Raw genomic sequence first — 45,992 nt, forward strand, 5'->3', positions numbered from 1 at the left:
GCTGCAGCCGGCGGGCACTTTGCTGGATCTCTACGGCGAGGATATTCGCGCCCGCGCCTATGTCACCTCGGATGCGGTGCCGGCGAGCAGATGCTGCGCCCGGATTTCACCGTGCCGGTGGTGCAGATGCACATGCGGGAGGGCGCTGAGCCCGCGCGCTACACCTACGCCGGTGAGGTGTTTCGCCGTCAGGAACAGGATCCGGACCGCTCCAGCGAATATCTGCAGGTGGGCTATGAGGTCTTTGACCGGACGGATCCCGCGGGCGCCGATGCCGAGGTTTTTGCTTTGATTGCGTTGCAGTTGCGCGGCTTGCCGCTGCGGGCCGCGACGGGCGATATCGGTATCCTGATGGCCGCCGTCGAGGGGCTGAATACCACGACAAAGCGCAAGTCGGCCCTGATGCGTCACATCTGGCGGCCACGGCGGTTTCGCTCCTTGCTGGATCGCTATGCCGGTCGCAGCACTATTCCCGAGAGCCGTCTGAAACTGCTCTCTTCCGAGGGGGTGCTCACGGGCTCTGCCACGGTGCTGGGGAAACGCAGTGAGGCGGAGATCAACGCCCGGGTGGATCTTTTGCGCGCCGACGCGGCGGCGCCGCCAATTGCCGAGAACGAGATCTTGGCCTTGGAGGCCCTGATGGCGGTGCGGGAGACCGTGCCCTTTGCCCTGGAACAGATGCGCGATATCGCGGTGGACCTTCCGGCGATCACCCCGGCGCTTGACCGGCTTGACGCCCGGGTGGCGGCTTTGAAATCACGCGGTGTCGACATTGATACCCTTGATTTTGAGGCCTCTTACGGCCGCACGTCGATGGAGTACTATGACGGGTTTGTTTTTGGCTTTTACGCCGAAGCCCGCCCGGACCTGCCGCCCATCGCCAGCGGTGGCCGCTATGATGCGCTGACCCGGCAGCTGGGGCAGGGGGCGGAAATTCCCGCCGTGGGCGGCGTGCTGCGTCCCGATCTGATGCTGATGCTCGAGGAGGGTCAGTCATGAGCCTGAAACTGGGAGTGCCGTCCAAGGGGCGGCTGATGGAAAAAACCTTTGACTGGTTTGCCAGGCGCGGCGTGACACTGGCCCGTACCGGCTCTGAGCGCGAATATGCCGGTGCGATTGAGGGCGTCGAGGGCATGGAGCTGGTTTTGCTCTCTGCTGGTGAAATCCCGCGTGAGCTGGCAGCCGGACGTATCCACCTTGGCGTCACCGGCACCGATCTGGTGCAGGAAAAGCTGCCGCTCTGGGAGCAGCAGTTGCAGGAGCTTGAGCCTCTGGGCTTTGGGCATGCGGATCTGATTTTGGCGGTGCCGCAGTGCTGGATTGATGTGGACACGCTGGATGATCTCGACGCGGTTGCCGCCTCGTTCCGGCTGCAACACGGACACCGTTTGCGGATTGCCACCAAATACCACCGGCTGGTGCGCGAGTTTTTGACCGAGGCGGGCGTGGCCGACTATCAGCTGGTCGACAGTCAGGGCGCCACCGAGGGCACGGTAAAGAATGAAACCGCTGAAATGGTGGCGGATATTACCTCAACCGGCGAAACCCTGCGGGCCAATCACCTCAAATTGCTGTCGGACGGTCTGGTGTTGCAGAGTCAGGCGACGCTTTGGCGCAGCCGCACGGCGCAGTACTCTTCTGAAGAACGTGCCGCCCTGAAGGCGTTGACTGGCCTGATCGACGGCTAGCTCCCGCTCTGTGTGCGATGACGCATCAGAGACGTGTTGCGAAAGAGGCGCGGCTGCCAGCCTGCGCCTCTTTTTTCTTGCAGGGAGGGATGATCTGCAAAGGGAGGTGGCGGGCAACAATGCGCCACGAGACCACTGCAAGACCACTGCGCTGCGAGGGCGCGCAACCGCCCCGCGTCAGCGGGGCCGGGCCCAACGCGGAAAGGGGATCTTTGATCCCCGCCTCCGGGGCGGGAGAGCTGCCTTTTGTCCTGTGGATTGCGCCTGCTGGCTGGGACTGCGCCACGCGATGCAGCTCTCAGACCCTAGCGGGTCTGTCTTTGGTCCCTGTGTCGCCAAAGGTGTCGTGAATGGCCTTAGAGCACGCCAATTTCTGCCAGGGCCTGGGACAATTCCAGTGGCAGCGGCTCTTCCGCCTCCCGTCCCTGGGGCATATCGGTGGGACTGTCTTCGGGCTTGAGGTAGCGCCAGCCCTGAAAGGGACGTTTTGGCGCGGTGTAGGTGCGGTGCAATTCGGGGTCCAGAATGATGGCGCAGCGGCGAATACCATCCTCGCCAATAACTTCATCCATGCGTACCACCCGTTGCCGACACTGGATTAGCCCCTTGATAACCCAATAGATTGAGCCACCTTGAACGATCTCAGGTTCTCGCTTTGGCCACATGCGGGTCACATGGCGTGGCAAGCCTTCGGGCAGCCGGGCGCGGTACTGTTCCTGCCAGGCCTGCAGGCCTTCAACGCTTTCCGTGCCTACAGACAGCTTCACCAGGTTCATGTAGTTATCCACAGTTTCTCCACAGAGTCGTCCAGAGCCATGTCTTGATATAGTGTTTCGGCCGTGGCTGCTAGCAAGATATTGTGGTACACTCGGTATTTATTTCTCAAGGATCAGCAATTTCGCCGTTGAGGATATCTCACAGCCTGTAGTATCGAAGCCGCCAGTCTGCACCAATACACGATCTATTAAGGAATCACTATATGAGCCGCTTTGCTGCCCCCATCGCCGCACAGATCTGGGATATGAAATACCGTTTCAAGCGTGCCGACGGGACTCCCATCGATGTGACCGTAGAGGACAGCTGGCGCCGCATTGCCCGTGATCTCGCCCGTGCAGAAGACAAGCCCGCCGTCTGGGAAGAGAAATTCTACCAGGCGCTGGAAGATTTCAAGTATCTTCCCGCAGGCCGCATTACCGCAGGGGCTGGCACTGCCCGCCAGGTTACGCTGTTCAACTGCTTTGTCATGGGCACAGTGCCCGACAGCATGTCCGGCATCTTTGACATGCTGAAGGAGGCTGCATTGACCATGCAGCAGGGCGGCGGGATCGGCTATGATTTCTCCACCATTCGTCCGCGCGGCGCAGATGTCAAAGGTGTGGCTGCAGACGCGTCCGGGCCGCTCTCCTTTATGGATGTCTGGGACGCCATGTGCCGCACCATCATGTCCGCAGGCTCGCGTCGTGGCGCAATGATGGCGACCATGCGCTGTGATCACCCTGATGTCGAAGACTTTATCAGCGCCAAATCCGATTCCGCCCGTCTGCGCATGTTCAACATGTCGGTGCTGATCACCGACGCTTTTATGGAGGCGGTCAAGGCGGACGGCCCCTGGGAGCTGCAGTTCGACGGCAAGATCTACCACACGGTGCAGGCGCGTGATCTGTTGGAACAAGATCATGCAGGCCACCTATGAGTTTGCCGAGCCCGGCGTGATCTTTATCGACCGCATCAACAAGGCCAACAACCTCAGCTATATCGAGAACATCTGCGCCACCAACCCCTGTGGTGAGCAGCCGCTGCCGCCCTATGGTGCCTGCCTGCTTGGCTCGATCAACATGGCGCGTCTGGTTTCAAACCCGTTTGAGGCCAATGCCGAGCTGAACCAGGACGCGATGCAAGAGCTGGTCGCCACAGCCGTGCGCATGATGGACAATGTGGTGGATGTGTCCAAGTTTCCGCTGGAAGCGCAGGCGGCTGAGGCCAAGGCCAAGCGCCGTATCGGCCTGGGGGTCACCGGTCTGGCCGATGCCCTTTTGATGCTGGGTCTGGAATATGGCTCGGACGCGGCGGCGCGTCAAACCGACCGCTGGCTGCACGCGATCGCCCGCGCCGCCTATCTGGCGTCGGTGGATCTGGCAAAGGAAAAAGGCCCTTTCCGCTGTTCGATGCCGAAGCCTATCTGGCCTCGGGCAATATGATGAACATGGACGAAGATGTGCGTGACGCCATCCGCGAGCATGGTATCCGCAACGCGCTGCTGACCTCAATCGCGCCCACAGGCACCATCAGCCTCTATGCGGGCAACGTATCATCAGGCATCGAGCCGGTCTTTGCCTATGCCTATACGCGCAAGGTGCTGCAAAAAGACGGCAGCCGCACCGAAGAAGAAGTGGTCGACTACGCGGTGCAGATGTGGCGCGATAAATTTGGCGACAAGGCGCTGCCGGACTATTTTGTCAACGCCCAGACCCTGCCGCCCTCGGCGCATGTAAAGATGCAGGCCGCTGCACAGAAATGGATCGACAGCTCGATCTCCAAAACCATCAACTGCCCGGAAGACATCTCGTTTGATGACTTCAAGGATGTCTACATGCAGGCCTGGGATCAGGGCTGCAAGGGCTGCACCACCTATCGCCCCAATGATGTGACCGGATCGGTTCTGTCGGTCTCTGAAAGCGCCGATACCGCACCTGGTGAGACAGCAAGCGCGCCGCATGAAAGCGACATGGGCGCGAATGGCGCCGAAGTTGTCTATATGTCCGAGCCGCTGGACCGTCCACAAAGCCTGGAAGGCCATACCTACAAGCTGAAATGGCCAGATTCTGAGCACGCAATCTATCTGACTATTAATGACATAATCATCAGCGACCACCGTCGCCCCTTTGAGGTCTTCATCAACTCTAAAAACATGGAACACTACGCCTGGACGCTGGCGTTGACCCGCATGATATCGGCTGTGTTCCGTCGTGGCGGCGATGTTTCCTTTGTGGTCGAGGAGCTGAAAGCGGTCTTTGATCCACGAGGCGGTGCTTGGGTGCAGGGCAAATACATACCCTCTATTTTGGCTGCCATTGGTGGCGTGATCGAGACTCATATGGTCAAGACGGGCTTTCTGGAAGGGGAGGGGATGGCATTGAAATCCGACCCCAAAGCTGACGTGGTTGCCCTGAATGTTCCCCGCGGCAAGGCATGCCCTAGTTGTGGTCAGTTTGACATGCAGATGATTGAAGGTTGCATGACTTGCCGCAGCTGCGGCCATTCCAAATGTGGCGGGTGAGATACTAAGCCCTTTTGTTGTCTTTGCGGGGATAGTTATGCCAAAACCCCCAGTTTTGTTTGCCACGAAACGGGATTAGTTTTGCCATAGGCATCTAACGTACTGAATTATAATGGTTTTGGTTGAATGTGAAATTTTGGCCAAAACAGACCCAAAAGCGTGAACTGGCGGCGCAAAAGACATAAGGCATCAAGAATATTGCCGTGTCATTGCATCGCACACTGAGGCGACTGGGGTAAAGAGCCACAAATTTTGTGGCGTCGATACACTATATAACTCCATCCGCAGCCCTCTCACCTGATTTCCAGATCTTGCGCGGGCCCCCTTGGGAGGCCGCGAAGATCCGGAAACTCTGGTGAGGCCGAACCAAAACAAACATCAACAAATGCCAGACCGATAGACAATGCTGCTGCTACAGCGTGTCTGGCCAGATTGCCCTTTGAAGGGAGGATACAGGCTTCTTGAGCTGCCGATTGGCGCAGCATTTTTCGGGATGACACCGATGACTTTCTACAGAACCTTCTCTACCAAACAGCCTTGCGCTAACCTCGTGCATGTCCGCCGGTTTCTCCGGGATCATGGGACCGCTTTGGCTCTGGCTGCGCACAGGCTTGGTGGCCCAGCGGCCAGTGCCCGCGTGTTCCTGCTCTGTGAAGCTGTCCGGCACACGCGGCGGTTAACACAGGCTCAAAGCAGCCAACTTGTGGACTTTCACCAGTTGCTGACGCTGGAGCACGTCAGCGATCCGGACCGTATTGAGTGCGATCTCTTTGCTCAGATTAATCCTACTTCTAAATTTGTCGATGAGTGCTGTGTGTTGTCCGAAAAGCTCGAATCCTTGTTGCGGCAGATCGCTGAGAATGAACCCACAAGTGACATTCTTTGCCAACCGCTGCAGTCGCTCGCACAAGTGAAGATTATCGAAACTAAATCAATTACTTGCAGGTGGCCCGCAACCAGTCACAGAAATTGCACTGCATTTGCAAATTTTTGTTTTTTCCGGTTCTGGCACCTGCAAACGAGCCGCATTCTGGCTTCAACGACAACATTGGCCAGTTTCCAGTAGCGCGAAGAAAAAAATTTGGCGGGACTGATTTTTATCTCACGGCACGTGTACTGGTGAGAAGAGTACTGGTTTGTTGGCTCTGCAAAAGGCCCTCCAAATACCACAACAACATCCATTGCGGATTTCAAGCCTCAATTGACCAAGCGATGACTCGCAAACATCGGGTTCTGCAAGGAAGAGTAGCAGCCCGGGGGCTACGTAACCAACGGCCCGTTCCCGAAATTGGCGATGCCTTAAAGCTCTGCGGTGCCGCGACCTGAAAGCGGTCATGTGGAAGCGATGCGGGCGTTTCCGCCAATCGTTTCGTCGTTGCCTCGATTTCCTGCGTGGCACTGTCCCTTGGCGCACTCGTGCGCTGCGGGATTTTCCTGGATCAAAGCCATTCCCGCGAGCTATCTCTTGAACGCGCTAATCACCCCCGCTGTAGGCCGTTGGCGCTCGACGCCAGATTTGGGCCAGCACCATGATCTGTTTTGAACGTATGACACAGCGTTGCACTGCTCAGATTTCATGCAAATGGCCTTGCACTGTGCAAAGCTGACATCGCGTATGCCGTCAGTCGTAAGATCTGCCCCTGGGTAGTCTGTGGCGTGCTGATCGATCATTGGCCGGACCGCGATCTGGTTCTGCATCGGGCAACTGCGGATCAATTCGTTCAGCAGTCCGTCTCGGATGATCTGCTGGAATCCGAAGAACAAATCTCCGCCCGACGAGACAATCCTCGCGCCGAATTTCTCGGCTCTCATCGCGGCCTGTGCAATGCTGGAGGGCATATCAAATAAGACTTTGCCGCGCATATCTGACCGGTCGATGACCTCCCAGCGGTCTCCTGGGTACCATGCATCATCGATCCCCAGATCGAATGTGCCGTAGGCTGCGAGTTCAGGCTCATGCAGATCCGCCACTCCCGCAACCCCGGTTTTCGTGCAGAAAAGTGTCAGGAAACTGTCTCCGGTGATCGCAACCTGCTTCATGCGCAGTGCAACCTTGCCGTTCAGGTTGATGTAGGAGGCTTGCTCGTCGTAGATGCCGTTGGTGACGACGCGCCATTTTTCCAAATCAATCCGCGATACCCAGAGTATGTCATTGTGATCGATTAGGGACACCGTCTCAAACAGATCCGGTTCCACCCGGTGGCTCCGGATGTATTCGGAGAGAATTCCAGAGACCGCTTGACCGATTGCAGCACCTTCATTGCCATCAAGATCCGTTTCCGTGAAGCCGAACCGATGGACACCGATACGCGCATCGTTCGAGATATAGCGGTAATCGGCAGCAATATACGCGTATACGCAGGCGCTTGCACATATCGCATCCGGCATATCTGAAGCGCCCACCTGAGCGGAAACGATTGCAGGGATGTCGGCGATGTAGTCGCCCATCCTGAGGCTTTCCATCAGAGAACCGCCAGGGCTGTCAAACATAAAGAGGACGTCCCTGACATCTGAAACATCAGCTCCTTCGATCGTATTCTTCAGCTTCTCGGTGTCGCCTGTCTGGATTTCGCCAGTGGCCGTGATGTGCAGGGTTGGCGGTCGGATGGGCCGTAGATCAAGCCTCTCTATTGAGAACTCCATGGCCCACGAAGAAACCGGCGCGATCAGGCTAACGCAGAAAATTATTAGGCGAAAGTACATCGGGTCCCTTTTCGAGAGTGGGAGAGGCCATGGGAGCCTGTGAGGAATGTCATGACACTTCAAGAACATTTGTAGAAATATGGTTATGGGCCCATCGGCTGACGTGAGCGACGAGAAGTTAATATCGGCCCGCAGAATATATTCGCAGCTTGGACGCATGCCGCGCTGCAGCTTTCTCATTGCTGCTACTCATGCAATGCGTGGCATTTAGACAGTTTGGCCGTTAGTCTTTGGAAAGACTACACTTCGAGACGGACTTCAAGTTGAAGCAACCTCCTGATGGGTAGGATCGAGTTGGCGCCAACATCTAATACAAGAGTTGCGCCAATTCATTTTCGAATGCGTCGAGATGCGCGCTGAGCATAGTCGAGAACGCGTGCTTTGGGTCTTCATACCGTTTGCGTAAAGCGACAATGTGCTCTGTTAAACGGTTAATCAATTGCGCGCGCCGTTCACCATCCGCAGCCATCGCGTCCTCGGCATTCATCCGCAGGAGTTGCAAGTGAAGATCCAAGTCCTGCCTCATCTCAAGGCGAGCCTGGACAAGACCAATCCTGTTTAGAGCATAAATGTCGATCGACATTTCTGCACAAGGATAGTCTGATTGCATACCTTGCGGCGATGCCAGCACCACTGAAATCTCTGCGTTCGGCCAGACAAAAAACTGACTTGGATCTGTCCTCGTAGGGTCGATAAGGAGCGGCTTTTCAAGTTGTTCCAAATCTTCATTAGGCTCGGCCCATACTTCGTCAAACGTTGGGAACGCATTCTGTTTCCCACCGGGCTCAGCATTATCAAGATTGGCGTGCGCCACTTCCAGTTCGTCAGGAGACATGTCGTAATCAGCAGACACTTGGCGGCGTCGACGATTGCAATCGATACAAGAAGGCAAAAGGTTCGTCCAAGACGCAGCCAGCCACCAATAGCCACGATGCCCTGGAACTTCCTCGATCCCTCCTTTGGGACGATAGTGTTCAACGTCAACGGGCTGACTGCCTTCATATCGGATTTCGCAGTAAGCACATTTGCCATGGAAAAGGGTTCGCAAAGCGTCTTTCACGTCGTCGTTCTTATAAGCTTTGAAACTGTAAGAATTCTTGGGTTCCGGAACTTGTGCATAGTGTGCTTCCGCTCGAACGCGCTCGCGCGCGCCATCAGAGGCGTCAACAGCCAGACTTGCCGGCTCACCAACCAGAGATCTGTCCACGTAGCGCATCTACTCCTCCAACGGCTGTCGCAAAGCGCGTAGCATAGCTTCGACCACCTCCAGCCGCGCACTGCTCCGTTCGACCAATGAAAGATCGTGCCGTTCTTTTAAGAAGCGCTCAAGGGCCTCCTGGGCGAGTTGGTCCGCAGCCGTCTCGCCGAGCACCAGCGTTTCGCGCAGTGTGGCACCCAGACGCGTGGTGCGTTCATCCGCATCTTGGTCACCTGCCCGTGCACGTGAAAGCGCAGCCACATAGGCTGTGAGCTGAGCTTCTGTCTCCGGATCGGCTGTGCTGTTTAACCCAAAGTAGTCGGACGTGAGAATCTGCTCGACCCTCATGCCGCTGATGTCGGGCAGATCCGTCAGCTTATAGATATGCTGGTTTCTGTCTTTGGCGAGTACGACGACCTCGCCTTGCTCCATACCACGTAGGCAGAGCGGGTCGTGAGTCGTCGCTATGAATGTCACCCTCGGCATAGCCTTCCGGAGCGCCCTCATGACCCGCATTTTCCAGCGGGGGTGAAGGTGGGTCTCAATTTCGTCTATGAGGACCACGCCACGCGCGTCCTCCAGATCCGGTTGCGTATGTAGGAGTTCTCGCATCATGTCGACAGACATGGCGAAGAGCGACCGGTACCCTTCACTTAGCCGCCTGACAGGCTCAAGATGGCCCCGCACCGAGACACAGACCCCCATGGCCTCGTCGAGAACCAATTCATCACCATCCCGCAACGCCAGAATTTCACGCAACCCACGCGCGACTGCTTTGAAGCGAATTTCATCATCTTTTGCGATGTCTCTTAGCCACGACGTAGGATCAGCCAAGGGCACAGCTGGACGGAACAAGCTCTCGATACGTGCGGATCGCTTGTGATGCCATTTAGTTTTGACATCCGAAAATCGTCTCGGACCGTAAGCGATGACCACCCCAACCGCGGACCGCCCACCTTCCAGTTGCCTACGCAAAGGATCGATCTTCAAAACTGCGGAGTTGGACCGATCGTAGAAACTGAGCTCGACGGTTGCGGTGTCCGGCTCAACTAACTCCTGACGTTCGCGCCCCTTCCGCCGCAAGAGATCTTCTGCTGGGACCATGCCGTCGGCGTCCGATTCTCCCAGCAGCGACAAGGCGATAGCTTCAAGGACTGTTGTCTTTCCGACAGCGTTCTCGCCGAGCAACATGAGCGCCCCCGCAGAACCCTTCCCTGGACGCAACGCGGGCATCTTTATCGTTAACTCGTCGATGCCCTTGAAATCGGATATCTTGATCTCACGTATTAAGGTCTGGCGCGCAGGTTCCGCGATAAACTCAGTATCGCGTAAAAAACGCTGCCTCGTGGAGGGATCGGGCAGGCTCACGGGAACGACAGCCCTCTCGGCTCTACCTTCTTCATAGAGTAGCCCTTCAATAGCCCTATTGAGAGTGGCTGCCTCAACATTCTGTAAGGAGGCCAACACGCCACCGAACACCGGCCCATTCCTGCTCCAGTTCGGGCGACGTCCCGTTAGCTCCTCAATGATCAACGCAACGTATTGAACCTTCGCACCGGAATATGGTGCGTCTTGCGAGATCGCCGCTTTCAACTTATCGCCGTCAACGCCGTTTCGGAACGTAAAATTCAAGTGTTCAATTGCTTCGTGACGGTCCCAGACAAGAGTATCACGGTTCAAGTCGAACAAGTCGATGGTGGCATGTCCATGCCCGGATCGCGACGCATAGGAGCCGTCCGGCCTGATCCGGATATGCAGGCGCGGATTGTCGTGGCAGGGGTCGAGAAGCGCTGGCCTTTCGGACAATCTCGTCTCGTTGACCGTCGCGAACGGCCTGCCGCGTTGACCGTCTACGGGGAAGCGAGCACCCTTTAGCGAGTTGCACGCCGGGCACACGAGGTAGAGGTTCTCCCAGTCATACGTCAGCCAAGCGTAATGACCATAATCGATCAGTCTCTCGTCTGAGACGCGTATCGGGCGAAAGTCTGATCGATCCCCGCCTCGCCGAGGGAAACGTTAGTCTCACAGTAGGCGCATTTTTCAAAGAACAGACCTCCTAACGCCTTTCGAACAGCGTCGTTGAATACGAGGTTTTCCTCAAATGGACTGCGTCGTTGCCCGCGTTCGTCTTGTGGTCTGTCGAGGTACCGGTGGACGTCGCGAACCGCCCGGCGCACATCTTCTGAAACGAGTGCATTCGGGATGGAGGTACTGTTTCTCTCGACAAAACGCATCTGTAGCTCCAGAATTCAAAGACCGACATCATGGAGAATGTCAGCTTCGAGATGCTTGGGCAAACCCATAAGTTCGTTTATCCCGTTTCAGAAAACAACGCTGAGTAGGCGTGTTCGTTCTCTCGCCGAAAGTCTATAAAATTCAAGAAAATTCCTCTACACTGTCACGCATGAAAGTGACTGGCGAGCTGCCTCAAATAAATCGTGCGCGATTTGCATTCTGGCTTTTACCGACTGTCGAAATGCAGGCAGATTATTGACGAATGGAGATTCAACCCACCTTGTTCCAACGACCATTGAAAAAAATGAAGTAGGACGCAGGAACCTTAGAGTCCCCTGCAATTTGGTCAGGTGGAAGAAATCCAACAGTTTTTTCGAATTTACCAAACGGCGCTATGTGCTTTGAGGCAAGATGGATCATCAACACCTCAAAGATATCCAAAATCTGACCCGCGACTTGCGGCAAGAACGAGCTCACCTCCATTTTTGGTTGGGGAGTCGCTGCATGCACCACCTCCACTGTGGGGGTCGTCAACGTGCCAACAGCGGTAATGGCAAAATCCTCAATAACAACACGCTGGGCGCCCTTGGGATGCTCAACACAATTTCGCAAATTCCGGATGAAAACCATAAAGGGTGTCATTGAACCCACAAATTTCGAAAACTCATCTGTGGCACCGTAGAGTTGCTGGATCTCCGTCTCGAAGCCATTCCACATCTTTTCCCTATGACCGTAAAATTGCTGGGTAAAGGCGAAGATAGCTTGAGTGGCATGTTCGATCTTCTGTACGAAAGTCTTGAGACTTTCATTGAGGCCTTCGACTGATGGCAGCGCCAAGGACCGCTGTTTTGGCTGCTGGAATGCGGAAAGCGCCCTTTCTTGCTCAGTAATCAGATCGCGTTCGATTGTCTGTGCAGCCAAGAGTTCTTTCATCACCACAATCGAAAGGTCCATGACACGCTTCAAGTCAATTTCACCGTCGAATTGATTGGAATTGAACAAGACGTTTACAGTCAGAAAGCTTCGCGCAACGGTTTCAGACTCTGAACCCTGACTAACAATTTTTTGATATCCATTGGGGATGTTTGAGTTTGTTCGCTCAGGGTCGATCTCGTCGGCTAAGAATGTCCTGTAAATCGCGCATTTCTTGATGATGTACATGTCTATGTTTGCAACGCTTACCATCCCAGAGATGGGGCCGTCATTTTCATCTCCGACCTGCATGGACAACGCGCCATCTCGTATCTTGCCGATACGTATTTTCTCTTCTTCATTCGACATGCGGATTACCTACCATTTTTCGACAGTATGCAAAGGTCGATATTGATAGAAAGAGGGTTGCGCTGCGAACTTCTGTTCTCCAGATGCTCTGACGACTGCCGATCGATCGTAGCAGAGATGATCCTCTGCACGTACCTGGATGGCCGCTCCGGATAGGTCCCACAGTGAGTTTGCGCGTGGGGCGACCCCCATGAGCACAACACCTTCTTGCGAGACCTTGCGCTCAAAACGCTTGCCGAAGGCCAGCCGCTTGGATGCGCTGTCCGGCAGAGCGCTCAGGGGGAAGTTGCCGTCTTCCATGTCTTCATTCCATTGCTTCAAAGGCGTGCGGCCACCAAGGCTACTGTGCGGGGAGTTATGGTAGATATCGACAACCCAGCGAACCAAAACAAAGGCAACATCCTCGGCGTCCAGGCAAGCCCTGCCTTCCGACTTATAATCGCCGCGTTCGATTGAGTTCGAGAATGTGCGACCAACCAAGCGGGGCATCAAGTCAGTACTCAAAGTACCGAAAATCCGCTCCCCTGTGCCGCGCATACCGGGCACACCCGCATGTGTCCGCAAGGCCTGGATGCGCAGATCGAGGCAGCAATTTGTAAACGCTTCCGATTGGAAAGCCGGGCCGTTGTCCGTCACTAATGCCTCCGGCTTTCCGCAGTGAGAACATCGAACGCACATTCCTAATACGAGCCGTTTACGGGCCTCAGAGACGGCCTCCGGTCAAGCGCCACCAAACGGTTGTTGAGCGGGTAGTCAGCCACGGCCCCGTCATCACGGATGAGATGCGCCAAGAGCTCTGCCACAACGCCGGAGCTGGCCAGCATTTTGCGATCTGCTTCGGGCACAGGATTCAGGTCGTAATAGCTGGATCCGGCAGCCTGGATGGATCCGATGCCCAACAGGGCAATATCCGCCTTGCGCGCAATGTCGAACACATCGCGCACCGACCCCACACGGGTTACGAAATACCCCATGACCGCACCAATGCCGGTACAGACCGCGATGGCAATTGCCGAGGCAACCCAGGGGTCTATCCCTGCCAGAAAAAGCCATCCTGCGACCACCGTGGACAGCGCTGTGACCGAGCCGACAGACAAGTCAATTTCGCCTGAGATCAGCAAGATGGTCATGCCGATCACCACAATTCCCTCAATCGCGAAGGCCATAACCATGGCCCGCATATTGACCCATGTCAGGAAATACGGCGAGGCAAAGGTCATCACGATGAACAACACCAAAATGATCGCAATCAGTCCAGTTTCGCGCAAGCGCAGAACGCGTCCTAATATGCCCCGCGTTTCTTGAGTATCTGTTTGTGCCAAAGTCGAGTTGTTCACCGCAATAGTCCCCTATTCGTCGTCATGCTGCAGGAGCATCAGTGACTGATGCCAGTTGCATAATGTTTTCTTCTGTCATGGTCGCACCCCTGACGTCGCCGCTGATGCGGCCCTCGCGCACGACCATCACACGGTCACACAGCCCGATCAGTTCCGGCAGTTCGGACGAGATAACAACAATCCCAACTCCGCTTGATGCCAGTTCGCGCAGAATGCGATGGATCTCGACCTTTGCCCCGACATCGACACCGCGGGTCGGCTCATCAAGAATGATAAGTTTCGGGTCAACCGACAGCATCTTTGCGATTGCCACCTTCTGTTGATTGCCGCCCGGAAGGGACGAGATCGGGTCAGACAGGCGCCCGTATTTGAGGTTCAGTTTCCGGCCCAGTGAACCCGCCTGATCGTCTTCTGCAGTGCCACTTAGGATACCGGTTCGCGACGAGACCTGTGACAGATTTAAAGCTGACACATTGGCCGAGATCGCCATGTCGAGAAAAATGCCATCGCCTTTTCTGTCTTCAGAAAGGTAGACGACGCCGCAGTCAATGCACTCTTGGTAATCTTTGGGTGCCAGCGGTTGCCCGTTGAGAAAAGTCTCCCCCGACACGTCGCATTCAAGACGGCAGACACCTTTGACAATCTCGCTGCGGCCAGAGCCGATCAGGCCGCCAATTCCGAGTATCTCGCCGCGTTCCAGCTGAAAGCTGACATCGTGAAAACGGTTTCCGTCTGTCAGTTGCCGGACGTCGAGGATCACCTCGTCGGATCTGTCCACCTCTGAGAGCTTATCGGGATAGAGGTCGTCAATGACGCGGCCAACCATGGCATTCACCACGTCTCCGGGCCCGATATCCGCAACATTCTGTGTGGTGATATGCTGCCCGTCGCGGAGCACCGTGACGCGATCACAATTGTCAAATATCTCAACCATCCGGTGGGAGATATAGATGATTGAAATGCCCCGATCTGCCAGATCCCGCATGATGCCAAACAGGATTTGCGCCTCTTTCTCAGTCAGCGCCGCTGTTGGCTCATCAAGGATCAAGACGCGGCAATCCAGGGTCAATGCCTTGGCAATTTCAATGAGTTGTTGGTTGGAAATGGACAGATCGCGCACCATGGTCGCGGGTGAGATTGCGCAGAGTCGCCCCAGAACCTCGGCGGCTTTGTCGTGTAGGCCGCGATAGTCCATCGTGAAGGTCCGGCTGACATTGGTCGCGGACATAAAGATGTTCTCGGCGACACTCACATCAGGGCACAGCGCGATTTCCTGGTGCACAAATCCGATGCCAAGCTGCTGCGCGCGTGTCGGCGAGGTGATTTTCTGTGGCACCCCGTCGATGAGGATTTCGCCGCTGTCTGGCTGCAAAATCCCGTCAATGATATTCATGAGGGTCGATTTGCCAGCACCGTTTTCCCCGGCCAGGGCGTGAATTTCGCCTTTGCGCAGGTCAAAATTCACCTCAGTCAGCGCGCGGACCGGCCCAAAGGATTTTGAGACCCTGGCAATTTTCAGAAGTAAGTCATCTGTCATCGGTCTGGTGCCATAACTAGGTTGCAAGGGGGCGGTGTGTCGCCGAAAATTCAGATCTCCGGCGACACATAAGGCGGCGTGATCCGGTTAGCTCGGGTCACGGCCTTCCATGTAGCTGTTCAGATCAAAGCTATCGGCGTTTTCCTGCGTGATCACGGCAAAGCCATTGTCCACATAGGGGATCCGCATGGGATTAAAGCCCGAGACCTTGTAGTCATTGAACGGATCAAACACGTCGCTGTGCGCTGCAAAAAACACCGACAAGAAGCCCATGAATCCCTGCATGCCCTGATTTGGGTTCAAAGCCATATGGATGTTGCCAGCCTTGATGTGTTCGAGGGTTGCCGGGGTCACGTCTGCATGCATGATCAGAACCTCGGCTTTTGCTTCCAGGATGGCAGCAACGGCGCCTTCGGCAGAGCCTGCTTCGGGGATCCAGATGGCGCCAAGATTGGGGTTGGCCTGAACGATAGAGGCGGTCGCACGATAGGCGGGATTGCGGTCCTGATTGGTCGCCTGACGGCCAACCAGCTTCATGTTTGGATAGTGGTCCTCCATATAGGAAATCAGGGCCGTTACACGCAGGGCGTGATTGGACTGGCCCGGGTTTTCCAGCACTGCATATTCGGCACTGTCACCGATCTGGCTGACGGTCTCGTCTGCCGCGAACTTGGCCTCGGCCAGATTGTCCGAGGTGATATGGGCCGTGCGGTTTGAGTTCGGAGAGTCTGCCGCAAAGGTGGTGATCTCTGTGCCGTTTTCGATCGCACGGTTGATGGGCTCAATAAACGGATCAGACTGCATCGGGTGCAACAAAATGCCGGCGGGGGCCTTTACAAGATCCTGCTCAAACGACGCGATCTGTTTGGTGATGTCTTAATCAGGTGTCCCCGAAAAGACCGTCTCACAGCCAAACGCTTTGGCCGCCTGTTTAAAGCCCTGATAGACAGGGACCCAATAGGGGTGGCTGGCAACCATCACGTTCATAATGGATTTCTCGCCCGGCTCACAGGCGATGAAAATTGCACGACAGACCCCCGCAAGTGCAAGAAAAATCGTGCGCTGAAATTCCTCCCAGTCACGCTACTGATGGGCACGGCTTCAGATTCGTCAACAGGATATGGGATAATTTTCCAGTACTGAAATTTTTTTCAATCCTTGGGGGTGTCATCCTGTTGGGTGCCTATTTGTTGGTTTAATGGGGCGAAATATCAACCAATTAGGCGAGATGTCGCATATTATTCACTTATTTGTTGGACAATATGGGCGGGTTGGTATTAGGGTTGCATCAGATTGACAGGACGCATGCCGTGAGGCTGCCGCTATTTGTCGGACAATAAACGGAAAACATGATGACCCTTATTGGCACTCTAAAAACGGATAAAGGCGGCTCGGCTGTGGATCAGGTCGTCTCTCAGATGCGCCAGCTTATCGGCGAGAAGGGCCTGACGGTTGGCGACCAGCTTCCGACTGAAAAGGAGCTCTGTGAAACCTTTGGCGCCTCGCGCAATACGGTGCGTGAAGCCATGCGCATTCTGAAAACCTACGGGGTGGTTGAGGTGCGTCCTAAGGTGGGGGCAACGATTGTTGATAACCGGATGTCGTCGGCTATCGAGATGTTTTCCTTCAATGTCATGGATATTTCGCTTGAGACATTCTCTGACATCCAGGGATTTCGCGGCCTGCTTGAGGTGTCGTCGGTTGAGACCATTCTCGACCAGATCACGGCTGAGGATATCGCCGATCTGCGCCGGATCAACGACAAGCTGAGAGATCCCAGTGAGATTGAAGTCGCCGCAGAATATGATTTTGAGTTCCACACCCGTCTTGTGAGCGTCCTGCGCAATAAGGCTATCCTGGACATTTATGGCCTGATGAAGCCGGTGATCCTGCGGATCATGCTGAATGGCAAAACCCGCGATACCTTTAAGACGGCGACCTTTGAAGAGCATCAGGGCGTCATTGAGGCGTTGGAGGCGCGTGATCGCCTTGCCTATCAGTATCGTCTGAAAACGCACCTAGAGACAGGCTCGGCGAATTTCAGCATGAAGGATGCTGCATCGTAAAAACAACTGAATTTTAAATGCCCGAAAAGAGGCGGCAGATTTAAATTTCCAGGGAGGGAAAAATGAAGAAAGCAATCACAACACTGACGGTCGGGGCGGCTATGATGGCGCAGACGGCCTTTGCCGGGCCTAATTTGGTCGAAGGCCCAGGCGTAAATCCCGGATGCTTTGCGCCATGGGACGCAACAACAAATTTCATGCAGTGGGACAAACGCGAAGGTCCGTTCCGGATTGCCGTGGTGAATGGATTTGTTGGCAACACCTGGCGTATTCAGATGATCAAAACGGCAAAAGCCTTTGCCAATGATCCGTCGATTGCCAGCCAAATTGCAGAGTTCAAGGTTGTTTCGACCGGCACAGACGCGCCTGCACAGCTGGGGGCGATCGAGGATTTTATCAACCAGGGCTATGATGCGATCATTACCATCGCCGTCAGCCCTGATGGGTTTGACCGGGTCATTCGCCTGGCCGACCGCAATGATGTTGTTCTGGTGCCGTTCGACAACGTTCTGGACACCACCAAGGTCATGCAGGTCAACGAAGACCAGCTTGCTATGGGGCGGATGTATTCTGAGTTTGTGCTGGAACAGCTAGCGGCCAAAGGCGTGACAGGTGGCAAGGTTCTTGAGGTCCGTGGCCTGCCGGGCAATTCAGTCGACCGCGACCGTTCAATTGGTATCAACGAGGTCTTTGCGGCCGATGGTGGCGATTGGGAAATGGTCTCTGTGGTTGGCATGTGGGACGATGGCACCACACAGAAAGTCGTCGCCGATGCAATCGCGGTTCACGGTGAATTCGCGGCCATCGTTGCGCAGGGTGGCTCGAACGGGATGGTTCAGGCCGTTCAGGACAGTGGTCATCCCTGGGTGCCGGTTTCTGGCGAGTCCGAAAACGGCTACCGCAAGGCCCTGGCGCAATATTCCGGTGACGGCCTGAAAGGGATTTCCATCGGCCAGTCCCCTGGCCTTGTGGCCATTGCGATGAAGGCGGCGGTTTCAGCCCTAGAAGGCAACGTGATGCCCCAGCTGATTTCGGTGCCGCTGCCCGTGGCGACCTATGACGAGTTGGAAGACGGCAAAAACTTCTGGAGCGATCTTCCCGATAACTTCTTTACTGTCAATGAGTTCCCTCCTTGTGATGTGAATATCTCCGGCCCTGCCATCATGGCGCAGGATGAAGCGGACGTGAACTAAACCGATCCTCTGGGCCGCCTGTGAGGGCGGTCCAGGCGCAACTTTTTTCAAAAGAATATACTCATGAACACATCGAAAGAGATTGTTCAGCTGCAGGGTGTGTCTCGCTTTTTCGGCGGGGACGGCGTTGGATAGTGTAGACTTCTGCTGCCAGGCTGGCAGTATTCACGGGATTTTAGGTGAAAATGGCGCAGGCAAATCAACGCTGATCAAGATCCTGTCAGGGGTTCTTGCGCCGAGCGAGGGCCAGGTCATATTCGACGGCCGCAACGTGGCTTACCGCTCAACGGCTGAGGCGACTGCGGATGGCATTGTCTGCATTTTTCAAGAGCTGTCGCTGGTACCTGATCTGTCAGTGGCCGAGAACATATTCATTGATCAGCCGCCGCGACGATTTGGTCTGATCGATACCCGTAAACAGCGCCAAATGGCCAAAGAGATTTTGGCGCGTATCAAATGCGAAGATGTCGACCCCGACGCCCATATCAGAGAGCTAAGCCTGTCGCGGCGTCAGATGATCGAGATCGCTAAAGCATTGGTCAAAAACCCCAGGGTCCTAATCCTCGATGAGGCGACATCGGCGCTGACAAGCAATGACGTGCAAACCGTCTATGATCTGATCGCTGAGCTGCGCGCCGACGGGGTGGCCTGCATCTTTATCAGCCACCGCATGCATGAGGTCGACCAGCTTTGTGATCAGCTGTCGGTGTTTCGCAACGGGCAGCACATTAAGAGTTTTGCAAAAGGCGCGCTGAGCGAGGCGGAGATTGTCCAACTTATGATTGGGCGCGAAATCACCGCACAGTTTCCGCCCAAGCGCGACAAATCCCTTGGAGAGACCACTTTGTCGGTGTCTGACCTGCGCTGGGAAGACAGCCTGAAAGGCGTCGATATTGACGTCCACGCGGGTGAAATTGTCGGGCTTGGCGGACTGGACGGGCAGGGACATAAGGAGCTTTTGCTGGCCCTCTTTGGCGCCCTTCATGGGGTCGAGGGGCAGATTTCTCTAAAGGGTCGCCCCTATCGGCCGGCCTCACCTGCGCTATCCAAACGTCTCGGCCTTGCGCTGGTGCCTGAGGATCGCAAAACCGAAGGGCTTATGCTGGAGATGTCTATCGGCGACAATTTGCTGCTGCCGAACTATCCGGAGGTCTCAAAAAACGGCGTGATTGATGGTGGCATGGCAAAGGCCGCCATCGAAAAGGCGGTGGCCCTGTTGCAAATCAAGGTCGGAAGCCCGGATCACCCCGTTGAAACCCTGTCTGGCGGCAATCAGCAAAAGGGGGTGATCGCCAAATGGCTCATGCTAAATCCTGATGTGATTTTACTGAATGATCCCACGCGCGGGATTGATGTTGGCACCAAGCAAGAGATTTACCGCCTGATGCGCGACCTGGTCGACGCGGGGAAATCGGTCTTGCTGTATTCAACGGACTACGCCGAACTGATCGGCTGCTGTGATCGGGTCTGCGTCATGTACGACGGTCGCGTGGTCTCCGAGCTGGAAGGCGACGCATTGACAGAAAAAGCCATCGTCGCGGCCTCATTGAACATTCACACGGAGGCTGTCGCGTGATCAATAAAGTCAAAGCCAGCATCTTGCGCAACAGAGGTTTTACCGGCGCATTTATCCTGTTTGCAGCCCTGTTCCTTACCTATCAATCTATGCATCCACGCGGCTTTTCGACAGCTGTGCTGGTGCAAAACTCGAATGAAGTTGTGGCCTTGGCTTTTGTGGCCATCGCGCAGACGATCCCTGTCCTTATGGGCGGGCTGGACCTCTCTGTTGGCGCTGTGATGACGCTGACCAATACGGTTGCTTCGCATGTTGTCACAGGCACGCCTTTGCAGATGCTTTTTGGCGCTGTGGTGACGCTGGCTGTTGGCGCCGGGTTTGGCGCGATGAATGGGCTGATCGTTGTCTATGGCCGTATACAGCCCATCATTGCGACCTTGGCAACCGGGGCGATCGCCATTGGGCTGGCGCTCATTTTGCGCCCTTCGCCCGGAGGCGACATTGACGGCGATCTGAACTGGGCCGCGACGAATGCGGTGTTTGATCTGGCCGAGACCTATGGCTTTGCCGACAATGGCAACGCCGCCTGGCTGCAACCCTTTGTCAACATCCCGGTGCCGCTCCTTATTTTGCTGGTTGTGGCGCTTGGTGTCTGGCTGCCATTCAAACGCACTGTGACCTGCCGCACGATTTATGCCATCGGCAGTGCCGAGAGTGCCGCGCATTTGTCGGGTCTGCCGATTGCGCGGGCAAAAATTGCAGCCTTTACCCTGGCTGGGTTCTTTGCGGCCTGTGGCGGGCTCTATCTGGCGGTGCAAACCTCATCGGGCAATGCTGATATCACCCAGGCCGGCACCTATACGCTGAACTCGATCGCCTCTGTTGTGCTGGGTGGCACCTCTTTGATGGGCGGCAGCGGCGGCGCGATTGGGTCAATGATTGGCGCCTTCATCCTGCGCATCATATCGTTCTATTTCCGCATCCTCTCAATCGATCCATTGCTGCAGCCGCTGATCGAAGGGCTGGTTCTCCTGGTCGCCGTGAGCCTTGGGGCGTTGCGTACTTTCCGGGTCAAAAACAAACTGGATCTGTTCCGATGAAATTTCTGAGTTTCTCTAACCCCGCTGATCGCCCTTTGATCATCGCCTTGATGACGACCTTTGTCATTCTTCTGGTTGGCACCGCCTATACCCTGACCACGCAAGGGACGGCGCCGCTGTTTACGCCATCCTATTTGCTGCAACAGTTGCAGATCGGCTCGTTTCTGGGCATCTGTGCTGCGGGAATGATGATGGTTGTCCTGCTTGGGCATATCGACCTGTCTGTGCCCTGGACCATGACGGCTGCTGCGATGATGGCCACAACGGTCGGTGGCCCCTGGGCCATTCCTGCGGGATTATCTGTTGGACTATGCGTGGGATTGCTGAATGGGTTTGGCGTGTCGGTCCTGCGTATTCCCTCGATGATTTTCACCCTGGGAGTGGATTCCGTTCTGCGGGGTCTCATGGTGGCCCATACAGGCGGCTTTGCGCCGCAAACCAAGGCCTCGCCGTTGATGCGCTATCTGGCGGCTGACACGATTTTGGGTATCCCCGTTGCCATTTTTGTCTGGGCCTTTGTATCGCTCGTGATCGTTGTGATCCTGACCCGCGCCGGGTTTGGAAAATCGATATATGCGGTCGGCGTCAAAGAAGGGGCGGCGTATCTCTCGGGTATCCGGACCCGCCGGGTGATCACCGGATCCTTTGTGGCCTCGTCTTTGTGCGCCGCAACGGCTGGCATCCTTTTGGCAGGCTATTCCGCAAAGGCCTATCAGGACATGGGCACGCAATATCTGCTGCCCGCGATTGCCGCCGTGGTTCTGGGGGGAACGCATATTCTGGGTGGTCGCGGGCGGTATCTTGGCACGCTGCTCGGGGCGACGCTGCTCGTATTTCTGAACTCGGTTTTGTCGATCCTGCAGATGCCTGAATCCTACCGCCAAATCATCTACGGCGTGGTCATTATCACAATGTTGCTTGTCTACGGACGTGGCAAACAGAACTGAGGAAGCAACAGGTGAACAACAGATGCAACAACAGATGCAGCAGCGGGCCTTTGGTCTGTCGCAACACGGAACCTATATTGGGCGCGTCTGGCGCCCGGGCATCGGCCCATCGGTCGTCACCCTGCGAGGCGACGAGGTGTGGGATATCACCAGTACTGAGATCTCAACCCTGTCCGGGGCGCTGGAACAGGACGATGTGGCCACGCAAATCGCGGCAGCTGAGGGGATATATCTGCGCAGCCTTCAGGCGCTTGAGAGCTCATCAGATCAGGCAAATTGCGCGCGTGACAGACTGCATCTTTTGCCACCCTGTGATCTTCAGGCAATCAAGGCCGCAGGGGTGACCTTTGCCAGGTCGATGATTGAACGCGTGATTGAGGAACGCGCTGCCGGGGATTTCAGCCGCGCCGCAGAAATCCGTGAGCATGTCTCGCAGATCATTGGTGGCTCGTTGAAAGACATCGTGCCGGGCTCGCAACACGCGATGGAGGTCAAAAAGATCCTCGAAGCCGAAGGGCTTTGGTCGCAATATCTTGAGGTTGGGATTGGCCCTGATGCCGAGGTCTTCACCAAGGCGCAGCCAATGTCTGCGGTTGGATCAGGCGCAAGGGTCGGGCTGCCCCTGCCTCTGACTGGAACAATCCAGAACCAGAGATCGTGCTGGCGGTTGCATCCTGTGGGGAGATCAAAGGCGCAGCATTGGGGAATGACGTCAATCTGCGCGATGTTGAGGGCCGTTCTGCATTGCTGCTGGGAAAGGCGAAAGACAACAATGCCTCTACTGCAATTGGCCCCTTTATCCGCTTGTTTGATGCGGGTTTTGGTCTGGAGGATGTGAAGCAGGCTGAAATTCTGTTGCAGATCAAGGGTGCAGACGGCTTCATGTTGGAGGAGCGTTGCGCCATGAGCGAGATCAGCCGGTCGCCAGAAAGCATTGTCAGTCAAACCCTTGGCACGCATCACCAATATCCTGACGGTCTGATGCTCTATCTTGGCAGCATGTTCGCTCCGATTAAAGATCGCGACACCCCAGGCCAGGGGTTCACCCACAAGATTGATGACATCGTGACAGTCTCTACGCCCGCGCTGGGCGCACTTCGCAATGCTGTCTCTTTATCCACTGAATGTCCCGCGTGGTCATTTGGCACAGGGGCATTGATGAAAAACCTAGCCGGAAGGCATTTGCTATGAATTTTACACCACAGGGAAAACACCTCATTGGCGGCGATTGGGTCGCGTCTGAGGCGCGCTTTCAATCCTCGCCCGCACATGGACAGTCGCACAGCTTTTCTGTCGGAACAGCCGCGCTTGTGGATCGGGCCGTGCGCGCCGCCGAGGAGGCCTTTTGGTCGTTTTCCGCAACGCGCCGCGAAACGCGCGCTGATTTTCTGAATAGGATTGCAGACGAAATTGATCTGCGCGGCGCAGAGATCACCGAGATTGGCAGCGGTGAAACAGGTTTGCCCGGCGCGCGTCTCGAAGGGGAGCGAGGACGGACAACCGGACAGCTTCGCCTGTTCGCGGCGCATATTCTGGAGGGAGCTTATCTGGACACCCGACATGACAGCGCCTTGCCTGAGCGGCACCCTGCGCCGCGTCCCGAACTCTATATGATGCAGCGCCCCATCGGCCCCGTGGCGGTCTTTGGCGCCTCTAATTTTCCATTGGCGTTTTCGGTCGCAGGCGGCGATACCGCCGCCGCATTGGCCGCAGGCTGTCCTGTCGTCGTAAAAGGCCATTCAGCCCATCCCGGAACCAGCGAAATCATCGCCGAAGCAATCCATGCAGCTGTCGCGCGTTGCGGTCTGCACACAGGGGTGTTTTCTCTTATCCAGGGGGGCAAACGTGAGGTTGGCACCGCGCTGGTGCAACATCCCCTGATCAAGGCCGTGGGCTTTACCGGGTCCCTGGGGGGAGGGCGCGCCTTGTTCGACCTCTGTGCGGCGCGGCCGGAGCCAATCCCGGTTTTTTGGCGAAATCGGCTCGGTCAATCCGATGTTTCTGCTGCCGGCGGCTCTGAATGAACGTGCCGCAGAAATCGCTCAGGGATGGGCCGGATCCCTCACCTTGGGGGCAGGCCAGTTTTGCACAAATCCCGGCATTTCATTTGTCATGATGGGCCAGAGGCTGATCATTTTTGTGACGAAGCCGCAAAAGCGCTCGCCGGGGCTGAGCCGCAGGTGATGCTGACAGAGGGTATCGCAGAGGCCTATTGGCACGGCACGCGTGCGATGGCCGCTGCGAACAATGTGAAGCAACTGGTCGCAACCGAGGCGACGGCGCGTGCTGCCTTGCCCAATCTGTTTGCCACATCCGCCAAAGACTGGCTTGCGAACACAGAGTTGAGCGAAGAAGTCTTTGGCCCGCTTGGCCTTGTGGTGCGCGTGGCTGACAGGGACGAAATGCAGGCCTGCGCGCGCAGCCTGCAAGGGCAGCTGACCTGCACTGTGCATATGTCAGAGGCTGATCTGGAGCTGGCGCGCGCACTGATGCCAGTTCTTGAACGCAAAGCGGGACGCCTTTTGATGAATGGGTTCCCAACAGGTGTCGAGGTGAGCGACACGATGGTGCATGGCGGCCCCTATCCGGCCTCTACAAATTTTGGTGCGACCTCTGTCGGGACCCTGTCGATCAGGCGCTTTTTACGTCCGGTTTGTTACCAAAACCTGCCCGCAGATCTCTTGCCTGCAGATCTCTTGGCCAGTGATGTCAAAGCCAGTGATGCCGTGCCCTAATCCATAGGCCTGAAAACACGCCGTTTTGGGTGCTCAAGAGCGAGAAAATCTTGCGCGCGGCCAATCCCGACCTGAACAAAAGAGACGCAGCTTATGACCGATTATCGCGAAAAATTCAAAGCAAACGGGAAACTTCGGTCACAGGAGTGGTTCAATAACCCAAATAACCCGGCCATGACGGCGCTGTATTTGGAGCGGTATCAAAACAATGGCTTCACCGCCGAAGAGCTCCAATCCGGCAAGCCGGTGATCGGAATTGCGCAATCAGGGTCTGAACTTGCTCCCTGCAATAAGATCCACCTGTTTCTGTCAGATCGCATCAAAGCCGGTATTCGCGATGCCGGCGGGATCCCGATCGAGTTTCCAATCCACCCGCTGCATGAGAATGGCAAACGCCCGACGGCGGCGCTGGATCGCAACCTTGCCTATTTGGGGCTGGTCGAAATTCTGCACGGCTATCCCCTGGATGGTGTTGTGCTGACGACTGGCTGCGACAAGACGACACCGGCGATGTTGATGGGAGCCGCGACCGTTGATCTTCCGGCGATTGCCTTGTCGGGTGGTCCAATGTTGGACGGATGGGGGAAGGGGGAGCTGGCGGGCTCGGGCACGATCATCTGGGAGAGCCGGCGTTTGTTGGCGGAAGGCGTGATCGACTACGAAGAGTTCATCAGCCGCGCCTGCGCCTCTGCGCCTTCCCTGGGCCATTGCAACACCATGGGCACCGCCAGCACCATGAACGCCCTGGCCGAGGCATTGGGCATGAGCCTTTCTGGCTGCGCCGCAATTCCGGCGCCGTTTCGCGAACGCATGGCTATGGCATATGAAACGGGCAAGCGGATTGTCGATATGGTCCATGAAGACCTGACCCCATCCAGGGTCATGACGCGTGAAGCCTTTGTGAACGCCATCCGAGTTGCGACAGCGCTCGGGGGGTCGACCAACGCCCCGCCTCATATTCAGGCCATTGCGCGCCATGTGGGGGTCGAGTTGACGATCCAGGACTGGCAGGATTTCGGATATGACGTGCCGCTTTTGCTCAACATGCAACCGGCCGGAAAATATCTGGGCGAGCGGTTCTATCGTGCAGGGGGGGTCCCGGCTGTCATGGGGGAGCTGATGCATGCGGGCTATCTGAACACTGGCGTTCTGACCGTGTCGGGGAAACCTCTGGCTGAGAGTTTGCAAAACGTCCGGAGCGAAGACGCAGAGGTCATCCGGAGCGTGGCGAACCCCTTGCGACAAAAGGCTGGCTTCCTTGTTCTAAGGGGTAATTTGTTTGACTCTGCATTGATGAAATCCTCGGTCATCTCGGACGCGTTTCGGCAACGGTATCTTGTCACTCCGGGGCATGAAAACACGTTTGAGGCCCGCGCCATTGTTTTTGACGGACCAGAACACTACCACGCTACGCTGAACAATCCTGATCTTGGGATCGATGAGAACTGTATTTTGTTCATCCGCGGCACAGGCTGTGTTGGCTTTCCCGGCTCTGCCGAAGTTGTCAATATGCAGCCGCCGGATGCGCTGATCAAACAGGGCATCAAACATTTGCCAACTGTCGGGGACGGGCGCCAATCCGGCACCTCAGAAAGCCCGTCAATTTTGAATGCCTCGCCAGAATCTGTTGTCGGGGGCGGGCTGGCATATTTGCAAAATGGCGACCGGGTAAAGCTCGATTTGAATGAGCGCACCCTGAATGCCCTGGTCGACCCGGCGGAATGGCAGGCGCGCAAGGACAGCTGGAGCGCGCCTGAGCTGGAAAATCAAACGCCGTGGGAAGAATTATACCGCAAGAACGTTGACCAATTGGCTGATGGCGGTTGCTTTGGTTTTGCGACAAAATACCAAAAGACACGGACCCTGTTGCCGCGCGACAGCCATTAACGGCATCATCGCTGCCAACACTGGTCCCAGTTGGGAGAGCATATGAGCAATCTACCTGCACATCTGGACCTGCGTGATGACCGGTTTTTGCGACTGGTTCATCCCATTGCTCCGCTTTTAAAGATTGCGGAGGGCTTCACCTGGACAGAAGGCCCGGTGTGGTTTGGCGACCATGACTGTTTGCTGTTTTCTGACATCCCCTCCGAACGCATAATGCGGTGGAGCGAAACGCAGGGTGTTTCGGTCTTTCGGGATGCATCTGGTTTCAACAACGGCAACACGCGCGATCACAGCGGCCGTTTGCTTGGCTGCCGTCATGGCACACGCGATGTTGTGAGAACCGAAATAAATGGCGCGCTGACCGTGCTTGCCTCCACCTACCAGGGAAAACGTTTGAACTCTCCAAACGATCTTGTGGTGTCCTCAGATGGCGCTGTCTGGTTCACCGATCCAACCTATGGAATACTCTCGAACTTTGAAGGATACCAGGCAGAGCCCGAGCAAGACGCGCGTCATGTTTTTCGTATTGACCCGGTGACAGGGCAGGTGGCGCCTGTGGTTTCTGACTTCATTCAGCCCAATGGGCTTGCGTTCAGTCGCGATGAAAAAACACTGTATATCGCGGAAAGTGGCGCCAGCCACGACAGCAAGGTTCCCGCGGTCATTCGGCAATTTGACGTCGTTGGATCATCTCTCACGGATCGCGGGGTTTTTGCCACGATTGATTGCGGTGTCCCGGATGGGTTTCGCATCGATTCAGCAGGAAACCTGTGGTCTTCGGCTGCAGACGGCGTGCATTGTTTTGCTCCTGATGGCACTTTGCTGGGCAAAATACTGGTGCCGGAAACAGTATCAAATCTGTGTTTTGGCGGGCGCTATGGACACAGCCTTTTTATCACGGCATCCACCTCTGTCTTTCAGATTTTTGTCAATACCAATGGCGCCGAAGCATGGACTGCGCAACCGAACTAAGGACCATGGGCGCCTCTCTCTAGGCCGGATCATCAAAAGCCAAGTCCGATCCATCCGGTGCTGGGCGTGAAACGCGAGGCGCATAGTCGTGGAATGGTCGCGAGGCGTGGGCCGCTGTTCCCTGAGCTGTGGCCTCTTTAGCGGCGTGAGCGGAGTTTATCGCGAGGAAGGGGCAGGGGGCATTCCTGTCACTTTTTCCCCGTGCTGAAAATGCCGTGAAACGTCAGCTGACGATACAGAAAATGATTCGTTCATATCCACGATACGGGGTTGAGTGGTCTCAATCTGCTGTCCAAAAGGTGTAGTCCCACCTGTGGGACGCAGACATCCGAATGGTATTGGTAATTTTTTCGGACCAAATTTTTCCCCCGTTTTTTGCCTCAGAGAGCAAGATCAAAAACAGGCAGGATTTGGGGAAACATGTGAAATTACGGCGTTAAAGTGGCGAAAATTGCTGAAATGGGTGTCTTTTAGACCAATTCGGTCGATTTGACGGCGGCCTCAGAAAGCTGGCATTTTCGCGTTCGCATGGCCCCTGGCTGGTCAGGATCTGCGAAAGAAACACTTGCGTGACTGCGTGTTACCAATAGAATTTGCTCAGGTGAGGGTATGTCACGCATCCAATGTCCGGAGGAGTAGCCGCGGCAGGGGGCAAAAAATAGGTGCAGCCTGAACACCACTTTGTTACGTGCTGTTTGCTCAGCCGAGCAGTCACGGCATGAAATTCCTTGGGAGGAAACATGACAAATTCAATCAACCGCAGAAAGTTTCTGCGAGGTTCGGCTGTCGCCGGCGCCGCTGCGTTAGCAACACCAGCAATTGCAGAAAGCCACGGCGTAACACTCAAGATGCAGGCGGCCTGGGGCGGCGGTATCTTTCTTGAAAACGCGCAGTCTTTTGCTGCGCGCGTCAATGAGATGTCTGGCGGCTCACTGACAATCGAAGTTCTGTCGGTGGATGCGGTTGTCAAAACCAGCCAAATGCAGGACGCGGTGCACCGCGGTGTTCTGGACGCAGCCCACTATGTGCCTGCCTACTGGTACGGCAAATCCAAATCTGCTTCGCTGTTTGGCACCGGCCCTTGCTTTGGCTGGTCCAGCCAGGAAGTGCTGGGCTGGGTCTATTCCGGTGGCGGTCAGGAACTCTTTGACGAGCTGATGGCAGAGCTGCGCCTGAATGTTGTATCCTTCTTCAACTCTCCGATGCCGGCACAGCCGCTGGGCTGGTTCCAGGAGCAGATCACAGACGCCTCCCAGATGAAGGGCCTCAAGTACCGGACTGTTGGTCTGGCGGCCGACGTCATGCTGGAAATGGGCATGTCAGTTGTTCAGCTTCCCGGTGGTGAAATCCAGCCTGCGATGAAATCAGGCCTGATTGATGCGGCTGAGTTCAACAACCCGACGTCTGACCGTGACTTTGGGATGCAGGATGTCTCAAAGAACTACATGCTGGCCTCTTATCACCAGTCGCAGGAGTTCTTTGAAGTCACCATCAACAAGGACAAGTTCAACAGCCTGTCCGATGAGCACAAAGCGATCATCAAGAACGCATCCATGGCCGAAAACTCTGGTTTCTACTGGGGCAACGCCAAGCGTTATTCCGATGACCTGATCAAGCTGCAGGAAGCCGATGGCGTCGCCGTTCACCGCACACCTGACTCCGTCATGCAGGCACAGCTGGTTGCCTGGGATGCAGTGGCGGCACGCATTGCCGACGATGATCCGTTCTTTGCCAAGGTGATGGAGTCGCAAAAGGCCTACGCCAAGAATGTGATGAACTATCTCAACCTGAACCAGCCTGACTACAAGCTGGCGTATAAGCACTACTTCGGTTGATCGCGCCGCAATAGAAACGAACGATGTCCGGGCGCCAGGGTTGGCGTCCGGACATTATACGCTTGGGAAAGCAGCTGATATCCAAATGGTCCGTGAGGGAGTACCAGAACCATGAAAGTCGTATATGCCATCGAGGGCCTCAGCCTGTGGGTTGGGCGCGCCTTTGGATGGTGCATCATGATCCTGACGCTGTCTGTCGTCTATGAAGTGTTTGTGCGCTACGTGTTGAACGCGCCGACTGTCTGGGCCTTTGATATGATGGTCCAGATGTATGGCGCGCTGTTCTTGATGTGTGGCGCCTATGCCCTGGCGCAAGACACCCATGTGCGGGCTGACGTGATCTATCGCCTCATCCCGGTGCGGGGGCAGGCGGCTTTGGACTTCGTGCTCTATTTCCTCTTCTTCTTCCCGGGCATTCTGGCCCTTGTCTGGTACGGCTATGAAATTGCCTCGGACAGCTGGCGCTACAAAGAAGTGAGCTTTAACAGCCCCGCCAGTATCCAGATCTACTTTTTCAAATCGCTTATTCCGCTCTCCGGCGGCCTGCTTATGATCCAGGGGGTTGCCGAGCTGGTGCGCTGTGTGATGGCAATGCGCTCTGGCGTGTGGCCCGAACGTCTCGCGGATGTGAAAGAAACAGAAGACCTTCTGACCAGCGCTGATCTGGATGAGATCCGCGCCATCACCCCCGGTCGCAACTAGGCCCTTCAGCGCTTCACGAAAGATAAATAGATGACAAATCCCGAAGTTGCCCTGTTGATGCTTGGACTGTTCATTGTCCTTGTCCTGCTTGGTTTTCCGATCGCCTTTACTCTGCTCGCCATGGGCGTCGCCTTTGGCTACTACGCCTATAACCAGGGCGGTGCGATTGAGCAGTTAAGCGATATTTTCAACAATAATATCTTCTATCTGCTGAACCAGAACACCTATTCGGTGATGGAAAACCCGACGCTTGTCGCGATCCCGCTGTTCCTGTTCATGGGCTACGTGGTTGAGCGGGCCAATATCGTCGATAAGCTGTTTTTCTCGCTCTACATGGCGGCGCGTAACCTGCCTGGCAGCCTTGCGATTGCGGCCCTGTTGACCTGTGCGGTCTTCTCAACGGCCTCGGGAATTGTCGGCGCGGTTGTAACCTTGATGGGCTTGCTGGCCTTTCCGGCGATGGCCAATGCCAACTATAACAAGAGCTTTGCTTCCGGTGTGATCTGCGCAGGCGGCACGCTCGGCATCCTGATCCCGCCGTCAATCATGCTGATTGTCTATGCGGCCATCGCGGACCTTTCGCCGCTGCGCCTCTATGCGTCGGCTGGTTTCCCGGTGTGCTTTTGGCTGGGCTCTATATTGTCTACGTGGTCTTGCGCGTCTGGTCGAACCCGTCGCTGGCACCAAAACCCAATATGGAAGACGTGCCACCGCCAAAAGAGATCTACTGGAACCTGCTGGTCAGCTTTGTCCCGCTGACTGTGCTTTTTGCGCTTGTTCTGGGCTCGATCCTGGGCGGTCTTGCCACCCCGGCAGAAGCCGCAGCCATGGGGGCGATGGGCGGTATTGTTCTGGCCGTGCTGTATCGGTCTATGACCTGGACAAAACTGAAGGAAAGCGTGTTTCTGACCGCCAAAGCCACGGCGATGGTGTGCTGGCTGTTTGTTGGCTCCTGGACCTTTGCCTCGGTGTTTTCCTACCTGGGCGGCCACGATATTATCGCGCATTGGGTCGGCAGGATGGACCTTGAGCCGTGGGAATTCCTCGTGCTGGCGCAGATCATTATCTTCCTGCTGGGCTGGCCGCTGGAATGGTCGGAAATCCTGATCATCTTTGTGCCGATCTTCCTGCCGCTGCTCGAAGTGTTTGGTGTGAACCCGTATTTCTTTGCGATGCTGGTGGCGCTGAACCTGCAAACCTCGTTCCTGACCCCGCCCTTGGCCATGTCGGCCTATTATCTCAAAGGGGTGTTGAAGAACCAGATTGAGCTGATGGAGATTTTCCGAGGCATCATGCCCTATCTGGCGATTGTGATCCTGACGATGGTCCTGATGTATCAGTTCCCCGGCATCGCGCTGTGGTTCCCTGACTACCTCTTTGGAGAATACATCCCGTGATCAAAGAGGCTTATAAGCTTACCGCGACTGAGGCCCTGGCGCTCTGCGCCCGGGGCAAGCTCACATCCGTCGATCTGGTCAAATCCTGTCTGACACAGATCACCGAGACGGATGATGCGATCGGCGCCTGGGCCTATCTTGACCCAGGCGCTGCCATCGCACAGGCGCAAGAGTGTGACCGGATCCGCAAAGCAGGCCTGGCCATTGGCCCGCTGCACGGTATTCCGGTTGCGCTGAAGGACATCATCGACACGGCCGATATGCCCACGGCCCGCGGCACGCCGATCTTTCGTGGTCGCCGCTCGGGCAATGACGCTCGCCTGGTTGAGCTTTTGCGTGGGGCAGGGGCGGTGATCCTGGGCAAAACGGTTACGACAGAGCTGGCCTTTGTGCACCCAAACGGCACGCGCAATCCGCACAATAGCGATCACACGCCCGGTGGCTCTTCCAGCGGGTCCGCCGCAGCCGTAGCCGCGCTGCATGTGCCGCTGGCGATTGGCACTCAAACCAACGGCTCGGTGATCCGCCCGGCGTCGTTTTGCGGCACCTTTGGCTTCAAACCCACCCGTGGGGTGATTTCGCGGACGGGCGTGTTGCAGACCTCGGCCTCGCTTGATCAGGTTGGCTGCTTTGGCCGCACGCTTGCCGATGTGGCGCTGCTGACGGATGTGATTGCCGGCTATGATGGCCGCGACAGCACCAGCTTTGCGCGCCCACGTCCCGGCATGGCCGCAGGTGCGGCGGCGGAGGTGCCTGTCACACCAGAGCTGATCTGGTTTGATTTGCCGTTCAACGACCGTTTGTCCGAGGCGGCGCGCGAAGGTCTGGATGCGGTGTTGGACGTTCTTGGCCCGCAGGTCACCCGGATGGAGCCTGCCGACACCCTGTCCAATCTGGTCGCGGTGCAGGCGCGTATCCACGAATACGAGATTTGCCAACATCAGGCAGAGGTCTTTGACAGCCACTGGGACCAGATCAGCGAAACCCTCAAGCCTGTCATCACCCGCGGGCGGCAGATTACCCAGGCCGAATATGAAGACGCGCTCGCGGTCAAGGCCTCGGCAGAAGCCTTCTTTGATGACTTCTTTGTTGAGTTCGATGCCATCATTGCCCCTGCGGCTGCGGGCGAAGCGCCCCGATTTGACGCCGACGGCACGGGCGATCCGATCTTCTGCACCTTGTGTCCACTGGCGGGCCTGCCCTCCGTGACTCTGCCGTTGCTGGTCGGAGAGACCGGCCTGCCCATCGGTGTACAGCTGATTGGCCCTGTTGAGAAAGACGACCGTCTGTTGCGCACTGCGCGCTGGCTGCAGGGCCAACTGGCGGCTGCGGCGGAATAATTGAAAGGATACGAGCATGTCATACGCAGTTAAACTGGTGGTCGGGCTGATCGGGACGGCACTCCTGTGCGTCTTCATCGGGGGCCTATCCCAAAGTATCTCATCGGGCTTTGCAGGATTTAAGGGCGGCGCCCCTTTCATGATCATTGCAATCGTTGTCTGCGGCATGGCCGTTTACGATTTCTTTGACGAATGCGTCCGGAAGAAGAAATGACCAAACCACGGCTTTGGATCACCCGCCGCCTGTCTGACGCAACACTGGCGCGCGCCCAACGGGACTATGATGTGGTCATCAACCACGCTGACACCCCCGGCACTGCGGCGGAGCTGGTGGCGGCCAGCGCTGATTTTGATGCCATTATTCCCTGCCATTCCGAGCATTTCAGCCCCGATGTGGTGGCGCAATTCTCCGACCGGCTCAAGATCGTCGCCAATCACTCGGTTGGTGTTGACCATTGTGATCTGCCCGCTCTCAAAGGGCGCGGTATTGTGGTGACCAATACGCCTGATGTGCTGTCGGATGCGCCCGCCGAGCTTGCCATGTTGCTGATGCTGGGGGCTGCACGCCACGCGGTCGCGGGGGACCGGATCGTGCGCAGTGGCGCATGGGACAGCTGGTCGCCAGCCTTCATGGTGGGCAAACAGGTGACAGGTGCGCGGTTGGGCATCATTGGCATGGGCCGTGTCGGCCTTGCCTTTGCCGCCAAAGCCCGTGGATTCGATATGGAAATTCACTATTACAACCGCAGTGAACTCTCTGCAGGGCAGGCAAAGGCGCCATCTATCACGACAGTGTTGAGAGCCTGCTGGGCGTTGCCGACTTTTTGTCGCTGCATTGCCCTGCCACGCCTGAAACCACGAATTTGATGAATGCAGAGCGCTTTGCGCAACTGCCTGCGGGGGCGGTGATCGTCAACACTGCGCGCGGTGCGCTGGTGGATGAGACGGCCTTGCTGGAGGCGCTGGCACAGGGTCAGATCTCGGCGGCGGGGCTGGATTGCTTTCAGACAGAGCCGGGCGGCAACCCGGCGTTTGCCGCGCATGACACGATTTTCATGTTGCCCCATATTGGCAGTGCAACCCGCAAAACCCGCGATGCGATGGGCTTTCGCGCCCTCGACAATCTCGATGCCTTCTTTGCAGGGACAGACGCCGGGCGATTTGCTGTAACACTGTATAGCGGGGGGGCAGCTCCCTCCGCGCAGGCATTCCCTCACCTGTGCGTATGACTCTGGTGCGAGCTGGCGTGCCAGAGGAGGCAAAGGCGTGGTGCGTCAGGATGTGTCGCAACACCTGCCGACTTCCCTTTGGGGGCGCAAGATGTCAAACATAGGCAATGTCGAAAAAGACCCTCAATAAAGCCAATCTCGAAGCGCTTGGTGCCGACAGGCTGGCGGCCCTGCTGATCGAGGTCAGCACCGGCAGTGCTGAGATCAAGCGCCGATTGCGGCTAGAGTTGTCGCACAGCCTTGGAGCGTCGGAACTTGGCCGTGAGGTCAGCAAACGTCTCACGGCGCTGCGCAAATCAACTGGTTTTGTCAGCTGGCGCAAACGCAAGGCGCTGATCAAAGATCTCGACACGCAGGTTGTGATGATAGTCGAAAAAATCGCACCAGAGGACGCAACCGCTGCGTTTGATCTGTTGTGGCGGTTTATCGAGCTGGCGCCCTCGGTCTATGAGCGTGTCGGTGACAGCCGCGGCGATGTCGCCACTGTCTTTCGCAGCGCAGTCCTGCATTTTGAAAGCATAGCCCCCCTGGCGCAGATTGACCCTGCGGCGCTGGCTGACCGTGTCTGGGCCGTTGTGCAGGACAATGGATACGGCGCGTGGGACGGCATCATTACTCTTATGGCGCCAGCTCTTGGGCAACTGGTCTTGCACGCCTGAAGGCCGAGGTCGAGGCCTATGCGGCGGCGCCTCTTGAGGACGAGTCTGACGATCACGAAGCGATCCAGTTTCTGCGCCAGCTGCGCGAGGGCAACAGCTATGCGGCTGACCGCAAAAAGCGGTTTGTCAAAGAGTGCCTGCAGGAAATCGCGGCCTCTTCTGGCGACACAAACGCCTATATTGCGCAATACTCTGAAGAGGATTTGAAACGCAAAGACATCGCGGCCGAGGTGGCTGGTCTCTTGCTCAGCGAAGGTCAGGCAGAGGGGGCCGTTGATCTGCTCCTTGCGGCTGATCGCGACGCAAGCGCCGCTGAACAAGAGGTCTGGGACGACGCCTATATCGCCTGCCTTGAGGCACTTGGGCAAAGCGCGCAAGCCCAGGCGCACCGCTGGGCCAGCTTCTCGGCGAGCCTGAACGCGCGACATCTGCGCAACTACCTGAAGGCTCTGCCGGATTTTGACGATGTTGAGGCGGAAGATCTGGCGATGACACATGTTGCGATGGATCCGGATTTCTCACGCGCGCTGCGGTTTTGTATCGACTGGCCCGATCTTCTGACTGCCGCCCGAATGGTCGAAGAGCGCGCCGCAGAAATTGACGGCGACCGCTTGTTGATGCTGGGGGCCGCTGCCGAGGCGCTGCGGCCAAGACATCCGCGCGCGGCTGTGCTGCTTTGGCGTGCCATGATCGCCACCACGCTGGCGCGGGGGCTGTCCGCGCACTATGGCCAGGCGGCAGAGCTTCTGGCGGAGTGCTCTGTGCTGGATGCGCAGATCACAGACTATGGCGCCTTTGCGAGCCACGAGAGCTATGTTCAAACCCTGCAAGACCACCATGGTCACAAATCGTCATTTTGGGCAAAGCTGCGCGCGCCGGGGAGCGCATAGCGCTCAGTACCGGATTGCGTAAGACGCAGGATGTATGGGGCCAGAGTGAGGGCTAGAGTGCTGTCCTTTTGGAATAGGCTATAAAAATAAGATGCGTTGGGAGGAAACACATGCCTTTTGGTGATCGCACGACAGAGACCACAGGCAGGCCGGCCAATGTCTTGGCGCCGTCTGTGCGGGCCTATCTCAGCCAAACGGGTGGGCTGGCGCTTCCGATGACATATCAAGCTCTTGCCAGGGCTCTGGAGCTGAGGCCGCCCAATACCATCCATCAGCTCACAATGGCGTTGGAATGCCTGATTGAGGAAGATGCCGCCGCCGAGCGCCCCTTGATCGCAGCACTGGTGATCAGCAAGGGAAGAGGCGGCTTGCCTGCACCGGGATTTTTTGACTGCGCGCGGCGTGCGGGCTGTTTTGACGGCGCGTCTGAGGGAGCTGAAGGTGCTGCGTTCTACGCTGAAGAGTTCCAAAAAGCCGTCGCATTCTGGCGCCCGCGTGGCCAGTACGCCCAGGGCATGCAGGATGATGGCCAGCTGTGACAGCCTTTGCGCCAAAGGTTTGACCATCACCGAGCTGCTTTAACCTCTTTCGTGAGGCACGGCTCTTTGATCCGGGTAACGCTTGTATGTTTCAGGCTGCGCAGGAGAGCCGTGGGTGGGCGCTGCAAATCGCTCGCCAGACTGCCTGGCGGCGTAACAAGGCGGTATCAGGAATGAAAAGGAGCTTGAACGCATCGCACATCATTGGCAGCTTGACGCGGTGGGCGTTCTATTTGGGAATGTCGGACAGAGAGAGGTTTCATATGTCCTTTTCCCCTGACCGCCCGGGCCGCTGTCGGTGACCGCAGAGCCCACCCGCCCCTGGCTGGTTCTGGCGGGGCTGGCGCTCGGCGTCACGGTCACAAATGGATTTGCCCGCTTTGCCTATGGGCTGATGCTTCCGGCGATGAAATCCGCGATGGGCTGGAACTTTGCTCAGGCTGGATGGCTGAACACGGCCAACGCGCTTGGCTATGTTGCCGGGGCGGTCCTGACCATGGTGCTGAGCCGGCACGTCTCGCCCGCACGTCTGTTTGCCTTTGGTCTGATCACCACCACCCTGGCGCTCTTGGTCACGGGGCTGAACGCCGCGCTTTGGTGGCAGACACTCTGGCGTATTCTGGCAGGGGCTTTTGGGGCGATGTCGTTTTCCACAGCGGGAGCATTGGTCGCAGGCCTGTTTCGCGATGATCCCCGTCGCAACGCGCTGGCGATTGCCATCCTGTTTGGTTGCGGCGGCGGGGTGGGGATTGTACTGGCCGGAGCGGTGCTGCCGCTTTTGCTCGACCTCTATGGTCCCGGAGCCTGGCCTGTCGGCTGGATTCTCATCGGCATTGCCAGCCTGTCCTTTTTGCCTCTGGGACTGTGGGCCGCCATGCAGCTGCGCCCGTCCACCTCTCAAGCGGTCAAATCTGTCCCCTTGCCGCTGCTGCGCATGCTGCCCGAAATCATTGGCTATGCCGGGTTTGGACTGGGATATATCGTTTACCTGGCCTTTTTGTCCGCCTGGATGACCGACCAGGCCGCAGGCGCCGGGTTTATCACGCTGGTCTGGGTGATCCTGGGCCTGTGCATTTGTGTCTCTCCGCTGGTTTGGCGCCCTGTTTTGGCCAGGTATGCGTCCGGCTTGCCTCTGGCGCTGATCCTGACCGGAATCGCCATTGGCTCTGCCTTGCCCGTGGTGTTGCCAAGCGGCCCTGCCTTGTTGATCTCTGCGGTGGTGTTTGGATTGTCGGTGTTTATGGCGCCCGGAGCCGTTACGAACTTCACCCGCAAGAACCTTTTGCCGGAACAATGGGCCGCGGCGATCAGCCTGTTCACCGTGGTGTTCGCCATTGCCCAGACCCTCGGCCCCTATGGGGCTGGGCTTGTCGGAGATCTGTACGACAATATCGGGGTTAGCCTGCTGGTCGCGGCTGGACTTATGCTGGGGGCGGCAGGTGTATCTCTGCTGCAAAAACCGCTTTAAACGAGAGATCACCCTGGGGGGCTGCACGCCGCTGGGGTACTGAAAAACAGGAGTGACAATGCAAAGCCGCAAGACCCCAATGGCCTTTCGTACCTGCGGGCTGACCAAGGTCTACGGTAGCGGCCATTCGGCTGTACACGCGCTGCGGGGCGTTGATCTGGAGATCCCTGCCGGTGACATTGTTGTCCTGCTGGGGCCGTCGGGGTCGGGGAAATCGACCCTTTTGAACATCATTGGCGGCCTGGACCGGGGCACCGAGGGGGAGGTCTATTTCCGGGATCTTTGCCTCAGTGAAATGCCGGATGCGCAGCTGACACGGTACCGGCGCGACCATGTTGGCTTTGTCTTTCAGTTTTACAACCTCATGCCCAGCCTCACGGCCCGCGAAAATGTCGAGCTGGGGACCGAGATTGCCACCGATCCCATGGACCCCGATGAAGCCCTGGCCCTGGTTGGCCTGCGCGAGCGGGTTGATCATTTCCCGGCGCAGCTTTCAGGCGGTGAGCAGCAGCGCGTGGCCATTGCCCGCGCCATTGCCAAACGCCCCGAAGTGCTGTTCTGCGATGAGCCCACCGGCGCGCTCGACAGCACGACGGGGCGCGCGGTCCTTGAGGTGCTGCGGGACGTGAATGCGGAACTTGGCTCGACCATTTTGATGGTGACCCATAACGCCAATACCGCTGCGATGGCGGACCGGGTGATCTATTTCGCCGATGGCGGCATTCTCAAGGTGGTCGAGAACGCCGAAAAACTCAGCCCCTCCGAGATCAACTGGTGAAGCCACTGATTAGGCCGCTGGATCATAAACTGCTGCGCGACCTCTGGCGCATGAAGGGGCAGGTTCTGGCCATCGGTGCCGTTATCGCGGTTGGGGTATTGATGCTGGTGATGATGACCGGGCTTGTCACCTCCCTTAGTGAAACCCGCGCCGCCTATTATGAACGCTACCGGCTTGCCGATGTATTTCTGCCGGTAAAACGCGCGCCGGAACGGCTGGCCGCGCGGCTGGCGCAGATCTCCGGGGTCGCCAGCGTCGAGACGCGGATTGCGGGCCGCGCCCTGATCGATCTGCCAGACCAGAGCCTGCCGGTTCAGGCCCAGGCGCTGTCGCTGCCGCAGCACAGGCGCCCGGCGCTGAATGACATCTACCTCACACGCGGTCGCCTTCCCGCGCTGGGGCGGACAGAAGAAATCGTTCTGCTGCAGAGCTTTGCCGCCGCACATGGGTTGCAGCCCGGCGACAGGCTGGCGGCAACAATGAACGGCAGACGTCACCAGTTCAAAATCACCGGCCTCGCACAAAGCCCCGAGTTTCTTTATGTGACAGCACCGGGAGAACTGGTGCCGGACGATGCCCGTTTTGGGGTGGTCTGGATGAGCCGCCCCGGGCTTGCGGCGGCATATGATCTGGATGGGGCCTTTAACGAAGCGCTCTGGGGTCTGGCCCGTGGCGCCAATGCGCAGAGTATTCTGGACCAGGCCGACCGCCTGATGGCTGCCTGTGGGGGCAGCGGCGGCTACGCGCTGGCGGATCAGATCTCGAACCGGTTCATTGCCGAGGAAATTTCGAATATGCGGGCGTCTGCCACTGGGGTGCCGCCGATCTTTCTCGCGGTGGCGGCCTTTCTGCTCTATATTGTTATCAACCGGATGGTGCAGTCCGAGCGCGAAGAGATCGGGTTGATGAAGGCCTTTGGCTACACCGATATCGAGGTCGGCGGTCACTACTTCAAACTGATTATGGTCATCGCCCTGGGCGGAGCCCTGGCCGGCTGTCTGGGCGGCATTGCCAGCGGGCGCGCGATGATCGGGATCTATAGCGCCTATTTCAAATTCCCGTTTCTGGTCTTTCGTCTTGATCCGGCCTCCTTTGTGACCGGCGTGACGGTCAGTGTGCTCGCCGCCTCTGCCGGCGGGGTGTTGGTGCTGCGGCAGGTCTTTGCACTGACCCCGGCCACGGCAATGCGACCGCCTGCGCCCCCGGATTACAGCCGTACAAAGGGGCTTGGCCGGACCCTGACCCGGTTTCTGGACCAACCCAGCCGCATGGTGTTGCGCAGGTTGACCCGGCAACCTGTCCGCATGGCGGGGGCGATGATCGGCATCGCTTGTGGCATGGGGCTGTCTGTGGCGATGATCACGATCTACGCGGGGTTTGACGGACCATCGATCTGACGTTCTCTGTTGTGGATCGAAGCGACCTCAATGTCAGCTTTACGCAGCCGGTCAGCGACAAGACCCTGTTTGAGCTGCGCCGCATCCCCGGCGTGACACGGGTCGAGGCGGTCCGCTATGTGCCCGCCGTGCTGCGCCATGGCCGCGAGAGCCACCGCGGCGCGATTACCGGCTTGCCGCAAAACCCAGTTTCCGATCTGGCGCTCAACCGGGCGCTGGACGAAGATATGGCCCCGATCGAGATGCCAAAAACTGGCGTGATCCTGTCCAGCGTGTTGGCCGAGATGCTGGACATCAAAGCTGGAGAAATCCTGACAGTCGAGGTGCGCGAGGGCCGCCAGCCGGATCTGGAGATCCCTGTGGCCGGGATTGCGCAGGCCTTGCTGGGCTCACCCGCCTATATGGATCTTGATGCCCTGAACCAGGCACTGCGCGAACCCCGACGGGTTTCGGGAGCTTTCCTGACCATTGATGCGGCACAAGCGGATGCCATCTACGAGACCCTGCAGGACATGCCAACCATTGCCGGCCTCAGCGTCAAGGACGAGGCACGAGACGCCTTTGAGGTTTTGATGGATACCGGAGCCGGGGCCATTCGCTATGTGATGGGGGCCATCGCCTTTGTTATCACCTTTGGCATTGTCTATAATTCCGCCCGCATCGCCTATGCCGAACGCGCCCGCGATCTGGCCAGCCTGCGGGTCATTGGCTTTACCAGGGTAGAGGTGGGGTTTGTCCTGCTCGGAGAGCTGGCCGTGGTGACGCTGATCTCGCTGCCCGTGGGGGCGGCGCTTGGCTATTTCTTGTCCTTCGGCATTGCCGCTGGATTTTCCACCGACCTCTATCAGATCCCAGCCATCTTTGATCCGGTCAGCTATGGACAAGCGATGCTGGTGGTGCTCTGCGCGGCTGTGGTCTCGGGATGGTTGGTAAAACGGGATCTGGATCGCTCGGATCTGGTCAAATCATTGAAGACACGGGAGTAACGCATGGCAAACCCAAAGAAACGGTCGCGGCTGGTTCTGACCATCCTGGTTGGCGGCCTGATCGCGCTGGCCCTGGCGGCTGCGTTCTGGCCCCGTCCGCTGATGGTTGATCTCGCTGAGGTGACACGCGGCGCTATGCGCGTCTCCATTGATGAAGAGGGACGCACCCGGGTCAGTGAGCCCTATGTGGTCTCAACCCCGGTGGCTGGCCGACTGCAGCGGGTGCAGGTCAATCCCGGTGATCCGGTGGTGCGCGGCGAGACCATCATTGTGCATATGCTGCCAACCAATCCGGTTGCGCTGGATGTGCGCACCCGCGAGCAGGCACAGGCGGCAGTAAAATCGGCAGAAGCCGGGTTGCGTGGTGCCCATGCGGATCTCAGCGCCGCCGAGGCCAGCCGCGATCTGGCCCAGACCGAGCTGAATCGCACAGGCCAGTTGGCGGAACGCAGCATCGCAAGCCCTGCGGCTCTGGACCGGGCCAAACGCGAATTCCGCATCTCGGAGGCTGCGGTGCAAATGGCAGAGGCCGCCATCGGCACCCGCGAGGCCGATCTGATCACCGCACAGGCGCAGCTTATTGGTTTTGACGATCTCGGTCTTGGCGCTGCCCTGCGTGAAAATGGCTCTGATGACATCCCTCTCTATGCCCCGGCCAGTGGCCGCATTCTGCAGATCATGCAGCAAAGCGCCACCACGGTGCCCGCAGGCGAGCCCATCATGGAGATCGGCGACATCGACGGCGACCTTGAAATCGTGGTGGATTTGATCTCTTCGGATGCGGTGCAGGTCAATCGCGGTGACCCGGTGATCATTGACGACTGGGGCGGCGCTGTTGCCCTGCAGGGAGATGTCTCACGCATTGATCCCTTCGGCATCACCAAGGTCTCGGCGCTTGGCGTCGAAGAGCAACGGGTACCGGTCATTATTTCCCTTGCCTCACCGGCGGCAGAGCGGCTTGGGTTGGGGCATGGCTACCGCGTCGAGGCGCGGATTATCGTGTGGCAGGCCGAGGACGTACTGCGGGTGCCGTCAAGTGCGCTGTTTCGCACAGGGGAGGCCTGGTCGGTGTTTGTCGTGGAGGATGGCCTTGCCGTGCAGCGCCAGATCGAGATCGCCCGCAACAACGGTACCCAAGCGCAGGTGCGCAGCGGACTGAGGGAGGGCGACAGAGTGGTGATCTATCCGTCTGCTGCGATCCAGAGCGGCTCGGCCATTGCCCAACGGGTTCTGGAATAGCGACCGCCGCAGAGCTGTAAAGACCAGCAGAGCAGCACTCAGATCGTTGCGGTCTCCAGCGGAGCCCGCGAGAGCCGGAAAGGCGCAATCCTGCCAGCCGCGTGCCGCGAGGAACAAAGAGGTGCGCAGAGGAGGGCGCGCCTACCAGGCGTCGACATAGCGCACAGCTGGTACGCATGCGCCAGCCGTGGACAGCGCACGGATGATTTCCTCGCGTGTCTGTGCAGGATCAATGACCGCGTCGAACTCCAGAAGGCTTGCAGCATTGAGGGCTTTGCCCTGCTCATAGAGCTGTGCCACCAGGCGCTGGTATTCTGCCTCACGCTCATCTGGGTCCGTAATGGCTGCAAGGCGGTCGCGATGGCCCAGCTTGACAGCGCCCTCCAGGCCCATTGCGCCAACTTCGCCGCTTGGCCAGGCACAGCAGAAATGCGGCCGGTCAAAGCCGCCACCTGCCATGGCCATAGCGCCCAGACCGTAGGCCTTGCGCAAAATAACCGTGATCAGGGGCTGGCAAAAATGTGCGCCCGCCAGAAACAATCGCGAGATATGGGCCACTTGGCCGGTCTGTTCTATCTCAGGCCCCACCATAAATCCGGGTGTGTCGCACAGTGTGACCACCGGGATTGCCCAGGCATCGCAGAGCTGCAGGAAACGCGCGCCTTTGTCGCCGGCAGGCGCATCAATGGCGCCGCCCAAATGCAGCGGGGTGTTGGCCAAAATCCCGACAGCCCGGCCTTTGATCCGGGCAAACCTGGTGAACATGCCGCTGCCAAATCCCCGGCGCAGCTCCAGAAAGCTGCCTGCATCAACCAGACCTGCAATCGCGTCGCGCATATCATAGGCGCGGGTCCGGTCCACCGGCACAACCGAGCGCAGGCTTTCGGCGGCGTCCTCAACCGGCGAGGCATCAGTCGCCACAGGCAGCGCAAGAAGTGTCTTGGCCTCGGCAACAGCCCGAGCTTCGTCTTTGGTCAAAACATCAATGACGCCATTGGCAACCTGCGTCTCAGAGGGGCCGATCTCGCGGGGGCCAACATTGCCCAGACCGCCCCCTTCGATCATGGCGGGGCCGCCCATGCCGGTCCAGCTGTTCTGCGTCGCGATGCGGACATTACAGACGCCAAATAGCGCGGCATTGCCGGCAAAGCACAGACCCGAAACAATGCCTATCTTGGGGCCTTTGTGGGCTGCGAATTGGCGAAAGGACGCAACGTTCAACCCCGCCGTCATCAGCGTGGCCACATCGTAGTCATTGGGCCGTCCGCCACCGCCTTCGGCAAACAAAACGATGGGCAGGTTGTGGCGCGCCGCCAGCGCGATCAGCCGGTCCATCTTGCGGTGGTGATTGTAGCCCTGGGTGCCGGCAAGCACCATGTAGTCGACCGCCATTGCCGCGACTGGCCGGCCCCTGACCAGACCTGTGCCACAGATAATGCCATCACCCTGGGTGCGCGACTGCAGCTCAGTCAGGGCGCGTTTGCTGCGTTGCGCCGCCACAGCGAGAGCGCCGTATTCGGTGAAAGAGCCCGGATCAAACAAGTCGTCAATATTTTCACGCGCGGTACGCCCGCCGGTCTGATGCCGCCTGGCCACCGCCTCGGGTCTGCTGCTGTCGTCCAGCAGGCTCATACGTGCCTCAAACTCGGAAAAATCGGGCCGCAGGTCCTCAGTGCCTTGCTGAAGGCTGCCGCTGATCTCGGCGGGCTCAAACGTCACCAGTGGCTCACCGCCGCGCAACTCATCGCCGGGTGAAACATGCAGTATGCGCACTATTCCGCTTTCTGTTGCCCGGATGTCGTGCTGCATTTTCATAAGTTCCGTCACCAGCAAAATGGTGCCTGCGACAACCTCGTCTCCCTGCGCCACGCGCAGGTCGGATACAATGGCGGCATGTTCGGCTTTGATGGTTTTCACGGCAGTCCCCCTGATTATTCGGCCAGTCTCACCTGTCCGCTTTGTGCGTTCAGCATGCGACGGTTCCGGCGGCCTGTGGAAAGGACGTGTCGTCACTTCTGTATCGGAATTGTCCTGTGGGCCAAAAGCGTTGACTTGAGAGCGAGCCGCGACCCAAGGTGGCCGGGTTTCCAAATCATTCCAAACTGAGAAGTCGCAATATGCAGATCACATCCATGATCAGACGAGCCGCCCAGATTAATCCAAACGGGATTGCGACCATATTTCAGGACCGACAGCAAAGCTGGAGCCAGATGCTGGAGCGGGTCGCCCGTCTGGCTGGTGCGTTGCAAAAACTGGGTATGCAACCAGGCGACCGCGTTGCCCTGCTGTCGCTAAACTCTGACCGTTTCATCGAATACTATTTTGCCGTGGTCTGGGGCGGTGGCGCGATGATGCCGATGAACACCCGCTGGAGCGCTGCCGAATGCGCCTATGCGCTAAACGATGCGGGTGCTGAAATCCTGCTGTGTGATGAGGCCTTCAAAGGCTTGGCGACGGACATCAAACCGCAGGTGGCAGGGCTGAATACGTTGATCTACTGCGGCGATGCCGCAACGCCTGAGGGCATGCTGAGCTATGAAGACCTGGTGGCCGCGTCAGACCCGGTCCCGGATGCCGGGCGCAGCGGCGATGATCTGGCGGGGGTCTTTTACACCGGCGGCACAACCGGCTTTCCCAAGGGGGTGATGCTGTCCCATACCAATTTCTATGTCGGCGGCGTTTCCAATGCCCATGATCTCAATATGCAAGACAGCACCGTCTATCTGCACGCGGCCCCGATGTTCCATATCGCGGATCTGATCTGGTTCAGCGCGCTGACCTTCATGGCGGGCACCCATGTTGTGATCCCCGCCCTCACGCCGGACGGAGCCCTGGAAGCAATCGAAAAACATCGCCCGCAGCAGGTATTGCTGGTGCCGGTCATGCTGCAAATGGTGTTGCAGAGCGAAAAGCTGGCGCAAACGGATATCTCTTCGCTGCAGCAAATCATCTATGGCGCCTCTCCCATCACCGAAGCCGTTCTGAAAGACGCGTTTGAGAAGTTCCCCAATGTTTCCTTTGTTCAGGCTTTTGGCCAGACCGAGCTCAGCCCGGTCGCGACCATATTGCCGGCGCAATACCATGTCTTCAGTGGCCCCAAGGCCGGAAAGCTCCGGTCTGCCGGGCGGGCCACACGGGTCTGCGAAATCCGCATTGTCGACGCGCAGCACCGCGATGTTGCACAGGGTGAGGTTGGCCAGATTGCGGTCAAGGGGCCAATCACCATGCTGGGCTATTGGAACAAGCCGGATGTGACCAGCGAGACGATTGTGGACGGCTGGGTCATGACGGGGGATGCCGGATACATGGACCCCGAGGGCTTTGTGTTTTTGATGGACCGGGTAAAGGACATGGTCGTGTCAGGCGGCGAAAACGTCTATTCCGCCGAAGTCGAGAACGCATTGGGCCAACACCCCGGCGTCGCCACAAGTGCCGTGATCGGCATTCCCAGCGCGCAATGGGGCGAAAGCGTGCATGCCATTGTCATTCTGCATCCCGGCGCCTCGGTCACAACAGAGGAGCTGCAGGCCCATTGTCACAAATTGATCGCCGGCTACAAATGCCCGCGAAGCATTGAGTACCGGACTGATGCGTTCCCGCTGTCTGGGGCAAACAAGGTGCTGAAGACTGAATTGCGCAAGCCCTACTGGAAAGACAAGGACCGGCAGATTTCCTGAGCCGACGCCGCAGAAAATCTCAAACAAGCGCGGGGTGCCGGATCCGGCTCCTCTGGCAGGCCATGCCTTAACGGCGTTGGCGCATGTCTTAATGGCTCTGGGCCATGTCTTAACGGCGCTAGGGCTGGTTAAGGGGGGCGTAAGTGGGGAAAGAGGCGGAATAGGTCGTCTTTCGTGACCGATT

At 57.5% G+C, this 45,992-nt stretch carries 34 protein-coding genes and 5 pseudogenes (1 of these 39 cut by a window edge); 29 read left to right on the plus strand and 10 right to left on the minus strand.

What is annotated here, in order from left to right:
- Positions 1–999: pseudogene (locus B4968_RS13990) on the plus strand (ATP phosphoribosyltransferase regulatory subunit) (it extends 89 nt beyond the left edge of the window).
- Positions 996–1,688, plus strand: a complete 693-nt coding sequence (gene hisG, locus B4968_RS13995) for an ATP phosphoribosyltransferase (RefSeq protein WP_083099903.1) — start codon at positions 996–998, stop codon at positions 1,686–1,688. The pseudogene B4968_RS13990 and the gene hisG overlap by 4 nt, the downstream one beginning before the upstream one ends.
- A 356-nt stretch (positions 1,689–2,044) precedes the next feature.
- On the opposite strand, the gene B4968_RS14005 is transcribed toward hisG, so the two are convergent.
- Positions 2,045–2,476 carry a DUF1489 family protein gene (locus B4968_RS14005; RefSeq protein ID WP_083099909.1) on the minus strand — a complete coding sequence of 144 codons (432 nt, stop codon included), beginning with the start codon at positions 2,474–2,476 and terminating at the stop codon, positions 2,045–2,047.
- A 191-nt stretch (positions 2,477–2,667) separates the two neighbouring features.
- Between B4968_RS14005 and B4968_RS14010 the strand changes: the two are divergent.
- Both B4968_RS14010 and B4968_RS23140 read left to right on the plus strand, forming a co-directional pair.
- Positions 2,668–4,965 (plus strand): annotated as a pseudogene (locus tag B4968_RS14010) (adenosylcobalamin-dependent ribonucleoside-diphosphate reductase).
- A 403-nt stretch (positions 4,966–5,368) separates the two neighbouring features.
- Positions 5,369–6,031, plus strand: a complete 663-nt coding sequence (locus B4968_RS23140) for a hypothetical protein (RefSeq protein ID WP_139792838.1) — start codon at positions 5,369–5,371, stop codon at positions 6,029–6,031.
- A 392-nt stretch (positions 6,032–6,423) separates the two neighbouring features.
- On the opposite strand, the gene B4968_RS14025 is transcribed toward B4968_RS23140, so the two are convergent.
- From B4968_RS14025 to B4968_RS14070, 8 genes are all read right to left on the minus strand, one after another.
- Positions 6,424–7,668, minus strand: a complete 1,245-nt coding sequence (locus B4968_RS14025; protein WP_139792840.1) for a PAN domain-containing protein — start codon at positions 7,666–7,668, stop codon at positions 6,424–6,426.
- Between the two features lie 307 nt (positions 7,669–7,975).
- The gene (locus tag B4968_RS23145; RefSeq protein WP_139792842.1) at positions 7,976–8,884 is read right to left on the minus strand and encodes an HNH endonuclease family protein; all 909 of its coding nucleotides are present in this window, start codon (positions 8,882–8,884) and stop codon (positions 7,976–7,978) included.
- Positions 8,885–10,672: an AAA family ATPase gene (locus B4968_RS14040; protein WP_139792843.1), complete on the minus strand. Its 1,788-nt coding sequence runs from the start codon at positions 10,670–10,672 to the stop codon at positions 8,885–8,887.
- A 699-nt stretch (positions 10,673–11,371) separates the two neighbouring features.
- Positions 11,372–12,382, minus strand: a complete 1,011-nt coding sequence (locus B4968_RS14050) for a hypothetical protein (RefSeq protein ID WP_083099931.1) — start codon at positions 12,380–12,382, stop codon at positions 11,372–11,374.
- 9 nt (positions 12,383–12,391) lie between these two features.
- The gene (locus B4968_RS14055; protein WP_083099933.1) at positions 12,392–13,060 is read right to left on the minus strand and encodes a TnsB C-terminal domain-containing protein; all 669 of its coding nucleotides are present in this window, start codon (positions 13,058–13,060) and stop codon (positions 12,392–12,394) included.
- A gap of 2 nt (positions 13,061–13,062) precedes the next feature.
- Positions 13,063–13,650, minus strand: coding sequence for a sugar-binding domain-containing protein (locus B4968_RS23670; protein WP_083099935.1), 588 nt, complete (start codon positions 13,648–13,650; stop codon positions 13,063–13,065).
- Positions 13,651–13,741: 91 nt separating this feature from the next.
- Positions 13,742–15,256 (minus strand): sugar ABC transporter ATP-binding protein, encoded by a 1,515-nt coding sequence (locus B4968_RS14065; RefSeq protein WP_083099938.1) that lies wholly within the window; start codon positions 15,254–15,256, stop codon positions 13,742–13,744.
- Positions 15,257–15,343: 87 nt separating this feature from the next.
- Positions 15,344–16,129: a substrate-binding domain-containing protein gene (locus B4968_RS14070; protein WP_338153275.1), complete on the minus strand. Its 786-nt coding sequence runs from the start codon at positions 16,127–16,129 to the stop codon at positions 15,344–15,346.
- 476 nt (positions 16,130–16,605) lie between these two features.
- Here B4968_RS14070 and B4968_RS14075 point away from each other — a divergent pair, with 476 nt between their 5' ends.
- The 24 genes and pseudogenes from B4968_RS14075 (at position 16,606) to B4968_RS14175 (ending at position 42,131) form a co-directional block, all read left to right on the plus strand.
- The gene (locus B4968_RS14075; RefSeq protein WP_083099940.1) at positions 16,606–17,322 is read left to right on the plus strand and encodes a FadR/GntR family transcriptional regulator; all 717 of its coding nucleotides are present in this window, start codon (positions 16,606–16,608) and stop codon (positions 17,320–17,322) included.
- A gap of 62 nt (positions 17,323–17,384) precedes the next feature.
- Complete coding sequence (locus B4968_RS14080) at positions 17,385–18,515, plus strand: sugar ABC transporter substrate-binding protein (protein WP_083099943.1); 1,131 nt, start codon at positions 17,385–17,387, stop codon at positions 18,513–18,515.
- 127 nt (positions 18,516–18,642) lie between these two features.
- Positions 18,643–20,091, plus strand: a complete 1,449-nt coding sequence (locus tag B4968_RS14085) for a sugar ABC transporter ATP-binding protein (protein ID WP_241525749.1) — start codon at positions 18,643–18,645, stop codon at positions 20,089–20,091.
- Positions 20,088–21,131, plus strand: a complete 1,044-nt coding sequence (locus B4968_RS14090) for an ABC transporter permease (RefSeq protein WP_241525750.1) — start codon at positions 20,088–20,090, stop codon at positions 21,129–21,131. The genes B4968_RS14085 and B4968_RS14090 overlap by 4 nt, the downstream gene beginning before the upstream one ends.
- A complete protein-coding gene (locus tag B4968_RS14095; protein WP_083099946.1) occupies positions 21,128–22,078 on the plus strand; it encodes an ABC transporter permease in 951 nt (316 codons plus the stop codon). Before B4968_RS14090 ends, B4968_RS14095 begins: the two co-directional genes overlap by 4 nt.
- 22 nt (positions 22,079–22,100) lie before the next feature.
- The gene (locus tag B4968_RS14100) at positions 22,101–22,916 is read left to right on the plus strand and encodes a hypothetical protein (protein ID WP_338153272.1); all 816 of its coding nucleotides are present in this window, start codon (positions 22,101–22,103) and stop codon (positions 22,914–22,916) included.
- Positions 22,883–23,269 (plus strand): hypothetical protein, encoded by a 387-nt coding sequence (locus B4968_RS25790; RefSeq protein WP_338153273.1) that lies wholly within the window; start codon positions 22,883–22,885, stop codon positions 23,267–23,269. Before B4968_RS14100 ends, B4968_RS25790 begins: the two co-directional genes overlap by 34 nt.
- Positions 23,266–24,813: pseudogene (locus tag B4968_RS14105) on the plus strand (aldehyde dehydrogenase (NADP(+))). The gene B4968_RS25790 and the pseudogene B4968_RS14105 overlap by 4 nt, the downstream one beginning before the upstream one ends.
- Positions 24,814–24,906: 93 nt before the next feature.
- A complete protein-coding gene (locus B4968_RS14110) occupies positions 24,907–26,700 on the plus strand; it encodes an IlvD/Edd family dehydratase (protein ID WP_083099949.1) in 1,794 nt (597 codons plus the stop codon).
- A 42-nt stretch (positions 26,701–26,742) separates the two neighbouring features.
- A complete protein-coding gene (locus B4968_RS14115; protein ID WP_083099951.1) occupies positions 26,743–27,672 on the plus strand; it encodes an SMP-30/gluconolactonase/LRE family protein in 930 nt (309 codons plus the stop codon).
- 740 nt (positions 27,673–28,412) lie between these two features.
- Positions 28,413–29,507, plus strand: a complete 1,095-nt coding sequence (locus tag B4968_RS14120; protein WP_083099954.1) for a TRAP transporter substrate-binding protein — start codon at positions 28,413–28,415, stop codon at positions 29,505–29,507.
- Between the two features lie 111 nt (positions 29,508–29,618).
- Positions 29,619–30,209 (plus strand): TRAP transporter small permease subunit, encoded by a 591-nt coding sequence (locus tag B4968_RS14125; RefSeq protein ID WP_083099957.1) that lies wholly within the window; start codon positions 29,619–29,621, stop codon positions 30,207–30,209.
- A gap of 30 nt (positions 30,210–30,239) precedes the next feature.
- A pseudogene (locus B4968_RS14130) lies at positions 30,240–31,606 on the plus strand (TRAP transporter large permease).
- A complete protein-coding gene (locus tag B4968_RS14135) occupies positions 31,603–32,946 on the plus strand; it encodes an amidase (RefSeq protein ID WP_083099959.1) in 1,344 nt (447 codons plus the stop codon). The pseudogene B4968_RS14130 and the gene B4968_RS14135 overlap by 4 nt, the downstream one beginning before the upstream one ends.
- A 16-nt stretch (positions 32,947–32,962) precedes the next feature.
- On the plus strand, positions 32,963–33,160 hold the full coding sequence (locus B4968_RS14140; RefSeq protein ID WP_083099962.1) for a hypothetical protein: 198 nt from the start codon (positions 32,963–32,965) through the stop codon (positions 33,158–33,160).
- Entirely contained in the window at positions 33,157–33,813 is a 657-nt protein-coding gene (locus B4968_RS25270; RefSeq protein WP_277620948.1) for an NAD(P)-dependent oxidoreductase, read from the plus strand. The genes B4968_RS14140 and B4968_RS25270 overlap by 4 nt, the downstream gene beginning before the upstream one ends.
- On the plus strand, positions 33,771–34,175 hold the full coding sequence (locus B4968_RS25275; RefSeq protein WP_277620949.1) for an NAD(P)-dependent oxidoreductase: 405 nt from the start codon (positions 33,771–33,773) through the stop codon (positions 34,173–34,175). Before B4968_RS25270 ends, B4968_RS25275 begins: the two co-directional genes overlap by 43 nt.
- A gap of 107 nt (positions 34,176–34,282) precedes the next feature.
- Positions 34,283–35,724: pseudogene (locus B4968_RS14150) on the plus strand (DUF6880 family protein).
- A gap of 110 nt (positions 35,725–35,834) precedes the next feature.
- A complete protein-coding gene (locus B4968_RS14155) occupies positions 35,835–36,263 on the plus strand; it encodes a hypothetical protein (RefSeq protein WP_083099965.1) in 429 nt (142 codons plus the stop codon).
- Positions 36,264–36,561: 298 nt separating this feature from the next.
- Positions 36,562–37,731, plus strand: a complete 1,170-nt coding sequence (locus tag B4968_RS14160) for a YbfB/YjiJ family MFS transporter (protein WP_241525753.1) — start codon at positions 36,562–36,564, stop codon at positions 37,729–37,731.
- 58 nt (positions 37,732–37,789) lie between these two features.
- Entirely contained in the window at positions 37,790–38,509 is a 720-nt protein-coding gene (locus tag B4968_RS14165; protein ID WP_083099971.1) for an ABC transporter ATP-binding protein, read from the plus strand.
- Positions 38,506–39,906, plus strand: coding sequence for an ABC transporter permease (locus B4968_RS24560; protein ID WP_241525754.1), 1,401 nt, complete (start codon positions 38,506–38,508; stop codon positions 39,904–39,906). The genes B4968_RS14165 and B4968_RS24560 overlap by 4 nt, the downstream gene beginning before the upstream one ends.
- 11 nt (positions 39,907–39,917) lie before the next feature.
- Positions 39,918–40,892 carry an ABC transporter permease gene (locus B4968_RS24565; RefSeq protein ID WP_241525755.1) on the plus strand — a complete coding sequence of 325 codons (975 nt, stop codon included), beginning with the start codon at positions 39,918–39,920 and terminating at the stop codon, positions 40,890–40,892.
- Between the two features lie 3 nt (positions 40,893–40,895).
- Positions 40,896–42,131, plus strand: a complete 1,236-nt coding sequence (locus B4968_RS14175; protein WP_083099973.1) for an efflux RND transporter periplasmic adaptor subunit — start codon at positions 40,896–40,898, stop codon at positions 42,129–42,131.
- A 141-nt stretch (positions 42,132–42,272) separates the two neighbouring features.
- Here B4968_RS14175 and B4968_RS14180 read toward each other — a convergent pair whose 3' ends face one another.
- Entirely contained in the window at positions 42,273–44,048 is a 1,776-nt protein-coding gene (locus tag B4968_RS14180) for a carboxyl transferase domain-containing protein (protein ID WP_083099976.1), read from the minus strand.
- Between the two features lie 200 nt (positions 44,049–44,248).
- Between B4968_RS14180 and B4968_RS14185 the strand changes: the two genes are divergently transcribed.
- Entirely contained in the window at positions 44,249–45,808 is a 1,560-nt protein-coding gene (locus tag B4968_RS14185; RefSeq protein WP_083099979.1) for a long-chain-fatty-acid--CoA ligase, read from the plus strand.
- Positions 45,809–45,992: the final 184 nt, after the last annotated feature.

The sequence above is a fragment of the Pseudophaeobacter leonis genome (genome assembly GCF_002087335.1).
In the GTDB taxonomy this organism is placed as follows: domain Bacteria; phylum Pseudomonadota; class Alphaproteobacteria; order Rhodobacterales; family Rhodobacteraceae; genus Pseudophaeobacter; species Pseudophaeobacter leonis.

Coding starts and splice junctions, on each gene's coding strand:
- hisG (WP_083099903.1), top strand. CDS start 996: ATGAGCCTGAAACTGGGAGTGCCGTCCAAGGGGCGGCTGATGGAAAAA.
- B4968_RS23140 (WP_139792838.1), top strand. CDS start 5,369: ATGCTGCTGCTACAGCGTGTCTGGCCAGATTGCCCTTTGAAGGGAGGA.
- B4968_RS14025 (WP_139792840.1), bottom strand. CDS start 7,668: ATGTACTTTCGCCTAATAATTTTCTGCGTTAGCCTGATCGCGCCGGTT.
- B4968_RS23145 (WP_139792842.1), bottom strand. CDS start 8,884: ATGCGCTACGTGGACAGATCTCTGGTTGGTGAGCCGGCAAGTCTGGCT.
- B4968_RS14050 (WP_083099931.1), bottom strand. CDS start 12,382: ATGTCGAATGAAGAAGAGAAAATACGTATCGGCAAGATACGAGATGGC.
- B4968_RS14055 (WP_083099933.1), bottom strand. CDS start 13,060: ATGTGCGTTCGATGTTCTCACTGCGGAAAGCCGGAGGCATTAGTGACG.
- B4968_RS14065 (WP_083099938.1), bottom strand. CDS start 15,256: ATGACAGATGACTTACTTCTGAAAATTGCCAGGGTCTCAAAATCCTTT.
- B4968_RS14075 (WP_083099940.1), top strand. CDS start 16,606: ATGATGACCCTTATTGGCACTCTAAAAACGGATAAAGGCGGCTCGGCT.
- B4968_RS14080 (WP_083099943.1), top strand. CDS start 17,385: ATGAAGAAAGCAATCACAACACTGACGGTCGGGGCGGCTATGATGGCG.
- B4968_RS14095 (WP_083099946.1), top strand. CDS start 21,128: ATGAAATTTCTGAGTTTCTCTAACCCCGCTGATCGCCCTTTGATCATC.
- B4968_RS14100 (WP_338153272.1), top strand. CDS start 22,101: ATGCAACAACAGATGCAGCAGCGGGCCTTTGGTCTGTCGCAACACGGA.
- B4968_RS14110 (WP_083099949.1), top strand. CDS start 24,907: ATGACCGATTATCGCGAAAAATTCAAAGCAAACGGGAAACTTCGGTCA.
- B4968_RS14115 (WP_083099951.1), top strand. CDS start 26,743: ATGAGCAATCTACCTGCACATCTGGACCTGCGTGATGACCGGTTTTTG.
- B4968_RS14120 (WP_083099954.1), top strand. CDS start 28,413: ATGACAAATTCAATCAACCGCAGAAAGTTTCTGCGAGGTTCGGCTGTC.
- B4968_RS14125 (WP_083099957.1), top strand. CDS start 29,619: ATGAAAGTCGTATATGCCATCGAGGGCCTCAGCCTGTGGGTTGGGCGC.
- B4968_RS14140 (WP_083099962.1), top strand. CDS start 32,963: ATGTCATACGCAGTTAAACTGGTGGTCGGGCTGATCGGGACGGCACTC.
- B4968_RS25270 (WP_277620948.1), top strand. CDS start 33,157: ATGACCAAACCACGGCTTTGGATCACCCGCCGCCTGTCTGACGCAACA.
- B4968_RS14155 (WP_083099965.1), top strand. CDS start 35,835: ATGCCTTTTGGTGATCGCACGACAGAGACCACAGGCAGGCCGGCCAAT.
- B4968_RS14165 (WP_083099971.1), top strand. CDS start 37,790: ATGCAAAGCCGCAAGACCCCAATGGCCTTTCGTACCTGCGGGCTGACC.
- B4968_RS14175 (WP_083099973.1), top strand. CDS start 40,896: ATGGCAAACCCAAAGAAACGGTCGCGGCTGGTTCTGACCATCCTGGTT.
- B4968_RS14185 (WP_083099979.1), top strand. CDS start 44,249: ATGCAGATCACATCCATGATCAGACGAGCCGCCCAGATTAATCCAAAC.